The 57,671-nt window shown below is 60.3% G+C and carries 48 protein-coding genes (2 of these 48 running past the window's edge); 26 read left to right on the forward strand and 22 right to left on the reverse strand.

Going from position 1 to position 57,671, the window contains the following annotated elements; genetic code table 11:
• The 4 genes in view from dksA to E4O97_RS01545 are tightly spaced (at most 44 nt apart) and all read left to right on the forward strand, a layout consistent with a single transcriptional unit that may run on beyond the window.
• Positions 1–366, forward strand: the 3' portion of a protein-coding gene (gene dksA / locus E4O97_RS01530; protein WP_148853769.1) for an RNA polymerase-binding protein DksA. The gene continues 39 nt to the left of window position 1, outside the view; the window shows 366 of its 405 coding nt (coding positions 40–405); the start codon falls outside the window, past its left edge; it ends in the stop codon at positions 364–366.
• Between the two features lie 27 nt (positions 367–393).
• Positions 394–1,599, forward strand: a complete 1,206-nt coding sequence (gene zigA, locus E4O97_RS01535) for a zinc metallochaperone GTPase ZigA (protein WP_248133125.1) — start codon at positions 394–396, stop codon at positions 1,597–1,599.
• Positions 1,599–2,243, forward strand: a complete 645-nt coding sequence (locus tag E4O97_RS01540; protein WP_032878648.1) for a DUF1826 domain-containing protein — start codon at positions 1,599–1,601, stop codon at positions 2,241–2,243. Before zigA ends, E4O97_RS01540 begins: the two co-directional genes overlap by 1 nt.
• A 44-nt stretch (positions 2,244–2,287) precedes the next feature.
• Complete coding sequence (locus E4O97_RS01545) at positions 2,288–3,250, forward strand: CobW-like GTP-binding protein (RefSeq protein ID WP_248160775.1); 963 nt, start codon at positions 2,288–2,290, stop codon at positions 3,248–3,250.
• Here E4O97_RS01545 and E4O97_RS01550 read toward each other — a convergent pair.
• Positions 3,244–3,639 carry a DUF3301 domain-containing protein gene (locus E4O97_RS01550; RefSeq protein WP_005792570.1) on the reverse strand — a complete coding sequence of 132 codons (396 nt, stop codon included), beginning with the start codon at positions 3,637–3,639 and terminating at the stop codon, positions 3,244–3,246. The genes E4O97_RS01545 and E4O97_RS01550 overlap by 7 nt on opposite strands.
• Before the next feature lie 117 nt (positions 3,640–3,756).
• Here E4O97_RS01550 and pdxY point away from each other — a divergent pair, with 117 nt between their 5' ends.
• Complete coding sequence (gene pdxY, locus E4O97_RS01555; protein ID WP_032878650.1) at positions 3,757–4,629, forward strand: pyridoxal kinase PdxY; 873 nt, start codon at positions 3,757–3,759, stop codon at positions 4,627–4,629.
• A gap of 26 nt (positions 4,630–4,655) precedes the next feature.
• Here pdxY and E4O97_RS01560 read toward each other — a convergent pair whose 3' ends face one another.
• Positions 4,656–5,141 carry an acyl-CoA thioesterase gene (locus E4O97_RS01560; RefSeq protein ID WP_003195747.1) on the reverse strand — a complete coding sequence of 162 codons (486 nt, stop codon included), beginning with the start codon at positions 5,139–5,141 and terminating at the stop codon, positions 4,656–4,658.
• 292 nt (positions 5,142–5,433) lie between these two features.
• Between E4O97_RS01560 and E4O97_RS01565 the strand changes: the two genes are divergently transcribed.
• On the forward strand, positions 5,434–7,197 hold the full coding sequence (locus E4O97_RS01565) for a cation:proton antiporter (protein WP_005792568.1): 1,764 nt from the start codon (positions 5,434–5,436) through the stop codon (positions 7,195–7,197).
• Positions 7,198–7,213: 16 nt separating this feature from the next.
• Here the strand turns inward: E4O97_RS01565 and E4O97_RS01570 are convergent, their stop codons facing one another.
• From E4O97_RS01570 to uvrD, 3 genes are all read right to left on the reverse strand, one after another.
• The gene (locus tag E4O97_RS01570) at positions 7,214–7,621 is read right to left on the reverse strand and encodes an SMI1/KNR4 family protein (RefSeq protein WP_032878652.1); all 408 of its coding nucleotides are present in this window, start codon (positions 7,619–7,621) and stop codon (positions 7,214–7,216) included.
• Between the two features lie 135 nt (positions 7,622–7,756).
• A complete protein-coding gene (locus E4O97_RS01575; protein ID WP_032878653.1) occupies positions 7,757–8,626 on the reverse strand; it encodes a Tim44 domain-containing protein in 870 nt (289 codons plus the stop codon).
• 273 nt (positions 8,627–8,899) lie between these two features.
• The gene (uvrD, locus tag E4O97_RS01580; protein ID WP_248160776.1) at positions 8,900–11,083 is read right to left on the reverse strand and encodes a DNA helicase II; all 2,184 of its coding nucleotides are present in this window, start codon (positions 11,081–11,083) and stop codon (positions 8,900–8,902) included.
• Positions 11,084–11,362: 279 nt separating this feature from the next.
• On the opposite strand from uvrD, the gene E4O97_RS01585 reads away from it, so the two are divergent.
• From E4O97_RS01585 to E4O97_RS01595, 3 genes are all read left to right on the forward strand, one after another.
• The gene (locus E4O97_RS01585) at positions 11,363–14,236 is read left to right on the forward strand and encodes an EAL domain-containing protein (protein WP_032878655.1); all 2,874 of its coding nucleotides are present in this window, start codon (positions 11,363–11,365) and stop codon (positions 14,234–14,236) included.
• Between the two features lie 163 nt (positions 14,237–14,399).
• Positions 14,400–15,266 carry a transcriptional regulator HexR gene (gene hexR, locus E4O97_RS01590; RefSeq protein WP_003177007.1) on the forward strand — a complete coding sequence of 289 codons (867 nt, stop codon included), beginning with the start codon at positions 14,400–14,402 and terminating at the stop codon, positions 15,264–15,266.
• Positions 15,267–15,477: 211 nt separating this feature from the next.
• Positions 15,478–15,675, forward strand: a complete 198-nt coding sequence (locus E4O97_RS01595; RefSeq protein WP_078822668.1) for a hypothetical protein — start codon at positions 15,478–15,480, stop codon at positions 15,673–15,675.
• On the opposite strand, the gene E4O97_RS01600 is transcribed toward E4O97_RS01595, so the two are convergent.
• A complete protein-coding gene (locus E4O97_RS01600; RefSeq protein ID WP_032878656.1) occupies positions 15,605–16,579 on the reverse strand; it encodes a LysR family transcriptional regulator in 975 nt (324 codons plus the stop codon). The two genes, E4O97_RS01595 and E4O97_RS01600, sit on opposite strands and share 71 nt — an antisense overlap.
• A 196-nt stretch (positions 16,580–16,775) precedes the next feature.
• On the opposite strand from E4O97_RS01600, the gene E4O97_RS01605 reads away from it, so the two are divergent.
• Complete coding sequence (locus tag E4O97_RS01605; RefSeq protein WP_003195732.1) at positions 16,776–18,191, forward strand: acetyl-CoA carboxylase biotin carboxylase subunit; 1,416 nt, start codon at positions 16,776–16,778, stop codon at positions 18,189–18,191.
• 11 nt (positions 18,192–18,202) lie between these two features.
• The gene (gene oadA / locus E4O97_RS01610) at positions 18,203–20,011 is read left to right on the forward strand and encodes a sodium-extruding oxaloacetate decarboxylase subunit alpha (RefSeq protein ID WP_248160777.1); all 1,809 of its coding nucleotides are present in this window, start codon (positions 18,203–18,205) and stop codon (positions 20,009–20,011) included.
• 67 nt (positions 20,012–20,078) lie between these two features.
• On the opposite strand, the gene E4O97_RS01615 is transcribed toward oadA, so the two are convergent.
• From E4O97_RS01615 to E4O97_RS01630, 4 genes are all read right to left on the reverse strand, one after another.
• A complete protein-coding gene (locus E4O97_RS01615) occupies positions 20,079–21,470 on the reverse strand; it encodes a hypothetical protein (RefSeq protein WP_248160778.1) in 1,392 nt (463 codons plus the stop codon).
• A gap of 125 nt (positions 21,471–21,595) precedes the next feature.
• Positions 21,596–22,891 carry an autotransporter outer membrane beta-barrel domain-containing protein gene (locus E4O97_RS01620; protein WP_032878658.1) on the reverse strand — a complete coding sequence of 432 codons (1,296 nt, stop codon included), beginning with the start codon at positions 22,889–22,891 and terminating at the stop codon, positions 21,596–21,598.
• 164 nt (positions 22,892–23,055) lie between these two features.
• Positions 23,056–23,826 carry an amino acid ABC transporter permease gene (locus E4O97_RS01625; protein ID WP_032878659.1) on the reverse strand — a complete coding sequence of 257 codons (771 nt, stop codon included), beginning with the start codon at positions 23,824–23,826 and terminating at the stop codon, positions 23,056–23,058.
• Positions 23,823–24,644, reverse strand: coding sequence for an ABC transporter substrate-binding protein (locus E4O97_RS01630; RefSeq protein ID WP_248133128.1), 822 nt, complete (start codon positions 24,642–24,644; stop codon positions 23,823–23,825). Before E4O97_RS01630 ends, E4O97_RS01625 begins: the two co-directional genes overlap by 4 nt.
• Before the next feature lie 114 nt (positions 24,645–24,758).
• Here E4O97_RS01630 and E4O97_RS01635 point away from each other — a divergent pair, with 114 nt between their 5' ends.
• Positions 24,759–25,661, forward strand: a complete 903-nt coding sequence (locus E4O97_RS01635; RefSeq protein WP_248160779.1) for a homocysteine S-methyltransferase family protein — start codon at positions 24,759–24,761, stop codon at positions 25,659–25,661.
• 43 nt (positions 25,662–25,704) lie between these two features.
• Here E4O97_RS01635 and E4O97_RS01640 read toward each other — a convergent pair whose 3' ends face one another.
• From E4O97_RS01640 to E4O97_RS01650, 3 genes are read right to left on the reverse strand one after another with little or no spacing between them, the layout of a single operon-like run.
• On the reverse strand, positions 25,705–26,376 hold the full coding sequence (locus E4O97_RS01640; RefSeq protein ID WP_078822665.1) for a GNAT family protein: 672 nt from the start codon (positions 26,374–26,376) through the stop codon (positions 25,705–25,707).
• 10 nt (positions 26,377–26,386) lie between these two features.
• Entirely contained in the window at positions 26,387–26,833 is a 447-nt protein-coding gene (locus E4O97_RS01645; RefSeq protein WP_248160780.1) for a GNAT family N-acetyltransferase, read from the reverse strand.
• Entirely contained in the window at positions 26,830–27,468 is a 639-nt protein-coding gene (locus E4O97_RS01650; RefSeq protein ID WP_248133129.1) for an FMN-binding negative transcriptional regulator, read from the reverse strand. Before E4O97_RS01650 ends, E4O97_RS01645 begins: the two co-directional genes overlap by 4 nt.
• An 88-nt stretch (positions 27,469–27,556) precedes the next feature.
• Here E4O97_RS01650 and E4O97_RS01655 point away from each other — a divergent pair, with 88 nt between their 5' ends.
• The gene (locus tag E4O97_RS01655) at positions 27,557–29,095 is read left to right on the forward strand and encodes a PLP-dependent aminotransferase family protein (protein WP_248133130.1); all 1,539 of its coding nucleotides are present in this window, start codon (positions 27,557–27,559) and stop codon (positions 29,093–29,095) included.
• Positions 29,096–29,114: 19 nt separating this feature from the next.
• Here E4O97_RS01655 and E4O97_RS01660 read toward each other — a convergent pair whose 3' ends face one another.
• From E4O97_RS01660 to aspA, 7 genes are all read right to left on the reverse strand, one after another.
• Positions 29,115–33,722: a DUF6543 domain-containing protein gene (locus E4O97_RS01660; protein WP_248160781.1), complete on the reverse strand. Its 4,608-nt coding sequence runs from the start codon at positions 33,720–33,722 to the stop codon at positions 29,115–29,117.
• Positions 33,723–33,873: 151 nt separating this feature from the next.
• Positions 33,874–34,965 carry a polyamine ABC transporter substrate-binding protein gene (locus E4O97_RS01665; protein ID WP_148853780.1) on the reverse strand — a complete coding sequence of 364 codons (1,092 nt, stop codon included), beginning with the start codon at positions 34,963–34,965 and terminating at the stop codon, positions 33,874–33,876.
• Positions 34,962–35,996 (reverse strand): histone deacetylase family protein, encoded by a 1,035-nt coding sequence (locus E4O97_RS01670; protein ID WP_216090496.1) that lies wholly within the window; start codon positions 35,994–35,996, stop codon positions 34,962–34,964. Before E4O97_RS01670 ends, E4O97_RS01665 begins: the two co-directional genes overlap by 4 nt.
• Before the next feature lie 132 nt (positions 35,997–36,128).
• A complete protein-coding gene (locus E4O97_RS01675; protein WP_248160782.1) occupies positions 36,129–37,121 on the reverse strand; it encodes an AraC family transcriptional regulator in 993 nt (330 codons plus the stop codon).
• A 49-nt stretch (positions 37,122–37,170) separates the two neighbouring features.
• Positions 37,171–38,148 carry an asparaginase gene (locus tag E4O97_RS01680; RefSeq protein ID WP_078822659.1) on the reverse strand — a complete coding sequence of 326 codons (978 nt, stop codon included), beginning with the start codon at positions 38,146–38,148 and terminating at the stop codon, positions 37,171–37,173.
• A gap of 76 nt (positions 38,149–38,224) precedes the next feature.
• Positions 38,225–39,670: an alanine/glycine:cation symporter family protein gene (locus E4O97_RS01685; protein WP_005792545.1), complete on the reverse strand. Its 1,446-nt coding sequence runs from the start codon at positions 39,668–39,670 to the stop codon at positions 38,225–38,227.
• Positions 39,671–40,062: 392 nt separating this feature from the next.
• Complete coding sequence (aspA, locus tag E4O97_RS01690; RefSeq protein ID WP_003195657.1) at positions 40,063–41,487, reverse strand: aspartate ammonia-lyase; 1,425 nt, start codon at positions 41,485–41,487, stop codon at positions 40,063–40,065.
• Positions 41,488–41,670: 183 nt separating this feature from the next.
• Here aspA and E4O97_RS01695 point away from each other — a divergent pair, with 183 nt between their 5' ends.
• The 5 genes from E4O97_RS01695 (at position 41,671) to E4O97_RS01715 (ending at position 45,606) form a co-directional block, all read left to right on the forward strand.
• On the forward strand, positions 41,671–42,579 hold the full coding sequence (locus E4O97_RS01695; protein WP_032881175.1) for a LysR substrate-binding domain-containing protein: 909 nt from the start codon (positions 41,671–41,673) through the stop codon (positions 42,577–42,579).
• A 472-nt stretch (positions 42,580–43,051) separates the two neighbouring features.
• Complete coding sequence (gene purE, locus E4O97_RS01700) at positions 43,052–43,543, forward strand: 5-(carboxyamino)imidazole ribonucleotide mutase (RefSeq protein ID WP_003195648.1); 492 nt, start codon at positions 43,052–43,054, stop codon at positions 43,541–43,543.
• 11 nt (positions 43,544–43,554) lie between these two features.
• Complete coding sequence (locus E4O97_RS01705) at positions 43,555–44,637, forward strand: 5-(carboxyamino)imidazole ribonucleotide synthase (protein ID WP_248160783.1); 1,083 nt, start codon at positions 43,555–43,557, stop codon at positions 44,635–44,637.
• A gap of 109 nt (positions 44,638–44,746) precedes the next feature.
• Positions 44,747–44,992 carry a GlsB/YeaQ/YmgE family stress response membrane protein gene (locus tag E4O97_RS01710; RefSeq protein ID WP_005792540.1) on the forward strand — a complete coding sequence of 82 codons (246 nt, stop codon included), beginning with the start codon at positions 44,747–44,749 and terminating at the stop codon, positions 44,990–44,992.
• 77 nt (positions 44,993–45,069) lie between these two features.
• Positions 45,070–45,606 carry a DUF3299 domain-containing protein gene (locus E4O97_RS01715; protein WP_103734131.1) on the forward strand — a complete coding sequence of 179 codons (537 nt, stop codon included), beginning with the start codon at positions 45,070–45,072 and terminating at the stop codon, positions 45,604–45,606.
• Positions 45,607–45,723: 117 nt separating this feature from the next.
• Here the strand turns inward: E4O97_RS01715 and E4O97_RS01720 are convergent, their stop codons facing one another.
• Together E4O97_RS01720 and E4O97_RS01725 are read right to left on the reverse strand one after the other, a co-directional pair.
• Complete coding sequence (locus E4O97_RS01720; protein ID WP_216090494.1) at positions 45,724–46,623, reverse strand: D-hexose-6-phosphate mutarotase; 900 nt, start codon at positions 46,621–46,623, stop codon at positions 45,724–45,726.
• Positions 46,624–46,682: 59 nt separating this feature from the next.
• Complete coding sequence (locus tag E4O97_RS01725) at positions 46,683–47,087, reverse strand: acyl-CoA thioesterase (protein ID WP_003176975.1); 405 nt, start codon at positions 47,085–47,087, stop codon at positions 46,683–46,685.
• Positions 47,088–47,646: 559 nt separating this feature from the next.
• Here E4O97_RS01725 and E4O97_RS01730 point away from each other — a divergent pair.
• The 8 genes from E4O97_RS01730 to E4O97_RS01765 form a co-directional block, all read left to right on the forward strand.
• The gene (locus E4O97_RS01730; RefSeq protein WP_179119859.1) at positions 47,647–48,927 is read left to right on the forward strand and encodes an MFS transporter; all 1,281 of its coding nucleotides are present in this window, start codon (positions 47,647–47,649) and stop codon (positions 48,925–48,927) included.
• A 172-nt stretch (positions 48,928–49,099) separates the two neighbouring features.
• Positions 49,100–50,086, forward strand: coding sequence for a phosphate ABC transporter substrate-binding protein PstS (locus tag E4O97_RS01735; protein WP_005792536.1), 987 nt, complete (start codon positions 49,100–49,102; stop codon positions 50,084–50,086).
• A gap of 484 nt (positions 50,087–50,570) precedes the next feature.
• Positions 50,571–52,604: an ABC transporter permease subunit gene (locus E4O97_RS01740; protein ID WP_216092209.1), complete on the forward strand. Its 2,034-nt coding sequence runs from the start codon at positions 50,571–50,573 to the stop codon at positions 52,602–52,604.
• A 15-nt stretch (positions 52,605–52,619) separates the two neighbouring features.
• Entirely contained in the window at positions 52,620–54,290 is a 1,671-nt protein-coding gene (gene pstA / locus E4O97_RS01745; protein ID WP_032878679.1) for a phosphate ABC transporter permease PstA, read from the forward strand.
• Positions 54,291–54,454: 164 nt separating this feature from the next.
• Positions 54,455–55,288 (forward strand): phosphate ABC transporter ATP-binding protein PstB, encoded by an 834-nt coding sequence (gene pstB / locus E4O97_RS01750; protein ID WP_005792533.1) that lies wholly within the window; start codon positions 54,455–54,457, stop codon positions 55,286–55,288.
• Between the two features lie 70 nt (positions 55,289–55,358).
• Complete coding sequence (gene phoU, locus E4O97_RS01755; RefSeq protein WP_017528598.1) at positions 55,359–56,120, forward strand: phosphate signaling complex protein PhoU; 762 nt, start codon at positions 55,359–55,361, stop codon at positions 56,118–56,120.
• 167 nt (positions 56,121–56,287) lie between these two features.
• Positions 56,288–57,187: a response regulator gene (locus tag E4O97_RS01760; protein WP_248160784.1), complete on the forward strand. Its 900-nt coding sequence runs from the start codon at positions 56,288–56,290 to the stop codon at positions 57,185–57,187.
• 186 nt (positions 57,188–57,373) lie between these two features.
• A protein-coding gene (locus E4O97_RS01765) for a type II toxin-antitoxin system RelE/ParE family toxin (protein WP_005792530.1) crosses the window boundary here: on the forward strand, positions 57,374–57,671 show its 5' portion. 26 nt of this gene lie beyond the right edge of the window; 298 of the gene's 324 nt are visible here — the first part of the coding sequence; it begins with the start codon at positions 57,374–57,376; its stop codon lies beyond the right edge, outside the window.

A 57,671-nucleotide genomic window follows, 5' to 3' on the forward strand; every position in this document is an offset into this window, starting at 1 on the left:
TACATGAATGAAGCCCAACAGCGCTTCTTCCGCGAGCTGCTGCTGGCTCAGCGCAATGAACTGCAAGCGCGTATCGACGCTGAGTTCCAGGCGCTGCGCGAGCAGGAAACCAATAGCGACCTGGCGGATATCGGCAGCGCTGAAGAGCAGCGCCAGTGGCAGTTGCGCCTACTGGAGCGGGAAAAAAAGCTGTTGGACAAGATCGACGATGCCCTGGAGCTGCTGGCCCGCGGTGAATACGGATGGTGCCGTGAAACCGGCGAGCCCATCGGCCTGCAACGCCTGCTGCTGCGCCCCACTGCAACCCTGTGTATCGAAGCCAAAGAACGTGAAGAGCTGCGCGAACGCCATAAACGGGCAGTTTGACCGGCCAACCCTGATGAGGAATACCTGATGCCCAATCGTCTCCCCGTGACCGTGTTGTCCGGCTTTCTCGGCGCCGGTAAAAGCACACTGCTCAACTATGTCCTGCGCAACCGCGACAACCTGCGGGTGGCGGTGATCGTCAACGACATGAGTGAAATCAACATCGACGGCAGCGAGGTGCAGCGCGACGTCACGCTCAATCGTGCCGAAGAAAAACTGGTGGAGATGAGCAACGGCTGCATCTGCTGCACCTTGCGTGAAGACTTGCTGGAAGAAGTCGCCAAGCTCGCCAAGGAAGGGCGCTTCGATTATCTGCTGATCGAATCCACCGGTATCTCCGAGCCGCTGCCCGTGGCCGAAACCTTCACCTTTCGCGATGAAAACGAGCAAAGCCTGGCCGACATTGCACGCCTGGACACCATGGTTACCGTGGTCGATGGCATGAACTTTCTGCTCGACTACCAGGCCGCCGAAAGCCTGGCTTCCCGCGGCGAAACCCTGGGCGAAGAAGATGAGCGCTCCATCACTGACCTGCTGATCGAGCAGATCGAATTCGCCGACGTCATCCTGATCAGCAAGATCGACCTGATCAGCAGCCGCGAGCGTGAAGAATTGATGGCCATCCTCGAGCGCCTCAACGCCCAGGCGGAAATCATCCCGATGGTCATGGGCGAGGTGGCGCTGCACAAGATCCTCAACACCGGCCGTTTCGACTTCGAACGCGCTGCCCAGGCGCCGGGTTGGTTGCAGGAGCTGCGCGGTGAGCATGTACCGGAAACCGAAGAATACGGTATTGCCTCCACCGCTTACCGTGCGCGCCGCCCCTTCCATCCACAGCGGTTTTTCGACTTTATCGATCGCCCTTGGGTGAACGGCAAACTGTTGCGCTCCAAGGGCTTCTTCTGGTTGGCCAGCAAACATCAGGACGCCGGCAGTTGGTCCCAGGCTGGTGGCTTGATGCGCCATGGCTTTGCCGGACGCTGGTGGCGCTTTGTGCCCAAAAGCCAATGGCCCCAGGACGAGGAAAGCGTGGCGGCGATCATGGGCAACTGGACACTGAGCACGGGGGACTGCCGCCAGGAGCTGGTGTTTATCGGGCAAAACATCGACTTCAACCTGATGCGTGCGGAACTGGATGCCTGCTTGCTCAATGATGAAGAAATGGCCCTGGGTGTCGAAGGTTGGCGCCAGCTGCCCGATCCTTTCGGCCCTTGGTATGAGCAGGTCGCCTGATGCTGGCCCCGGTTATCCCCCTGCGCCCCGTGATCCGCCAGACGTGTGGGCAAACTCCGTTGGCACTGTCCGATATCCTCGAAGATGGCGTCAACCTGGCGCTGTGGCAACGTCAGTTGCCCCTGCATATCGCCGAGTTCGGCGCCTTGCTGGTGGCGCTCAATGAGCCGCTCGCCGAATCCCTGGTGATTGAGCTCGACAACGAGGACGCTGTGCCGAACTTGCAGGGCCTGGCATCCAGTTGTCGCGATCTTGAGGGTTACGAAGGTTTTATCGCCGATGTGTCATGGCTGGTCAGTGCATTTGCCTGCCTGCTCGGCGCCAAGCGTATTGGCGTACGTTTGCGGCTGTTGGACAAGGCCATGTGCCCGCGTTTTCACGTTGATCATGTGCCGGTTCGGCTGATCACCACCTATGCCGGTATCGGCAGCCAATGGTTGCGCGAAGGTGTGATGGATCGCCGCAAACTGAGCCAGGCGGACGCCGAACCTACCGAGCGTATCGAGCAGATCCACTGCGGTGAGGTGGCGCTGCTCAAGGGCACCAAATGGCACGGTAACGAAGGGCATGGCCTGATCCATCGTTCGCCAGCGCTCAAGGCCGATGAGCGCCGGTTGATCCTGACGCTGGATTGGCTGGCGTAACCGCGTAGGATCAAACGCTCTACACGGTCAGAATGATGTTTCCAATGCTGCAGAACATACCCACCCATGTGATTGCCGGCCCATTGGGCGCCGGCAAGACCAGCCTGATCAAGCACCTGCTCGCTCAGCGCCCGGCCAACGAGCGTTGGGCGGTGCTGATCAACGAATTTGGCCAGATCGGCCTGGACGCAGCCTTGCTGACTCAAGACGCTGACGGCGTCGCCTTGGGCGAGGTGGCGGGTGGCTGCCTGTGCTGTGTGAATGGTGCACCGTTCCAGGTAGGCCTGGGCCGTTTGCTGCGTAAGGCCAAACCGGATCGGCTGTTTATCGAACCTTCAGGTTTGGGTCATCCCGCGCAGTTGCTCAAACAACTGCGGGAAGCGCCATGGCAGCACGTGCTGGCCGTGCAGCCCAGCGTGCTGGTGCTGGATGCCCAGGCGTTGGCAGCAGGCAAGCCCTTGCCGCAGGCACAGCAAGCGGCGCTGGCAAGTGCTGGCCTGCTGGTGTTGAACAAGGATGAGGCCCTGAATGCCGCGCAGCGTCAGGCGATTGAACGGCAGTTACCCGATTGCGCGATTTACTGGACACGCCAGGCTCAGCTGCCAATCGACCAGTTGCCGGGCTTGAATGCGCAGGCCCAAGCGGCTGTGGATAACTTCGCGGCGCCTGAAGGCCTCGCGCAAATGCCGGCCATCTGGAGCGATCCTGCCTTGCCCATCTGTTTGAGCCAGGGCCAGGAGGGGGGGTGGAGTATCGGCTGGCGATGGCACCCCAGCCAGCAATTTGATGTCAGCCGTCTGCATCGCTGGCTATCAGGCCTCGACTGGCATCGTGCCAAACTGGTTATCCACAGCGGCGAAGACTGGGTCTCGGCCAACGCTGTGGATAACAGCGTTTTAACCTGGCAACCTAGCGAATGGCGACGGGATTCACGTATCGAATTGATCTTCAGCGAACCACGGGACGTGGCCGCATTGCAGGCGGCGCTGGCAGCCTGCCGCTACTGACGGTTCTTGGTGGCGTGGTCCTGGCGCCATTGGCTCAATTCGATCACTTCGGCGCTAGGCAGTGGCTCCTTGGCTTCGAACGGGTAGGGTGCCAGTTCGATCTGCGCACTGTGGGCGCCGAATTGGGTGATCGTCCCGGCATGGCGGGTCTCCCCGGTCACGGTGAATTCGAAATTATAGACGCGTGCCAGGCGCCGCCGGCCATTGGCATCCTTGACGAAACCAATGCGTTTGAGCGCAACCGCACCATCGAGCAATTCGATATCAAGCTTGGCGCAATGCTGCTTGACCCGCTCCAGCGCCCGCTCACGCAGGCCGTGGTTGTGCCAAACCCAGGCGGCGCCAGTCGCCAGCAGCATCAGCACGAAGATGTTTCCCAGGGTCAGCATTCCATGAACTCCAACAAAGTGAGAGCAGCTTAACTGCGTCGCCGGTCTGTCGTACAGGCTGCGTTTAGTCGCATACTGCGCGGCCAGAATTTCAACGGCTTTACGGAAATCTCCCGCATGAAACGCACACCTCATCTGCTTGCGATCCAGTCTCATGTGGTCTTTGGCCACGCCGGAAACAGCGCCGCCGTGTTCCCCATGCAGCGTGTGGGAGTGAATGTCTGGCCGCTCAATACGGTGCAGTTCTCCAACCACACTCAGTATGGACAGTGGGCGGGCGAAGTGTTGGCGCCGCAGCAGATTCCGGCCCTGGTAGAAGGCATTGCCGCGATTGGTGAGCTGGGCAACTGTGACGCGGTGCTGTCCGGCTACCTGGGCAGCGCCGATCAGGGCCGTGCAATCCTTAGCGGCGTGGCCCGTATCAAAGCGATCAATCCGAAGGCGCTGTACCTGTGCGACCCGGTGATGGGCCACCCGGAAAAGGGTTGCATCGTGCCACAGGAGGTCAGCGATTTCCTGCTCGATGAGGCTGCGGCCATGGCAGATTTCCTGTGCCCCAACCAATTGGAACTGGACAGCTTTGCCGGGCGCAAGCCGCAATCGCTGTTTGATTGCCTGGCCATGGCCAAGGCGTTGCTGGCCCGCGGGCCCAAAGCGGTGCTGGTCAAGCACCTGGATTACCCAGGCAAACTGCCGGAAGGTTTTGAAATGCTGTTGGTGACGGCTGAGGGCAGTTGGCACTTGCGTCGGCCGCTGCTGGCGTTCCCGCGTCAGCCGGTGGGTGTGGGTGACCTGACGTCGGGCCTGTTCCTGGCGCGGGTGCTGTTGGGCGATAGCCTGGTGGCAGCCTTTGAATTCACCGCCGCAGCGGTGCATGAAGTGTTACTGGAGACCCAGGCCTGCGCCAGTTATGAACTGGAACTGGTGCGGGCCCAGGACCGTATTGCCCACCCTCGTGTGCGCTTCGAAGCCACACCGATCAGTTTGTAAGCACAGGGAGCCCGTGGGTTTACAAATTACGGCGCGTCGGCTTTGATCTCCCGGTAACGCTTTTCCAGCTCCTGACGAATCTGCCGACGCTGCTGGGCCTGCACAAAGCGGCGCTTGTCCTCGCTGTTCTGCGGTTGCAGCGGCGGCACGGCGGCAGGTTTGCGCTGGTCGTCCACGGCCACCATGGTAAAGAAACAGCTGTTGGTATGGCGCACCGAGCGTTCACGGATGTTCTCGGTCACCACCTTGATGCCCACTTCCATCGACGTATTGCCGGTGTAGTTGACCGACGCGAGGAAAGTCACCAGTTCACCGACATGGATCGGTTCGCGAAAAATCACCTGGTCCACCGACAGCGTGACCACATAACGACCGGCATAACGGCTGGCGCAGGCGTAGGCCACTTCGTCGAGGTACTTGAGCAGCGTGCCGCCGTGGACATTGCCTGAGAAGTTAGCCATGTCAGGGGTCATCAGTACCGTCATCGACAGCTGGGCGTTTCCGGGTTCCATAGCACACTCACGGGTTGTAGGCATTGGTTGGGGGGAGGGCACCTCTGCGGGTGCTGGAGTCTTTGCAGCGCCATCCCTAACGGGACGCTGGTGGGCAGCTTGCCGTCACGCGTGCATCGATCTGTTTCCATATATTGCACCGGCTTTTCAGCAGAAGTCGCGGTGTTAACCTTCAAAAGCCCATCTCAGGGCATTTCTTACGATCAAGGCAGACTTTTCCTTCCGCTCTTTGCGACCGTACAAAGGCGGCCGGAAGTGGGAAAAGCGCTGGTACCTCAAGGAGTCCCTCGCCATGCACGCCATCAGCTTTATCCAGGACCTGGCCGTGATCATGCTGGTGGCAGGGGTTGTGACCATCCTGTTTCACCGCCTCAAGCAGCCGGTGGTGCTGGGCTACATCGTCGCTGGCTTTATTATCGGGCCGCATACCCCGCCGTTTGGCCTGATCCACGATGAAGACACGATCAAGACCCTGGCTGAGCTAGGGGTGATTTTCCTGATGTTCTGCCTGGGCCTGGAGTTCAGCCTGCGCAAGCTGTTCAAGGTGGGCGCCACGGCGTTTATCGCGGCCTTCCTGGAAATCGTCCTGATGATCTGGATCGGCTATGAGATTGGCCGCTGGTTCGACTGGAGCACCATGGACTCGCTGTTCCTCGGCGCGATCCTGGCGATCTCCTCGACCACCATCATCGTCAAGGCCCTCAATGACCTGAAGATGAAAGACCAGCGTTTCGCCCAGCTGATTTTCGGGGTATTGATCGTCGAGGACATTCTCGGCATCGGCATCATTGCCCTGCTGTCGAGCATCGCCGTCAGTGGCACGGTCAGCTCAGGCGAAGTGTTCTCCACGGTCGGCAAACTCTCACTGTTCATGATCGTCGCGCTGGTGATCGGCATTTTGCTGGTGCCGCGCCTGCTGGCCTACGTGGCCAAGTTTGAAAGCAACGAAATGCTGCTGATCACCGTATTGGGCCTGTGTTTCGGCTTCTGCCTGCTGGTGGTGAAGCTGGAGTACAGCATGGTGCTCGGCGCCTTCCTGATTGGCGCGATCATGGCTGAATCCCGTCAGTTGATTAAGATTGAGCGCTTGATCGAACCCGTTCGCGACATGTTCAGCGCGATCTTCTTTGTCGCGATTGGCTTGATGATCGACCCGCAGATCTTGCTGCAATACGCGTGGCCGATCGCCGTGATCACCGTGGCTGTGGTACTGGGCAAAATGCTCTCCTGTGGCCTGGGCGCTTTTATCGCTGGCAATGATGGTCGTACTTCGTTGCGGGTCGGTATGGGGCTGTCACAGATTGGCGAATTTTCTTTCATCATCGCAGCGCTGGGGATGACTTTGCAGGTGACCAGCGACTTCCTGTACCCGGTGGCCGTGGCTGTTTCGGCAATCACGACCTTGCTCACCCCCTACCTGATTCGCGGGGCTGACCCGCTGTCGTTGAAGATCGCAGCGGTAATGCCCAAGCGCATGAGCCGGGTATTCGGACTGTATGGCGAATGGCTGCGCAGCATCCAGCCCCAGGGCGAGGGTGCAATGCTGGCGTCGATGATCCGCAAGATCATCCTGCAAGTCGGGGTGAATCTGGCACTGGTGATCGCGATCTTCTTCGCCGGCAGTTTTTTCGCGGCGCGCATCGGCGGGTATCTGGAAGGCTGGATCAGTGATCAGAGCTGGCAGAAGGCGTTGATCTGGGGCGGGGCGCTGCTGTTGTCGCTGCCGTTCCTGATTGCGGCGTATCGCAAGCTCAAGGCGCTGTCGATGTTGCTGGCCGAGATGAGTGTGAAGCCGGAGATGGCCGGGCGGCATACCCAGCGTGTGCGAAGGGTGATCGCGGAGCTGATTCCGCTGCTCTCGCTGCTGGTGATCTTCCTGCTACTGGCAGCCTTGTCGGCCAGCATTCTGCCGACCAACAAGTTGCTGGTGCTGATCGCCGTGGTCACGGCGGCAGTGGCTGCGGTGCTCTGGCGCTGGTTTATCCGGGTGCATACGCGGATGCAGGTGGCCTTGTTGGAAACATTAGATAACCACAAGGATACGCCGGAGCACTAAAGGTTGGGTGTGGGACTCAGCTTTCCAGCCAGACGTCCCGCGCCCAGTGCCACACCGATTCCCAGGATTCTTCGGTGACGATTTCTTCTTCGCCAGACCACAGCACCACGGTGCCGTCTTCTTCGACGCAGTAGTAGTCGTCACCGTCTTGGCAGATTGGGATCAGCTCTCGAGGTACACCAAGGTCCCAGGCGTTTGCAGCCACTTCAGGCAGGTAGGTATGGGAGCCCGGGTCAGTAATGGTCACTGGCTCCAAGCTGCCGTACACCACATCACTGACGGTCAGCAGGAATTCCTTAAAGACGAACGGAATATTGATGAACAGCTGTTCTTCAACTTCCACCAGTTGGTCTTCGTCAGGCAGCTCCAAAGGAACCGGGACCGGTTCGTTGGCTTCACGCAATTGTTCGATGATTTCTTCCACGGCCGGGATCCTCTTGCTAGATGGCGCGGTTTATAGGGGCGTTTTATACAGTAGCTCGCTATAAGTGCAACCGTGAAATAGAAAACCCCGGACATGTCCGGGGTTTTTGTTACCGCTTGCTCAAACGCGTGAGTATCAGCTGTTCTGGCGGATACCGGCGACCAGCCATGGCTGGTTCTCGCCCTGAGCACGTTCCATGTTCCAGCTTTCGCTGAACACTTCGCCCTGGTCGAAACGCGACGACTTCGACACGCCGCTGAAGGTCAGGGTGGCGATGGTCTTGTCGGCACGATCATCCACACCTTCAAGCTGTACGCGCAGGTCGTCGATGTAGGTCGACTGGAACGCATCGCCGATCTCGGCGCGTTCGCGCTTGAGGAACTCCAGCAGTTGCGGAGTCACGAACTCGGCAATCTTGTCCATTTCGTTAGCGTCCCAGTGCTGTTGCAGGGACTGGAAGTGGCTGCGGGCCGCTTCGACGAAACGCTCTTCGTTGAACCAGGCCGGAGCATTGATCACCGGACGGGCGGCGGCAGGTGCTGCCGAGCCACCGAAGATCGAACCCATGGCTGGCTTCTGCTCGAACACTTCACGCTGCATCGGCGCGCCGGCTGGAGCAAGGTGCTCCTGCTGCTTGCGGCGACGGGCAGCGATAAAGCGGAAGATCACAAAAGCGATGACGGCCAGGATCAGGATGTCGAAGATCTGCATGCCCTGGAAGCCGCCGCCCATGAACATGGACGCGAGCAGGCCACCGGCGGCGATACCGGCCAGAGGGCCCAACCAGCGCGAAGCACCGCCGGCCTTGGCAGCAGCGCCAGCCGCACCGGCTGCACCCGCAGTTGCGGCAGCACCGCCGGCACCGGCGGAGGGAGCCATTTGACTGGTTTGGTGAGTCGGCGCTGCGCCAGAGCTTTTGCCGCCACCGAAGCGTTTGGCGTTGGCGTCCAGGCTCATCGTCAAGCCGATGCACAACGCCATGGCGATGCTAAGAAAACGTTTCATAAAGGGAATTCCCATTTGTGGATTGCACGCGCGCCATGTTGCACAGGTGTCGTGGCAGTGGCTAGCGGCATAATGTTTCGGGCTTTTGCGTAAGACCAAATCCGAAGGGTCTGTAGGACTAACTACAGATATTGGCCCGTGCTCTTCTAAAACAAGGGTGGGCCAATAATCTTCATGTTACGCAGTGTTTCTTGTGGCGAGGGAGCTTGCTCCCGCTGGGCTTCGCAGCAGCCCCAAAAAACGGGCGAGCTGCCTCGCCACAAACAGCTCGCTTCAGACCGCTTCGAGCTTCGCGTAACCCATCATCAGCCACTTGCTGCCTTCGGCGAAGTTCACCTGCACCCGGGCCTGTGCACCGGCGCCTTCGAAATTGAGGATCACACCTTCGCCGAAGATCGCATGTTTGACCTGCTGGCCAAGGCTGAACGGGGTTTCAGGAATCTCGGAACCGGCAAACATAGTGCTGGAGTTCTGCTGCTGGCCGCCCCCGAACGGGCGACTGACGCTGTTGGACAGGCGCACTTCCTGGATCAAGCCTTTCGGCACTTCACGTACGAAACGCGACACCTTGTTGTAGGTCTCGCTGCCATACAGGCGTCGGGTCTCCGCGTAGGTCATCACCAGGTTCTGCATCGCCCGGGTAATGCCCACGTAGGCCAGGCGGCGTTCTTCTTCAAGGCGGCCGGGCTCTTCCAGGCTCATCTTGTGGGGGAACAGGCCTTCTTCCATGCCCACCAGGAACACATAGGGGAATTCCAGGCCCTTGGCACTGTGCAAGGTCATCAACTGGATGCTGTCTTCATGCTCATCGGCCTGAGTATCGCCGGCTTCCAGTGATGCATGACCCAGGAAGGCGGCGAGCGGCGTCAGCTCTTCATCTTCCTCGGTGTTTTCAAAGGCGCGGGCAGCGCTGACCAGTTCCTCAAGGTTTTCTACCCGGGCCTGGCCTTTCTCGCCTTTTTCCGCCTCGTGGTAGGCGATCAGGCCGGACTGCTCGATCACGGTCTGGGTCATCAGGTGCAGGGGCATTTCTGCGCACTTGGCGGCCAGGTTCTCGATCAGCTCGACAAACACACCCAGCGCCCCGGCCGCACGGCCGGTCAAGCCTTTGTTGGCGATGAGCAAACGCATGGCTTCCCACATCGACACATCGGCATGGCGCGCATGGTCGCGGATCGCTTCAACGGTTTTCTCGCCAATGCCGCGGGCCGGGATATTGATCACCCGCTCCAGCGCCGCGTCGTTACCACGGCCTTCGAGCAAGCGCAGGTAGGCCATGGCGTTCTTGATTTCGGCACGTTCGAAGAAACGCTGGCCGCCGTAGATGCGGTACGGGATACGCTCGCGCAGCAAGGCTTCTTCCAGCACCCGCGATTGGGCGTTGGAGCGGTACAGAATCGCGATATCGCTACGGGCCAGCCCGGTTTTCAGCGCGCTTTCGATGGTTTCCACCACGTAGCGTGCTTCATCGTGTTCGTTGAACGCGGCATACAGGTTGATCGCTTCGCCTTCGCCGCCATCGGTCCACAGCTCTTTGCCCAGGCGCCCGGTGTTGTTGGCGATCAAGGCGTTGGCGGCCTTGAGGATCCCGGCGGTGGAGCGGTAGTTCTGCTCCAGACGGATGGTCACCGCGTCCGGGAAGTCCTCGGAATACTGATAGATATTCTCGATTTTCGCGCCGCGCCAGCCGTAGATCGACTGGTCGTCATCACCCACCACCATGAGGCTGTCGCCGCCCTTGGCCAGCAGGCGCAACCAGGCGTACTGCACGGCGTTGGTGTCCTGGAACTCGTCCACCAGAATGTGGCGGAAGCGCTTCTGGTAATGGGCCAGCAAACCGGGGTTGTCACGCCACAGGTCCAGCGCGCGCAGCAACAGTTCGGAGAAGTCGATCACGCCGGCGCGTACGCAGGCCGCCTCGTAGGCTTCATAAATGCTGCGCATGGTGGCCAGGAACAGGTCGCCGCTGGCCTGGATATGTTGCGGGCGCAGGCCCTCGTCTTTCTGGCCGTTGATAAACCACTGGGCCTGACGCGCCGGCCAGCGTTGTTCATCCAGGCCCAGTTCGCGGATCACCCGTTTGACCAGGCGTTGCTGGTCATCGCTGTCGAGGATCTGGAAGGTCTGGCTCAGCCCCGCTTCCTGCCAATGGGCTCGCAACAGGCGGTGCGCCAGGCCGTGGAAGGTACCCACCCACATGCCGGCCGGGCTGATGCCCATCAACTGCTCGATGCGATGGCGCATCTCGGCAGCGGCCTTGTTGGTGAAGGTCACCGACAGGATGGAATGCGGGGACGCGTTTTCGACCTGGATCAACCAGGCGATACGGTGCACCAGCACTCGGGTTTTACCGGAGCCAGCACCGGCCAGGACCAACTGACGGCCAACGGTGGCCGCTACGGCCTGGCGTTGGGCATCGTTGAGGGAGTTCAGCAAAAGAGAGAGATCATCGCGCATCGACGCATTCTATGGGCCTAAAGGGGCTCGGGCAAATCCCAATGCCCGGTGGTCGACGCAAAACACTTCGCACACCACCCAGCGGGCAAAAATTCTGTCGTGCGGGATGACCGGTTGGTCATGGGCCGCAGCCCGCGCCGCGTCTTGCTCGAGCTGTCTGGACCAAAGGTTTGCGGCCCATTGCAGGCGGTTTTTTATGACGTGGGGCAGTTTGGCCCAGGCGCTTGCTTGTGTATGCTCCGTCGACGTTTCGGGCTCACCATTATAAGAACATCGCCTATGACCCTTAGCACTGATCTGTTTGGCCCCTCAGTGGCGCCCGCGCAGGTCATCCGCAAACACTATGCAACCCAAATGGCGGTCGAGCGCACACGCCTGCTGTATCAGGGCTCGTTGCTGCCGACGCTGCTGATGCTGGTCAATGGCCTGGTCTGCGCCTGGTTGCTGTGGAATCCCGAGCACTACCTGCTCGACAGTCTCTGGTTGCTCTGGTTACTCGCTCTGGTGGCGATGCGCGTGATCCAGGTGGCGGCTTTTGATTCGGCCATGCCCAGCCGCCAGGCCCAACCGGTGTGGCGGCGTATGTTCATGCTCGGCTCAGCGGTCAGCGGCCTGACCCTGTCCATTGCCGCCATCGCCCTGGTACCCGCCGACAGTTTCATGCATCAGGCCTGGGTGTTCGGCCTGATCGGCGCCGCTACCTTGTCGGCCAGCGTGGCCTATGCCGTGAGCCTTTGGGCCTTCCTGTCATTTGCCTTGCCCTGCCTGTTGCCGGCCATTATTTATCTTTTCTGCAATGGCACCCCACAGCAGCAGGGCTGGGGCGTGCTTGGCCTGATCCTGCTGGCGTCCCTGAGCCTGGTGGCGTGGCAGGTCAACCGCTTGATCCAGCGCGGGCTGTTGCGTCGCTTCCAGAACCAGGCCCTGATCGAGCACCTGCAGCAGGCCCGGCAGCGCAGTGAGCAGCTGAACCTGGAGCTGGTGCGTGAAGTCGAGCAGCGCCGCCAGGTCGAGCAGGACCTGCGCGAAGCCCAAATCGGCCTGCAAGACCGCGTGGCGCAACGCAGCCAGGAACTGGATGCCGCCAGCCTCGCCCTCAATACCAGCGAAGCGCGCCTGGCCATGGCCCTGCAAGCCAGTGAACTGGGCCTGTGGGACTGGAACCTGCAAACCGACGAAGTCCATCACACTCAGCTCAAGGAGCTGTTCGGCCTGGAGCCTGAATACGTCAAGGCGATGCTCAGCCACCTCAAGCCGCGCCTGCACCCCGACGACCTGCCATTGCTCAAGCACGCGCTGGTGGAGCACTTGAAAGGTCGCAGTGAGGATTATCAGGTGGAATACCGGATACGTCATGGCGATGGACATTGGATGTGGATCCAGGACCGTGGGCGCGCGGTAGAACGTGCGCCCAATGGCCGCGTCGTGCGGATGCTCGGCACGCGCCGCGACATCAGTGCCAGCAAGGCGCTGGAAGAACAGCAACGGCTCGCCTCGACGGTGTTCGAGGCGGCCAGCGAAGGCATCGTGATCCTTGATCCCGAGTACGCGCTGATCGCGGTGAACCAAGCGTTCAGCCGTGTCACCGGTTTTGACATCGACGACATGCTTGGTCGCAATGTCGTGGAGCTGCCCAGCAGTCGCGATGCGCGGCGCCACTTCCCGATGATCCGCCAGGCCCTGCTCAGCCATGGCACCTGGCAGGGCGAGCTGGTAGAAACGCGCAAGAACGGCGAGCTCTACCCGCAGTGGCTGCAATTGAATGTGGTGCGCGATGTTCGGGGAAACGTCAGTCATATTGTAGGCTTTTTCGCCGATCTGTCGGCACGGCGCGAATCCGAAGAACGTATGCGCTACCTTACTCACTATGACGAGCTGACCGGCCTGGCCAACCGTTCGCTGTTTCGCGAACGGCTGCACGAAGCCCATCAACGCGTGCGCCAGGGCGGGCGCAGCCTGGCGCTGCTGCATATAAACCTGGACCGTTTCAAGTTGCTCAATGACAGCCTGGGCCATGAAGTGGCCGACCAGTTGTTACAGAAAATGGCCCGGCGTTTGATCAATGCGCTGCCCGAAGCCGACACCATTGCGCGCTTGTCCGGCGATGAGTTCGCGGTGCTGTTCGATGCCTACGGCAATTTGTCGAGCCTGGCGCGCGTGGCGACGCGGCTGTTGGCGAAACTGCGGGTACCGGTAACGGTGGAGGGGCACGAACTGGTGGTCAGTGCTTCTATGGGGGTCAGCTTGCTGCCGGATAATGCGCGGGAGATCTCTGCGTTGGTCAGCCAATCGAATATGGCCATGCAGCACGCCAAGCATCTGGGCGGCAATAATTTCCAGTTTTACACCGACAGTTTGCAAGCCAGCACCCTGGAGCGTCTGCAGTTGGAAAACCACCTGCGCAAAGCGATCGAGGAGCGCCATCTGAGCGTGTTCTACCAGCCGAAGTTGTGCCTGGCGACCGGCAAGCTGAATGCCGCCGAGGCGCTGATTCGCTGGGAGCATCCGCAGTGGGGCATGGTGCCGCCGGGGGACTTTATCGGCCTGGCTGAAGAAACCGGCTTGATCGTGCCGTTGGGAGAGTTCGTGCTGCGCCAGGCGTGCCGGCAAGCTTGCGAGTGGCAGCGCCAGGGGCTGGCGCCGATTCGCGTGTCGGTGAACCTGTCGGTGCATCAGCTGCGTCAAGGCAAGCTGGTCAGCCTGGTGCGTCAGGTTCTGGAAGAGACCGGGCTGGACCCGCAATACCTTGAGTTGGAACTCACCGAAAGCCAGTTGCTCGATAGCGTTGAGCACATCATCGCCACTTTCCAGCAGTTGCGTGACCTGGGGGTGAAGCTGGCCATCGACGATTTTGGCACTGGTTATTCGTCCCTCAGTTACCTCAAGCGTATTCCTGTGGATTACGTGAAGATCGACCAGGCCTTTATCCGTGGCCTCGGTCAGGCGCGTGAGGACGCCGCTATCACGCGGGCTATCATTGCCATGGCCCATGGGCTGGCGCTCAAGGTGGTGGCCGAGGGCGTGGAGGATCAGCAGCAGCTGGATTTTCTGCGCGGTGAACAGTGCGATGAGGTGCAGGGTTATCTGATCAGCCCGCCAATGCACGCCGAAGGGCTGGCGGATTTGTTACGCAAAAATGCAGATTTTTCTTAACGCCGCGTTGGCCGCCTTTATGGCTACATGGCGTCTGCCTGCTGAAACCAGAGGGGAGCAGGGCGATTTAGTGATGCATCGAACGGGCAAAACGACAATTCTTGTAGTATAACTACAAGCTTGCTACATCCCTGGCACCTGCCAATAACAAGAGTCCTGCCCTTTGAACCTGTTGCAACATATCGCCCAGTCGCGCCACCTGTTACGCAAATCGGAACTCAAGGTTGCCGATCATGTGCTGCTTGACCCTGCGGCCGTGATGCACAGTTCCATGGCCGATCTGGCTCACAGCGTGGGTATCAGCGAGCCGACCATCGTGCGCTTCTGCCGCGCCATTGGTTGCTCCGGGTTTCAGGATTTGAAACTCAAGCTGGCGCAAAGCCTGGCGGCCGGCGCGAGCTTCGGCCAGTTTGCGATCCATGAAGACGACTCCGTCGCCGACTACAGCCTGAAAATCTTCGACACCACCCTGCACACCCTGATGGAAGTGCGCGAGAAGCTCGACCCGGTGGAGCTGCAAAAGGCCGTGACCGCGATGTCCCAGGCCCAGCGCGTCGAGTTCTACGGCTTTGGCGCTTCCGGCGCGGTGGCTGCCGATGCCCAGCACAAATTCTTCCGTCTGCTGCTGACGGCCGCGGCCTACAGCGACCCGCACATGCAGGCGATGTCGGCAGTGACCTTGAAGCCCACTGACGTGGCCATCTGTATTTCCCAATCCGGTCGCTCCAAAGACCTGCTGATCACCGCCAACCTGGTGCGTGAAAGCGGCGCTTCGCTGATCACCCTGTGCCCGAGCCAGACGCCATTGGCGGAGCTGTCCACGGTTAACCTGGCGATCGACGTGCATGAAGACACCGAAATCTACACACCGCTGACCTCGCGTATTGCCCACCTGGTGGTGATCGACGTGTTGGCGATGGGCGTGGCCATGGCTCGCGGCCCGAGTCTGGTCAACCACCTCAAGAGCGTTAAACGCAGTTTGCGCAGCCTGCGTCTGTCACCCAAGTCCGTCAAAGCCCTCGACGACTAAATACCTGCACACAGAACTCAATGTGGGAGGGGGCTTGCTCCCGATAGCAGTAGGTCAGTCAATGAATCTGTGACTGAAACTCCGCTATCGGGAGCAAGCCCCCTCCCACATTAGATTCTCCATGCATCCAGAATCTTCATGAGGCTGTCATCCCCCCGTCATCCGTCGCGCCCATCCTGTACTCCCCCGTACTCGCATTGGGAGACTCCACATGACTCGGCATTACGAAGACAGCAACAGCACCGTCAAGACCCGTCGTCAGCAGGAAGACCAGCGCCGCATGGCGTTCCGTCGCGCCATCGAAGACCGTTGCGAAGAGCGCCAGTTGCTCCAGAGCATCAGTGACTACCCGGAACTCCATTGGCAGGCACCCGTGGCTGCCCAGCGAAACGCTCAGCCAGTGCGCTGATCTGCACCCGTTCGCTGCGGATAAAGCCCAGGAACGCATGGGCCACCGGTGACAGGCGTTTGGCCTTGGCCTGCACCAGGCACCAACTGCGGTACAGCGGCAGTTCTTCCACCGGCAGCTCTTTGAGCCCGCCGGTGGCCAGTTCCAGGTTCAAGGCGTGGCGCGTCAGCAGCGCCACACCCAAACCTGCGACCACGCACTCTCGTTGCGCCTCGGCCGACGCCACTTCCACGGTCTGTGTGAAGTGCACGCGTTTTTCCTTGAAGTACTCTTCGCACGCCAGCCGCGTGCCGGAACCCGGCTCGCGGATAAGTAGCGTGTAAGGCTCCAGGTCTTGCAGGCGCAGCGGCCCTTGCAGGCTCAACGGATGATCCGGCAGTGCCACCGCGACAATCGGATTATTGAGAAACGGCAGGAATTCCAGGCCCATGTCCTGGGGCACCATGGACATGATCACCAGATCATCGCGGTTATCCGAAAGCCTGCGGATTACCTGAGCACGATTGACCACGGTCAGGTGCAGTTGCACTTCCGGGTGCTGGCGCTTGAAAGCCGCAAACAGGTGCGGCACGAAGTACTTGGCGCTCGATTCCACCGCCAGCTTCAGTTGGCCCTGCAGTGAGCCCTGCATGTCCGATAGCTGCATATCGAGGTTTTCCAGGCGCCCGAAAATATCGCGACTGGCCCGTTGCAGGGCTTCGGCGGCCTCGGTCATGTAGAGCTTCTTGCCGACGTAGTCGAACAGCGGTTGGCCGATCAGTTCTTCCAGCTGGCGGATTTGCAGGCTGACGGCCGGTTGCGTGAGGGACATTTCCTCGGCGGCACGGCTGTAAGAGCGCAAATCGCACACCTCATGAAAGATCTGAAGTTGTCTTAATGTCAGCCTCATCAATGACTTGCGCATTATTTATCCCCTCTCAACCCCGGCCATACCGTCAACTATAAGTCTTTGCTTATGTATGACCCAATAATTATTGATTTTTGTTAATCCTTTGGCGGGCTTAGTGTGTGTCTCGCGACTGTCATGAAACATTTGGTCACGCGCCGACCCACCTCAAGCGGGTCGAAGAACGCAGCAATCGGCTCAAGGGAATTTCCAAGTGATAAAAAAGATCCTGATCGCCAACCGTGGTGAAATTGCCGTACGAATCGTGCGCGCCTGCGCCGAGATGGGCATTCGCTCGGTCGCGGTTTACTCGGACGCCGACCGCCACGCGTTGCACGTCAAACGTGCCGACGAAGCCCACAGCATTGGTGCCGAGCCCCTGGCCGGCTACCTCAACCCGCGCAAGCTGGTGAACCTGGCGGTGGAAACCGGTTGCGACGCGCTGCATCCCGGCTACGGCTTCTTGTCGGAAAATGCCGAGCTGGCGGATATCTGCGCCGAGCGCGGCATCAAGTTCATTGGCCCTTCGGCCGAAGTGATTCGCCGCATGGGCGACAAGACCGAAGCGCGCCGCAGCATGATCAAGGCCGGTGTGCCGGTCACTCCCGGCACCGAAGGCAACGTCGCGGATATCCACGAAGCGCTGACCGAAGGCGACCGCATTGGTTACCCGGTGATGCTCAAGGCCACTTCCGGTGGTGGCGGGCGCGGTATCCGTCGTTGCAACAGTCGCGAAGAACTTGAACAAGCCTTCCCCCGCGTCATTTCCGAGGCCACCAAGGCGTTCGGCTCGGCGGAAGTGTTCCTGGAAAAATGCATCGTCAATCCCAAGCACATCGAAGCGCAGATCCTGGGTGACAGCTTTGGCAATGTGGTGCACCTGTTCGAACGCGATTGCTCGATCCAGCGTCGCAACCAGAAGCTGATCGAAATTGCCCCCAGCCCGCAATTGACGCCTGAACAGCGCGCCTACATCGGCGACCTGTCGGTGCGTGCGGCCAAGGCCGTGGGCTATGAGAACGCCGGTACCGTGGAGTTCCTGCTCGCCGAGGGCGAGGTGTACTTCATGGAGATGAACACCCGGGTGCAGGTGGAACACACCATCACCGAAGAAATCACCGGCATCGATATTGTCCGCGAACAGATCCGCATTGCCTCGGGCTTGCCGCTGTCGGTGAAGCAGGAAGACATTCAGCACCGTGGTTTCGCGTTGCAGTTTCGCATCAACGCCGAAGACCCGAAGAACAACTTCCTGCCCAGCTTCGGCAAGATCACCCGTTACTACGCCCCCGGCGGCCCCGGTGTGCGTACCGATACAGCGATCTACACCGGCTACACCATCCCACCGTTCTACGACTCCATGTGCCTGAAACTGGTGGTGTGGGCGCTGACCTGGGAAGAAGCCATGGACCGCGGCCTGCGTGCCCTGGACGACATGCGCCTGCAAGGCGTGAAGACCACTGCCGCCTACTACCAGGAAATCCTGCGCAACCCGGAATTCCGCAGCGGCCAGTTCAACACCAGTTTCGTGGAAAGCCACCCTGAGCTGACCAACTACTCGATCAAGCGCAAACCCGAAGAGCTGGCCCTGGCCATCGCCGCCGCCATCGCCGCCCACGCAGGCCTGTGAGGAACATTCCAATGACTAAAAAGATCTTCGTAACCGACACCATCCTGCGCGACGCCCACCAATCGTTGCTGGCCACCCGCATGCGCACCGACGACATGCTGCCGATCTGCGACAAGCTCGACAAAGTCGGCTACTGGTCCCTGGAAGTCTGGGGTGGCGCAACGTTCGACGCCTGCGTGCGCTTTTTGAAAGAAGACCCGTGGGAGCGCCTGCGCAAACTGCGCGCCGCGCTGCCTAACACGCGCCTGCAAATGCTGCTGCGTGGCCAGAACCTGCTGGGCTACCGCCATTACAGCGACGATGTGGTCAAGGCCTTCGTGGCCAAGGCTGCCGTCAACGGTATCGATGTGTTCCGCATCTTCGACGCCATGAACGACGTGCGTAACCTGCGCGTGGCCATCGAAGCGGTCAAGGCTGCCGGCAAACATGCCCAGGGCACCATCGCCTACACCACCAGCCCGGTGCACACCGTCGATGCATTCGTGGCCCAGGCCAAACAATTGGAGTCCATGGGTTGCGACTCTATCGCGATCAAGGACATGGCCGGCCTGCTGACGCCTTATGCCACTGGCGAGCTGGTCAAGGCGCTCAAAGCCGAGCAGAACCTGCCAATCTTTATCCACTCCCACGACACCGCCGGTTTGGCTGCGATGTGCCAACTCAAGGCTATCGAAAATGGTGCCGACCATATCGACACCGCCATCTCCAGCTTCGCCTGGGGCACCAGCCACCCGGGCACCGAGTCGATGGTCGCCGCCCTTAAAGGCAGCGAGTTCGACACCGGCCTGGACCTGGAGCTGCTGCAGGAAATTGGCCTGTACTTCTACGCGGTACGCAAGAAGTACCACCAGTTTGAAAGCGAGTTCACGGCGGTCGACACCCGTGTGCAGGTCAACCAGGTACCGGGCGGGATGATTTCCAACCTGGCCAACCAGTTGAAAGAGCAGGGCGCTCTCAATCGCATGAGCGAAGTACTCGCCGAAATCCCGCGTGTACGTGAAGATCTCGGCTTCCCGCCGCTGGTGACCCCGACGTCGCAGATCGTCGGCACCCAGGCGTTCTTCAACGTGCTGGCCGGTGAGCGCTACAAGACCATCACCAACGAAGTGAAGCTCTACCTGCAAGGCGGCTACGGCAAGGCCCCGGGCACTGTGAACGAAAAGCTGCGCCGTCAGGCCATCGGCAGCGAAGAGGTCATCGACGTTCGCCCGGCTGATTTGCTCAAGCCGGAAATGACCAAGCTGCGCGGTGAAATCGGCGCGTTGGCCAAGTCCGAAGAAGACGTGCTGACCTACGCCATGTTCCCGGATATCGGGCGCAAATTCCTTGAAGAACGCGACGCAGGCACCCTGGCCCCTGAAGTCCTGCTGCCGATTCCGGAGGCAGGCGGTGTGGCCCGTGCCGGTGGTGAAGGCGTGCCGACCGAATTCGTCATCGACGTGCACGGCGAAAGCTACCGTGTAGACATCACCGGTGTCGGCGTGAAGGCTGAAGGCAAACGCCACTTCTACCTGTCCATCGACGGTATGCCGGAAGAAGTGGTGTTCGAGCCGCTCAACGAGTTCGTCAGCAGCGGCGGCAGCAAGCGCAAGCACGCCACCGAACCCGGCCATGTCAGCACGGCGATGCCGGGCAATATCGTCGACGTGCTGGTCAAGGAAGGCGATGTGGTCAAGGCCGGCCAGGCTGTATTGATTACCGAAGCCATGAAGATGGAAACCGAAGTGCAGGCCGCGATTGCCGGCAAGGTGACCGCTGTTCATGTGGCCAAGGGCGACCGGGTCAACCCGGGTGAGATCCTGATTGAGATCGAAGGCTGATAACAGCCTTCGACACTACCGCTTAATCCTCGGGGGGGCAGGTGCCCTCCTTTTTTTTGCCTGAAACTCAGGCCTCTGTAGAGGGTTTGCGCCTGAAACTGACAAAGACCCCGCTGGGTGTGTAGATCAGCCTCGGCGTCAAGGTTTTAAGGTTGCTGGTGATCCTGTTGAAGCGTCCCTCAATCTGAGCAGCGTCGATAACACGTAACTGGCGGGTTAGCAGTTCGTCGTTTTCGTGTTCGACCTGGATATTCAGTGTTGTGCCCTTGAGGCGGGCGCTGTTGCCGACTTTCAAGGTGCTGTGCGCTTCACCCATGCCGAGGGTGAAGGCCAGGGTCGACCCGTTTGCCAGGTCAAGGTCGTGCTTGATTCGCGTCTGGCTTTTCAGCGCAGGGTCCAGCAGCAGCGTGCCGGCAACGTCAAGATTGGTTACCGTGCCTGCGGTGTAGGTTGCGCCTGCATCAATCGTCATTGTGCCCCCGATGTAACTCTGGTTGATCAGCGTTGCCCCGCGAGAGACTCGGCCTTGCTGATTGGCGTCCAGCGCACCGTCGAGGGTCCAGGCACCGCTGCCTATCCACAGGTGCTGGATACGAAGGGCGCCGTTGAAAGTGCCACCTTGGACATCGTCCAGCACGACGTGATTGGTGCCACTGCCACCGTCTACTTTGCCGTTGAATTGAGCGTTACCGCGCACAGTCAACACATCATCGCCACCCCCCATATCCAGGGCGATGCCTTTGGTGCCGCTTATCAGCCCATCGTTGGTGACTTGGTCATTGTGTTCTCCGATCAGCCTCACGCCGTAGCCGTTGCGACCGGTGATGATGCCCTCGTTGATCAGCGAGGTGCTCCCATAGGCCGGGCCCAAGTCCCCATCGTCCACCAGCACCCCATGATGTGCGCCGCGAATAACTCCACGGTTATAGATTTCGCCGCCGCCCATGGCGATGCCTTCGCTGGTGTTGGGGGCTCCGTTCTTGTCCGCGCCATTGGCCCCGGTGCCTTCAATGAGCCCGTAGTTGTGCACGCGTGCACGTTTGTCGATGTCCAGGCCATCACCGTCGCCATCATTCTCTTTGGATCGCTGGGCATCCGCGCCCCTGATGATGCGGTAGTTGACGACGTCTGCATTGCCCTTGGATTTCAGACCGGCCCCTTTATGGCCGATGATTACGCCGTAATTGATCAGCGTCACATCGTCGGTGGCTTTGATGCCGTTGCTGCCACCCGCTACCGCTCCGTGGTTGACGATTATGCTTGCTGCGCTGTTCGCGCTTATGCCGCTATACGACTCCTTGAAGCGCGTGGAAGGCCCGGTGGATATGTGCCCGTAGTTGGTAAAATGACCGCCGGTGGCGAGTTCGATAGCGTTACTTTTTTCAGCATAAACAGGGGCTGCTGCCGAACAGCCAGGCAGGGGGATATAGGCCGCAAGCTGGTGGGGTACTCGTAACATTGGGTTTCGACCTCAAGTGTGCTTGAGGTCGAAAACTAACGCAGGTAACAGCCGACAGATGTCGGCTGGCAGAGCAGATGATTGTAAGAAGGCTCGCTGTCGGGATGTCGTCTGACGATGCTCGGTTAAAAGCTCATCGTCCATTGCCCCTTCAAACCCTGGTTGCGGCTATGGGTGCCAGCTTGGCCGCTGTAGGCCAGGCCCAGGGTGTGTTGCTTGGATAACGCAAGATCAACGCCCAAGTTTACGTCGAGGCTATTGCGGTCCAGGGACGTGCCGGTAATGGTGAAGCCATCAAGCGCAACGGGCGCATTGCGATAGGTTTGGTGCACCTGGCTGTCAACCGCGCCGTAGAGGTGTTTCCAGCCGGCGCTGAGGTGAGGCGTGAGGCTGACCTGATCATCGAACCTGTAAACCGTCGCCAAGCGCAGGCCAACGGTGCTGTTAAGGTTCTGCTGGGTCTGCGCGCCGACGTTCAGCGCGGTCAGGCCGCCACTTTCCTTGAAACTGTCGCGGTGATGACGCTGGTAGCCGAGGCCAGCGAAAGGCTCGATGTGGAGGTCCTGGCTGCCCAATTGATAGCCCAGCTCAGAGAACAGCGTTTGGCTTTGAGCATCGTAACGAGACTTGAGCGAGTCCTTGTAAACGAGCAGGTTGACGTCGCGCCGGTTGGTCCCGGCATGGCTGCTGTAAATCGCCCCCAGGCGCAGGGCCAGCGGGCCGTCCTGACGCACCGCGTATGCGCCCAGGTGCAAGCTGTCCAGTTCGGTAGAGAAGCGTTGCGCCTTTAGGTCACTGGCGGATTTTGCCCCCATAACACCCACACGCCAGGCGTTATCCACTGCCCAGTCGGCGCCCAGCATCAGACCCTTGCTATCGTGCTTCAGTCCGGCGCTGCCGCTTCGTTGGTCGAGGTGGCCGCCGTTACTCACCCCTTGTACCCAGAAACGACCGTTGTCATCGTCGGGCAGGTTGCGCAGGGACGAGAGCAATTGGCTGCTGATGTGGCTGGTGACGGCGTGCGTGGCGCTGAGCAGGTTCGCGTTTTGGCTACCGGCCAATTGCTCCAGGGCTGCGCCGATGCCGCCGGGCTGTGCGGCGAGTGCGTCATTTACCTTTTGCAGCTCCTTGAGCTTCTCCGAGGTCAATTCGCCGGACTTGAGCAGTTCAAGCAGTGCGGGCTCCAGCACCTTGGCCACTTGCACGCCATTGTAGGTGGAGGCTTGGCCAATGAAGTAGCCGGGGTAGGGCCCAGGGATTGGCGGCGTATCGACTTCAGGTTTGAAGGCCCCCTCAGCGTCGAGCGAATCATAGGGTTGGTGAGGCCTGTATTCAATATCGCCTCGTGCGTGCGCAGGTTGCACACTGAGGGCAATTACAAGACTGATAAATGCTGCGATTCTTTGCGGTGTAAAGGGCATGAATTACCGACCTCTGATGAATGAGGCCGGGAATGTAGCGGGGGCACAGGCGGATAACTGTCAGGCCATTGACCGCTGGTTTGCGGGAGTTGTCTTTAGTCAGGTGCGATAAAAAGCCCATCTGCGTTTGGCCGACCAAGGCGCTATACAACGGGTGCTGCGCTTTAACTGCGGTGCATATACCCCTTGCCGAAATGCCGCTCCATGCGCGCCTGGATCAGCTCCAGTCCCAGTGACAGTACCCAATAAATGATTGCCGCCGTGGTGAGCATCTCGATGTAGCGGTAGCTGGAGCGGCCATAGGACTGTGCCAGGAACATCACTTCCCATACCCCCATCACCGAGACCAGCGACGAGTCCTTGAGCATCGAGATGAATTGGTTGGTGGCCGGGGGGATGATGGTGCGCATGGCCTGGGGCAGGGTGACGTGCCAGAAAATTTCCCTGTCACGCATACCCAAGGCCAGCGCGGCCTCGCGTTGACCATGGGGCACGCCGAGGATGCCGGCGCGGAAAATCTCGCTCAGGTAGGCACCATAGTTCAGCGACAACGCGATGATCCCGGCGACGATGGCGCCCGGCACCAGGCCCAGTTGCGGCAGGCCCAGGTAAATCAGCAGGATCTGGATCAGCAGCGGCGTGCCACGAAAGAACGAGGCGTAGAAACTGGCAATGCCAAACGCCACCGCGCTTTTCGACAGGCGCCCCAGCGCGGTGATAAAGCCCAGCACCGATGACGCAAGCATGGCGCACAGGCACAGGAATAGCGTCAGCGCCGCACCTTGCAGAAAACCGTTGGGCGCCAGGTGCAGGCCGACCAGGTTGGGCAGCTTGTCGAGAATGATCGAGAACTTCAGGTCAAAGCTCAGGAAGAAACTGGCAAACAGGGCGAACAGCGCCGCCCAGGTCAGGTAAAGCCGTATGCGAAAACTCATTGGCTGATGTCGGCGCCGATCCATTTTTGCGACAGCTTGCTCAAGGTGCCGTCCTGTTTAAGCTGGGCGAAGACCTCACGCACTTTGCTGTCCCACTGCGCGTCGCCTTTCTCGATGGCTACCGAGTTGGGCTCCGAATACAGCGGTGCGCCGGCCAGCTTGAAGCGCTTGTCCTGGGTCAGGCGCGGCTGCGCGGTAACCAGGTTGGTGAGGATTGCGTCCAGACGCACGCCGGCGCCCAGGCCCAGGTCCTGGAACGCCACATTGTCGGTATCGTACGGGGCGATCTGCACCTCTTCGAACGGGTACTGCAGCTGCGTGTCTTCGGCGCCTTCGATGACCAGGTTCTTGTTCAGGTAACTCTCGTAGCTGGAGGCACTGGTGAGCCCGACTTTCTTGCCGCTCAGGTCCTTGGCTTCGTGGATGCGATCATCCTTGGCGTTGACCACGATCACCGCGGGCGAGGCGTAATACTCAACCGGGAAGTCGAACACCTCGGCGCGTGCCTTACTCGGGGTCATGGAGCAGATGCAAATGTCATAGCGCCCGCTCCAGCGGCCAGCGGCAATGACGTCCCATGAAGGCGTTTCCAGGCGCAGCTTCACGCCAAGCTTTTGCGCCACGGCCTTGGCCACATCCACATCGAAACCGTCGAGCTGGTTCTGCTCGTTGAGGAATGAAAACGGCGGGTAGCTTTCCATCAGCACGCCGACCAGTTCCTTCTTCTGCTCGACACGATCCAGCGTGGCACCGCCAAAGGCTTGGGTGGAAGCAGCCAACATCGTCAGGCCCAGGGCCAACAGCGGTCTGAATTTCAAAATCGAACACCTGAATAAAAAAGAGGTTGTTATTAACCGAACGGTACGCATTAAATAGTTATAAGAACGACTCTCATAGTGAGTTATTTTCATAAGCATATGAGTAAAAAGCATATGGGCGCAGCACGCACAGTAATTCTCGATGGTGGCATGGGCCGTGAACTGCAACGCCGTGGCGCGCCGTTCCGCCAGCCGGAGTGGTCGGCATTGGCCTTGAGCGAAGCGCCGCAGGCGGTGGAGGCGGTACACGCGGCCTATATCGACAGCGGTGCCGACGTGATTACCAGCAACAGCTACGCGGTGGTGCCCTTTCATATTGGTGAGGCGCGCTTTGCCGCCGAAGGCCAGGCGCTGGCCGCATTGGCCGGTGAGTTGGCGCGACGGGCGGTGCAGGCGTCCGGCAAGGCGGTGCGTGTCGCTGGCTCCTTGCCGCCGCTGTTTGGCTCGTACCGGCCCGACTTGTTCCTGCCGGAGCGGGTCAGCGAGTTGCTGACACCGCTGGTGCTGGGCCTGGCGCCTCACGTCGACCTGTGGCTGGCGGAAACCCAGAGCTCAATCGTTGAAGCGCGAGCGATTCATGCCGGCCTGCCGCAGGACGGTAAACCGTTCTGGCTGTCGTTCACCTTGAAAGACGAAGACACCGACGACGTACCGCGCCTGCGCTCCGGCGAACCGGTAGCGGAAGCGGCCGAGGCGGCGGCGCAGTTGGGTGTGCAGGTGTTGTTGTTCAACTGCAGCCAGCCGGAAGTGATCGGCGCGGCGATCGATGCCGCGCGGGAGACCTTCGAGCGATTGGGCGTAGCGATTCAGATCGGTGCCTACGCCAACGCCTTCCCGCCGCAACCCAAGGAAGCCACGGCCAACGATGGCCTGGACCCGTTGCGCGACGACCTCGACCCGCCGGGTTACCTGCATTGGGCTGCGAATTGGCAGGCGCGTGGCGCCAGCCATTTGGGTGGGTGCTGTGGCATCGGGCCGGAGCATATTGCGGTGCTGGCGCAGCGCCTGACCAACTGATCCACCGCAGATTAAAGTGTGGGAGGGGCGGTGCGAGTGAGATCTAGATTCGGCAGTCGGCCAGCGTTCTCAGCTGGCCCGAACCACTCTGGTTCGCCTCAGACAACCAGGCCTCAAACCCCGCACCCACTTTGGGCCATTCCGAATCCAGGATCGAATACCACGCCGTATCCCGGTTCTGCCCCTTGACCACCATATGCTGGCGGAACACCCCCTCAAAACTGAACCCCAATCGCTCGGCCGCATACCTGGAGCGCGCATTGCTGTTGTTGCACTTCCACTCCAGGCGGCGGTAGCCCTGTTCGAACGCGTACTTGGCCAGCAGGTAAACCGCTTCGGTACTTTTTGGCGAGCGCTGCATCGGCGCGCCGAAGGTGACGTGGCCGATTTCAACGCGGCCTTGGGCTGGGACGATGGACATCAGGCTGAGGATGCCCTGGACCTGACCGGTCGCGCGGTCGATCACGCTGAAAAAATACGGGTCGCTATGGGCCGCATGGTTGTTCAGCCAGGTATCAAAGGCGCCGCGCTCGGGAAACGGGCCGTAGGGCAAATAGTCCCATAGCTTCGGGTCAGCACCGGGCCCTTGTAGGGCTTGCCACAGTTGATCGCCGTGGCGCGCCGGATCGAGTTTTTCCAGGCGGATAAAGCGCCCTTCAAGCAGTTGAACCGTGGGGGACGGGACGCCTTTCCAGTCGGCGAGGGAAGTGGACATGCTGGGCTCCTTAAAGACCTTGGCGAAATTGGATGAAACCAGGGCGTTCGGCGATGCGTTCGTAGAGTTGGATCGCGGTGGCGTTGGTCTCGTGGGTCAACCAGTGCACTTTGCAGCAGCCATCGGCCTTGGCGGTGGCGTAGACGAACTCGATCAGCTTACGGCCTACGCCGGTGCCGCGTTGGGATGGGTCCACTAAAAGATCCTGCAGGTAGCACGAGTTCTCGATGCTCCAATTGGAGCGGTGATAGATGAAGTTAACCATGCCCACCGCCTTCCCGTCCTGCCAAGCCAACGCCGAGTGGGTCGGCTCGCGGGCGTCTATCAGGCGTTGCCAGGTGCTTTGGCTGACGGTGTCCGGCAGTTCGGTGTTGTAGAACTTCAAGTAGGCCAGCCACAACGGTAGCCAGGCGGCGTGGTCCGCGGCGGTGACTTGGCGGATGTCGATCGGGGTCATTCTGCAACTCCTTGGGGAATGAAACGGGCGAGATTCTGGTCGCGCAGATCAGCGCTGCCGGCCAGGGCTTCACGTACGCCGGCCATATCGGCTGCGCTGCGGTTCTGGCTGAGCTTGCGTTTGCCGACCAGGCGGTCGATAGGCAGGGCAAAGCCAACGATGGCCTTGAGCATGGCGTCGATGTAGTCGGCCGGCGCGTCGCCGACGGCCCAAGGTTGGGCGCGGCCGCGTTCGTGGTGATCAGTGAGGGCGCCGACGACCTTGAGTAATCGCTCGCCGTCGTTGAACACGTCGGCCTTGCCGTAGGCGTGCACGGCGAGGTAATTCCAGGTGGGCACCACTTTGCCGTGCTCGGCCTTGGAGGGGTAAAACGCCGGGCTGACATACGCCTCGGCGCCAGCAAAGATGACCAGTGCTTCACTGCCGTTTTGCAGGTCGCGCCACTGCGGATTGGCCTTGGCCAGATGCCCATAAAGCGTACCGTTGGGTCCTTCGTCGGGATTGAGCAGTAACGGCAGGTGGCTGGCCTGCAGGCCGTTTTCACCCACGGTCACCAACTGCGCAAGGCGCGTGTGCTGGATCAGTTGCTGGATTTGGGGCAAATCATCAAGGGCGAAGGCGCGAGGTGTGTACATGGAAAATTTTCCTTGGCGAATACCTGCATCCTAGGCAGGCTAATGGCTCGTTGTAAGAGCCATCTAGCCCTCATTTCATAGGTCCAATATGCCGCCCGTCATCCCCTCGATGTCGTTCGACCCTGCTGGCATCGAGTTGGATCGCCGCCAGGGCCTGACACGCCAGCTGTACGACGCCCTGCGCCAGCGCGTGCTGGATGGGCGGCTGGTCAGTGGCACGCGCTTGCCTGCCACCCGTGATATGGCGGCGGCGTTGTCGATCTCGCGCAACAGCGTGGTACGCGCATACGATCAGTTGTATGCCGAGGGGTTTATTGAAAGCCGGGTGGGAGACGGCACCTACGTCTCACAGCTGCCCACAGCAAAAAAACTATCCACAAAACTATCCACAGGGTTTTCAACAGGCTTACCCACAGCCTTATCCACAAATCGTCTGGATAATGCGCACACTCAGGCCAGCGAAGTTATCCACAGTGGTGGCCTGGACAGGGTCAGACATAACCATTTGGTCCAGCCTCCTTGCGGTCCGCCACGGGCTTTTCGGGTGGGGGTACCGGCCTTCGATCTATTTCCTTTTGAGGTGTGGGCCAAGCTTAATGGGGCGTTCTGGCGCAAGCCGGACCTGGCGCAGTTATGCTACGGCGACCCGGCCGGTGACGAGCGTCTACGTGGCCTGATCGCCGCTTACCTGCGCACTGCGCGAGGTCTGCAGTGCACGACTGAGCAAATAGTGATCACCAGTGGCGCGCAACAGGCAATCAGCCTTTGTGCACAGTTGCTGGTGGAGCCTGGGGATTGCGTGGCGGTGGAAAACCCGGGTTATCGCGCGGCAGGCCATGCCTTTGCGTTGGCAGGTGGACGATTGAAGGGTGTGCCGGTGAATGGCGATGGTATTGACTGCGAGGTCTTGAACCGCCTGAAGGATTGCCGGGTGACCTATGTCACGCCGTCCCATCAGTACCCGTTGGGCGTGGTGATGAGCCTGGCGCGACGCCTGCAATTGCTGGCCTGGGCCGAGCGTACTGGCGGTTGGATCGTCGAAGACGACTATGACGGTGAGTACCGTTACACCGGAGCCCCCTTGTCGCCCTTGGCGGCGCTGGACCGTAGTGGGCGCGTGCTTTATGTCGGCACATTCGGCAAGGTGGCATTCCCGGCTTTGCGCCTGGGTTACCTGGTATTGCCGCCAGGTCTGGTAGAGGCCTTTGCTCAGCGCCGCGCCGTGGACATGCGTCATTCCGAAGTCAGCACTCAGGCCGTAATGGCCGAATTCATGGCGGCGGGGCATTTCCAGCGCCATATTCGGCGTATGCGCCGTGCGGCCCTGAACCGCCGCAACGCTTTGTTGGTCGGCTGGCCCAGCGAATTGCCAGGTGTCGGGGCCTTGCCCAGCGTTGCGGCAGGCTTACACCTGACGGTGCGCGTGGACAGCCTGGCCCGTGAGCAAGCGCTGCTTGCCCAAGCCCGCGCGGTAGATGTCGAGATCAACGGCTTGAGCGGCTACTGGCTGGCAGATACCGGCCCACCACCGGACCAGCGTGCCGGACTGGTGCTGGGGTTCGCTGCCGTGCCTGAGGCGGCCATCGCACAGGCGCTGGCCCGCTTGCGTCGGGCGTGGCTGGCTTGAATACGATCCGGCACTGAGGTTACTTCACCTTGAAAAACAACCGCTGGGCCTGGTCCCGGTTTATTTCGCTGAGGTAGAACGCGGTTTTTTGCTGTTCGTTGAGGCCGTCAAGACTGTCGGCATCTACTCCCCGGGTGTGCTCTTGCGGGGTTTTCAAGCGGCCCCTGAGAAAAGCCCTGGCGGGCACCCATTCGGCCGAATAATGGAAGTGTGCATACCACAGCACAGTTTTATCACTGCGGTTACTCAGGGTGTACTCATCCAGGTAGACCTTGACAGGCCCTTTGAGCCGGCGGCGCTTGACGGTTCTCTTGATTACGATCTCGTTGTTTTGCTTAAGCCATTCCACGCTACTGATGGTGGGTGGGCGTTTCTTGATCATTTGCAGTTTCTGGCGAGCCGCCTCTTGATAGAGTGCCTGCGCCGCTTCGCTCAGTTGTTTGTTGACCAGAGCCGCAGAGCCCCCGTTGCTCTCGGTGGAGTTGCTTTGGGTCAGAGCCTGCTCAATGTTTGCAGAGGCCTGTTCCAGTTTTAACGCATGTTGGTGGTACAGCCATTCAATGCCAGTAGCGCTGCGCTCCGGTTTGATCGCCTGTTGGCCAGTGCGCTGCTTGAAGGCCCCCAACCCGTCCAGAAGCTCCTGGGCCTGGCTGATACTGGTGGCGACGTCCAGAGTAGTGGTGGTAGTGGTGGTCTCGACGGGATTGACGTGCTGCACCCACACACCTGGGGTTTTTTCGTGAAAGGTCGCCATGATCTGCTGGTTGAGAGGAGAGATGACATCCACCATGCCGGTTTCATCGCCGGCCTCTGTCAGTCGTGGTACTCCCACCAATACCCCGTTGTAGCGCGTGTGAATGATTTTTTTCTTTGCTCTTGGCGGTGTTGAAGGCGGTGTCGGGCGGCTTCTGAGCGTGTCCCGATCCGCGTGCAGCAGTTCCAGGCTACCCAGGGTTTCGCGGTAGAAATCGCGGATTTTTTCGCGCAGGGTCGTGATACGTGCAGGCAGCGCTGCGTCAGGAAACTCGTCGGGGAAATCCTGCAGGCGTTCGTCGATGATCTTGAACTGTTCGACCAGGCTGCCAAGGGTTTCGATGCGTTCATCCAAGCGCGCCTGGCTACGCTCCATCGACGTTTCATGCAAGGCCTGAATCGACAGGTTGGCGGTGTCGACGATGGTGTCAATGGCACTCCAGGCTGACGAGGCTGTGGCGATGCTGTCGCCGTCCAGGCATAAGTTGCGCGCCAAAGACACTTGCAAGGCCCTGAGGTCGCGGGCGGTGTAGCTTGGCAATTGACTCCGGTAGTTGCGAATTTGCTCGAATCCCAGCTCACCCAGCGCTTTGAGTTCGGTAAGCCGCGATTGGCTGTAGTTCAGGCGCTGGATCATGTCCTGGCTCAATTCGCTCATGATGCGGGCATCGTCGATATGACGTTCCTGGGGATGGCTGATTTGATGTTCGACCTGGTCCAGCACGGTTTTGAGTTTAGGTGTGAAGGCAACTTGCGCTTCGGTGATACCGGTCCGGGCCAGCTCCAGTTGGGCCTTCACGTAGCGGAGTGCGTGTTGCTGATAGTCCGCGCTGGGCGAGAACACGTTTAATATCTTGAGCTGTTGCAGTGCCTTTTCGTAGTCGCTGCTCTGGCTTTTGAGTTTTTGCAGGTAGGTTTGGCGTCTGACCTCGGATGAAGTGGATGACGCGGTGTCCGACATCGCCAGATGGGCCTGCTGCAACTCCAATTGCGCAGTGGGTTTGTTTTGTTCAAATAGCGTCAGGCGTCTTTGGGCTTCTATCGCGTTGATCTCAGCTTTGGATTTTGACTGTTCCTGCAGCTGCTTGGAACCGGCGCCGCGCAGGCGCAGACGAGTGTCGATGAACCATTGGCCCTGAGCGTTGTGAATCAACGCAGGTCCTGTTCGACCGGGCTGCTTCGGGTCGATGATGAATACCGCTTCATCTTCACCGGCACTGACCTCAAACCAGCGTTCCCCCACAGGGGCGTAGTATTTTTGTGCCTGATGAAAGAGATGCTGGTACTGGTTTTTTGCGGTTTGCGCCGCGCCGAGGCCTTGCGGTTTGCTGACCTTGAAGCTGTCGAGCACGGTTGCGAGTTCGCTGGGTATGCGCTTGATTGCGCCGCTGGTGTGCAGGTGCGGTAAATGTGTGGCCGGCAACTCCTTGGTCAGGGTCACCTCTTGTTTGATCGTGACCTGCTTTGTGCTGGTCGCTTTGGTCAGCTTTGGCGTGGTCTTGCGTGGGTAGCCGGTACGGTGGCTGCGGCTGGCGGCGTGCAACGTGATCGCCATGCCGAGGTTCAACAGGACATCGGTGAGTGCCGACCACTCGGCTTGTTTTTCGTCGTGGTCATGCGCTTGCACAAAGGTTTGCAGTTGATCGACCACCTGCCAGATCCAGGCGCCCGTGCCGATGGTGCGCCCCAGAAACGGCAGCACCCCATTGAAGATCACCCAGCCGGCGTGTTTAAAGGTCGCCCAACGGCTTTCGGCGTTGGACACCGATTGGCGGTTGGCCAGTTCTATCAGGGCCTGGGCATTGGCCTTGAACATTGTGGTGAATCGATCACCGTTGAGTACTTCGGTGCCCAGGGTCATTGGCCCGCTCATGGTCCATAGCTTGTCGGGCTCCGCCAGGTAATCGGCGACCGCCCAAGGTGAAGGCAGCGAGCCGGGAAATACATAGTTGGTATAGTCGCTGCGGACCGCATCCGGCAGCCAGGCCAAGACCGACTCGCACAAGCTGCTCGATTGCGCGATCGTATAGATGAGGTTGGCCGGCGACGGGAACTGCATCAGGGCTGGCGTGAACAGCGGCCGGTACAAGAGGCATGGCCCGGCCGCCGGGTCTTCGGGGCCTATCACGTACATGTTGGCGACCGTGTCCACAGAGGTGTCCGTGCGCCGGGTGGGCACGAAGGCCAAGGGCCTGAGTACGATGGTTTGCCCGTCCACTTTGCTGTCAGTGGCCTGTTCTTGCATCACCGCGGTCACATAACGGTAGCCCCGCTCGTCAATGCTGCCTTCCTGGCGGATCTTGGCTTGCAAGGCTTGCATCGGCAGTTGGATACGCAGGTGTTGGCTATATAGCGTATTGCGGCGTGCAGATTCCCGAGTGTCATCCAGCAGCTTTTCCTTGATCAGCGCAGGGTAGGTACGGCCAATATCGGCATCGGTGGCCAGCGATTCAAAATAGGCAGGGGTCATCCACTCAGGCAAGTTGGAGCCATTGCTGGTCTTGACCACTTTGTTACCGACGGGCACTGCAATCAGGTTTTGCAGGGCCAGTTCAACCAGGCTGAACGTGTTGCTCTCAACCTGGCCCGGGACGACGAAAGCGCCCCACACGACCGGGCTCTCTATTTGCAGGAAGATCTTCTCCAAGGGCAGGTTAGTGCTATCCGGGTGGTCCTTGATCACCTTTGCCTTGATGACCTTCAACGCGTACGCCTCGATAGTAGGGACGTCGTCCAGGAACGACCGACCGGCATTCTGGTTATGCAGCGCGGCGAGGTCTTTGAGGTGCCGAGCATAGAAATTCGAGTCGCTGGGTGAAGCGTTTGTCAGCCAGTCGGGCATCTGCTCGCGGTACCAGGCCAGATCCGGGCTGCTTTGCGCAGGCGGCGGGGCAGCAGCAGGTGGCGTGCCCAGTGCCATATCGACGTTGTTGGTTTTGCGCAGGTCGGAGAAGTCGATTTCAGCGATGGTATCGATCTGCAATGACACCAAGGCACAGGCTTGGTGATCAAAGAAGTTGCCGTCCGGTTCAAACAGACGCCATTGGATTTGCGGGTCCGTGACAGAGCCCGACAGGTGCGCGGGCAAGGATTGGCCCAGGTGCTCCAGCGAAGGAAACTTTTCATAACCCTTGAGCAGCGAATGCGTGAGGACTGTGGTTTTGCCTTCGTGTTCGCCGATCAATACCGCGATGATCACATCATTGACGTGCTTGACCTGCCCTTCATCGTCGACTCGGTCGATATCAACCAGGCAAGCCCTGAGCTTGTAGAGGTCGTTGCCCTTTCTGTCGGCTTTGTCGGGGTGAGTGAACAGGGCGCGAGCCATGGCACACTCGGTGGCGGTCCAGTCATCGGCGGCCTCGACATCCCACACCGTGCGCAGCAGGTTCGACAGCTCGTGCCAATGTGGGCCGCTGCCGTTGGTTTGATTCCAATAGTTGATCGTTTGTTGCTGGTAGGCCCGCAGCATCGAAGGCGCAAGTTGGTTGATGGTCTTGGCGATTTCAGTCACGCGCACGGGCAGGTGTACCGCCGGCTCGATGATCGGTTGCTGCGTGAGAAAGTGCTCGCCCTGAAGGTACAGGATCGGCACCGCCAGCACTGCCTGCCTGGCAAGGATGTCACTCAGGGCCTGGTACTCGGTGGGGCCGGCGCTGACCCGGTCGTCATCCAGGTTCCAGGTGGGCGTTGCGAGCATGACGGTGTCCGGGTCGATATCCAGCGTCGGGTACTGCTCCTGGAGCGCCTCGCGCAGCAGCAGGGTTGCAGTCTCCCTGAACGAAGGACCTGTAGAGAATTGGGTGAGCAGCGCTATGCGTGCATCCGGACGCGATGTGTTCGAGGGCGTGGTAGTTGAAGCGGGGGCGTTCATGGTGAGGCTTCCCTGTCTGGCCGTTTGGTGGAACCAGCCCTGAGGTCAAGGCTAGAAATTTCCATGCTAGGGCGCGGCCACACAGAGAGGCGGTGCTTAGATAGGCCACCTTCACAAGCGCATTCGAAGGTACACGTCAAACCAAGGTGCTTCAGGTGCCGGATTTGATCCTGGTCCAGGCCCTTGTCCTGGCGCGTTCGGCTTTGCTGTCCAGGGGGATGAGGGTGTAGAGCGTGGCCATGGCGGTGTCGGTCGGATACAGGTTGGGGTTGTGGCGAATGGTCGGGTCGACCCTCTCGGTAGCGTCCCTGTTTGGATTGGGGTACCCGACGAAGTCACTGATGGGTGCGATCACTGTGGGTTGCAGCAGGTAGTTGATGAAGGTGTAGGCGTCGTTCGGGTTTTTGGCGCCTTTGGGAATGGCGAGCATGTCGAACCAGATCGGCGCGCCTTCCTTGGGCAGGCGCATGTCCACGGTCACGCCATTCTTGGCGTCTTTGGCACGGTTGGCGGCTTGGGAAAAACTGCCGGAATAGCCCACCGCCACGCAAATATCCCCGTTGGCGATGTCGGCCATGTACTTGGAGGAGTGAAAGTAAGTGATGTACGGGCGGATCTTCATCATTAGTGCTTCGGCCTTGTCGTAGTCCTTGGGATTGCCGCTGTTGGGGTCCAGGCCAAGGTGTTGTAACGCCAGGGGCAGTATTTCCGAGGGCGAGTCCAGCAGTGCGACGCCGCATTGCTTGAGCTTGCTGAGGTTTTCCTCCTTGAAGATCAGGTCCCAGCTGTCCACGGGGGCGTTGTCGCCCAGGGCCGCCTTGACCTTGGCTGGGTTGAAGCCGATCAGGATGGTGCCGTACATGTAGGGCACGGCGTATTGATTGCCGGGGTCGTTGGCTTCGATCAGCTTCATCAGCTTGGGGTCCAGGTGCTTCCAGTTGGGCAACTGGCTTCGATCCAGGGGCTGGAACACACCGGCTTCGATCTGCTTGGCCAGGAACACATTGGACGGCACCACCACGTCATAGCCGGAGTTGCCGGTGAGCAACTTGGCTTCCAGGGCTTCGTTGGTGTCGAAGATGTCATACACCAGCTTGATCGACGGGTTCTGTGCCTTGAAGTCTTCCAGCGCCTTGGGCGTGATGTAGTCGAACCAGTTGTAGACCTTCAGGGTTTTTTCTTCGGCCTGGGCTGCGCCACTGACAACCACGGCGCACAGGGCGAGCGACTTGAGTATGTTCATTGGGCTGCTTCCTCGAAACCTTCCAGCACGTTGACGGCGTTGATGCCGATTTCCTCCACCGCGTAGCCGCCTTCCATCACGAACAGCGTGGGCTTGCCCAGGCGGGCAATGCGCGCGCCCATGGCCAGGTAGTCCGGGCTGTCGAGCTTGAACTGCGAGATAGGGTCGTCCTTGAAGGTGTCCACGCCCAGGGACACCACGATGATGTCGGCGGCGTAGCGCTCGATCTCTGTGCAGGCTTGTTCAAGCGCTGCGCTCCAAGCCTCCCAGCCTGAACCTGCGGATAGCGGGTAATTGAAGTTGAAACCTTCTCCGATGCCTTCTCCCTGCTCATCTGCATACCCGAGGAAGAACGGAAACTCTGCCTCCGGATGGCCGTGGATCGAGGTGAACAGCACGTCGCTGCGCGCATAAAAAATCGACTGTGTGCCGTTGCCGTGGTGGTAATCCACGTCGAGGATCGCGACCTTTTTGCAGCCCTGATCAAGGAACGCCTGGGCCGCGATGGCTGCGTTGTTGAGGTAGCAATAACCGCCCATCAAATCGCTGGCGGCGTGATGCCCAGGCGGGCGGCACAGCGCGAAGGCACTGTGGGCGCCTTGCGCGATGGCGGCCTGGGCTGTGAGGGCGACTTGCGCGGCGCTGTAGGCCGCTTGCCAGGTGCCGGCGGTAATCGGCGCGCCACCGTCGAAACTGTAATAGCCCAACTGGCCGTGCAGGCTGGTGGGAATCACGCGGCGCAACGTGCGGGCGGGCCAGGTGTAGGGCAGCAGGTCGCCGTCCTGGCCGTATTCGGTCCAGCGTTGCCAGGCGCCTTTGAAGAAATCCAGATAGTCGCGGCTATGGACGCGTTGCAGCGGCGCCAGGCCAAAATCCTGCGGGGCCTGCACGGGGCCCAGTTCCCGCGTCTTGACCCGTTGCAGCACGTGGTCGGCACGCGAGGGCATTTCAAAGCAGGGCATCAGTTGCCCGTCCATCAGTTCACAACGGCCGTGGTGCAGGTGGTGATCGTCCGAGTAGATCGTCAGCATTTGTTGTTCTCCGCAGGCTGTATCGGTGTATGCAGTCTTGCGGTGGGCGCGGTTTATGAGAACGTCAGGAGCGGCCAAAAGGGGATCAATATGGCCAAAGTGTGTGTCCGCAATTCGCCCCTCATTGGCGCGTCATGCACGAAATTGGCTCGGCGTTACGCCGCTCCAGCGCACGAAGGCATGTCTGAAACTCGCCGTTTCGCTGAACCCCAGCGTCTCGGCAATTCGGTGGATCGGCCACAGGTTGTCAGCCAACAACTGTTTGGCGCGTTCAAAGCGCAACTCATCGAGCAGTTCCTGATAGCTGCAGCCCAGGTCATGCAGGTGCCGGCGCAGGGTGCGCGCCGAACAGTTCATCTGCTGCGCCAGGCCATCGAGCCCAGGGGCGGCGTGCAGTTGTGCGGCCAGCAACTGGCGGATTCGCCCCAGCCAGGCCTCGCGCCCGGTGAATTCGGTGTTTTGTTTGCGGCAACGTTCGACCATGGCCTGGTGGGTGACCGTGTCGGCCAGGGGCAACGGTTGGGCAAGCCAGCGTTTATCAAAGGCGAACGCGTTGGCAATAGCCTGAAACTGTAGCGGGCAGTCGAAGCTCTCGGCGTAGCGCGCCTGATAATCCGGCGCGTCGTGCTCAAAACGAGCGCCCAGCAAGGGCAGGGGATGGCCGAGCAGGTCGTCACAGATGACCTTCAGTGATCCCAGACACAACTCGACATTGAAGGCGGTCAGGGCCGGGTTTTCGCGGTAGTCGCCGGCCGTGAACCAGATACGTTCGCCGTCTTCCTCCAGGCTCAGTTCGAAGAGTGTTCCCAACAGCGCCGGATACCGCAGGGCCAGATGCAAAGCGTCACCGAAAGTGGCACTGGTGAGCAGGGCATAGCCCAGTATGCCGTAGGAAGAAACATGCATACGCCGGCCAACGATCAAGCCGATATCGCGCTGACGGGCCACGGCATTGGCGCACACTTGCATCTCCTGGTGCGTGGCGATGCGCGTGTCGGCGCGGCTCAAGTCCGCCGCGCAGATGCCGCTGCCGGCCAGCAACGCTTCGTGGGACAAGCCTTCGGCTTCGAAGGTACTGAGTACCAAGGACACGGCATTGAGGGTGGTGAGGTGGGAGTGCAGCATGGGAACTTCCAGCCAGGAGAGGCTGGAAGTGGAGCAAGTTACATGCCGGTCAGCTCAGTTCGCCGCACAGGTCCAATTCCACCAGGCGACGGATTTCGCTGGTCTCCAGCCCGGCACCGAGCAGGGCGTTGAGCTTGCCGAACGCTGCCTCGCGGGTCATGCCGCCACCGGACAGTACGCCCACATCGCGCAGGCGGCTGCCGGCCTCGTAGACGTCCAGTTCTACACCGCCTTCATGGCATTGGGTGATAGCAACCACCACCACATCCTGGTCCTGCGCACGTTGAAGGCTGGCCAGGAAGGCTGGGTTGTCACTTGGCCCGGTGCCGCTTCCGAAGCACTCCAGTACCAACGCCTGAATGCCGCTGCCAATTACAGCGTCCAGTTGCGCGGCATCAATACCCGGCACCAACGGCAGTACGGCGACATTCGCCAAGGCTTTGGGCTGACGGTAATCCAGCGCGGCCGGCAGGGACTCGGCGCGGGCAATGCCACCCTGGCGTTGCAAGGTCGCAAACGGATTGCGCCCGAAACTGCGAATTTTCGCGCAACGGGTCGGCGCCATCAGCGCGCCGTGGAAGTACAGGTGTACACCCGCTGCCAGGCCTTCGCCCAATGCCGCCAAAGCACCACTGACATTTTCCCAGGCATCACTGTCCGGCACGCCGGCCGGCAACATCGAGCCGGTGAACACCACCGGTGCGGGCAAGCCCAGCAATTGGAAACTCATGGCCGCCGCGCTGTACGCCAGGGTGTCAGTGCCGTGCAGGATCAGCACCGCGTCGCAGCCGTCGTCCACGGCTTCAACCACGGCGGTACGCAGGCGCTGCCAGTAGGCGGGGGTCATGTTGGCGCTGTCGATCAGTGGCGACATTTCCCGGAACCGCCACGTGGGCACTGGCGCGTCGGCAAGCTGTTCGCGCATACGCGCCTCAAAACCTGAAGCGGGCGCAAGGCCATTGGCGCTGGCCTGCATACCGATGGTGCCGCCGGTGTAGAGCACCATCACGTTGTTAGCTGGTTGCATGAGAAATCTCCTGAACGAAAAACGCCGCCGGGCCCAGAGCATGCCCAAGGCCGGGCGGCGTGTCATCTAGCGGTGATCAACGTTGCGCTTGAGCGCTCAGTTCAGCCGAGGGTGCTGCTTCAGGCTTCACCGGATTGGCCGGCCAGGCCTTGCGGTCCAGGTCCAGGTCAGGGAACTGGCTGGAGTCGAACACCGGGGTCTTGATGCCCGCTGCACGCTGGTTGTCGTAGTCGTTGAGGATGCGCATGGCGATCTTGAACAGGAATGCCAGGGCGAACAGGTTGACGAACGCGAGCATGGTCATGGTGATGTCGGCGAAGGCGAACACGGTGCTCAGGTTCTCGATCGAACCCCAGAAAATCAGCACCAGCACCAGTGCGCGATAGCCCATCAGCACCTTGCGGTTATTGCCGACCAGAAAGCGCAGGTTGCTCTCGCCCAAGTAGTAGTTGTACATGATCGAGGTGAACACGAACAACGCCAGGGCCACCGAGATGAACATGCGGCCCCAGTCACCGACCACCGCCGCCAGGGAGTTCTGGGTCAGGGCAATGCCGTCGCCTTCAAAGCCTGGGGTGTAGAAACCCGACAGCAGGATCAGCAACGCAGTACAGGTGCAGATCACGAAGGTGTCGAGGAACACGCTGAACGCTTGCACCACGCCCTGGGCGATCGGATGCTCTACCGAAGCCACCGCGGCTACGTTAGGCGCACTGCCCAGACCTGCTTCGTTGGCGAACACGCCGCGCTTTACACCCATGATGATCGCGCTGCCCACCAGGCCACCGAAGGCTTGGTCGAGGCCGAACGCGCTCTTGACGATGGTCGCGAGCATGGCCGGTACGTGGTCGAATTGCAGCACGATCACGTACAGGGTCACGGCGATGTACACCAGGGTCTTGACCGGTACCAGCAGGTCGGCAATCGACGCAATACGCTTGATCCCGCCGATGAACACCAGGCCCAACAACACCGCCAGCGCGAGGCCGGTGTAAGTGGTGTCGAGGCCAAAGGCGTTATTGAGCGAGTGGGTCACGGCGTGGGCTTGCAGGCCGTTGAAGGCAAAACCGAAGGTCACCAGCAGCAGGAACGCCATGACCATCCCCAGCCAACGCTTCTGCAGGCCGTGCTGGATGTAATAGGCCGGGCCACCACGGTAGGTGCCTTCAGCGTCGGTGCGCTTGTACAACTGGCCGAGGGAGCACTCGATAAAGCTCGAAGACATGCCCACCAGCGCGGTGACCCACATCCAGAACACCGCCCCCGGACCACCCAGGGTCACAGCAATACCGACACCCGCGATGTTACCGGCACCCACGCGGCCGGCCAGGCTGAGCATCAGCGCCTGGAACGAGCTGAGTTGACCGGCGCTGCTCTTGAGGCTGTCTTTAAACACCGAGAACATGTGGAAAAAGTGACGCAATTGAACGAAACGCGAGCGGATCGTGAAATAACCGCCGAGCCCGACTATGAGCACGATCAGTACTTTCCCTGAGAGGAAGTCGTTGATGACTTCGAGCATGGAGTGTTCCTCGCTGATTTTTCTGATGGCAAACGCAGGACGGTCCGACGCATCGCTCGGCACCAGGCAGTGCACGACGCTTCGATCCCCATCCTTTTGCGGGTGTTGTTATTCATGCGGTTTCGCGTGGTACCCGGGCCTCGTTACCGATGGCCGCAGACGCGAGAGGGGCGGCACTATACCTAGGCGAGACTGATCCGTCTGCACGGGCTGATTAAAGGTTTCAGCCACGCGGTGGCAAGCAAGGTGGGTTTGCAGGGCGATATTGGAGTTTTTATGGGCTTCATTTCACAACCTTGAGGCAAAAAAAAGGGCCTGAAGAACGAGCCTTCAGGCCCTCAAAAGGTGAGAGGTGTCTAGTCCCTCAGCCTGGTGAGCGGTGCAACAAACGCTTAGGCCTTCAGCGGGACCAAGCGTGGAGCGATCATGTTTTCCGGGCGCAGGATGTCGTCGAGCATGGCGTCGTCGAGCAAGCCTTCTTCACGCACCAGTTCCAGCACGCCGCGGCCGCTTTCAAGAGCGATACGCGCGATGCGGGTGGCGTTTTCATAGCCGATGTAGGGGTTCAGCGCGGTGACCAGGCCGATGGAGTGCTCCACCAGTTCGCGGCAGCGTGCTTCGTTGGCGGTGATGCCGACGATGCAATGCTCGCGCAGCATGTCCATGGCGCGTTGCAGCAGGCGGATCGAGTCGAAGATCTTGAAGGCGATCAGCGGCTCCATCACGTTCAGTTGCAATTGGCCGCCTTCGGCCGCCATGGTCAGGGCCAGGTCGTTGCCGATGACCTGGAATGCCACCTGGTTAACGGCTTCCGGAATCACCGGGTTGACCTTGCCGGGCATGATCGAGCTGCCTGGCTGGCGCGCCGGCAGGTTGATCTCATTGATGCCGGTGCGTGGGCCGCTGGACAGCAGGCGCAAGTCGTTGCAGATCTTCGACAGCTTCACCGCGGTACGCTTGAGCATGCCGGAGAACAGCACGAAGGCGCCCATGTCGGAGGTGGCTTCGATCAGGTCGGCCGCCGGTACCAGCGGCTGACCGCTGATGGTGGCCAGGCGTTGTACGGCCAGGGCCTGGTAGCGTGGGTCGGCGTTGATGCCGGTGCCGATGGCGGTGCCGCCCAGGTTCACTTCGGTGAGCAGCTCCGGCGCCAGGGTCTTCAAGCGCGCCAGGTCTTCACCCAGGGTGGTGGCGAAGGCGCGGAATTCCTGACCGAGGGTCATCGGCACGGCGTCTTGCAATTGGGTACGGCCCATTTTCAGCACATGGCTGAACTCGGCGCCTTTGGCGGCGAACGCCTGGATCAGGCTGTCGAGGCTGGCCAGCAGCGCGTCATGGCCCAGCAGCAGACCCAAGCGGATCGCGGTCGGGTAGGCGTCGTTGGTCGACTGCGCCATGTTCACGTCGTTGTTGGGGTGCAGGTACTGGTATTCGCCTTTCTGATGGCCCATGGCCTCCAGCGCGATGTTGGCGATGACTTCGTTGGCATTCATGTTGGTTGAAGTGCCAGCGCCGCCTTGAATCATGTCCACCACGAACTCTTCGTGGAAATCGCCGCGGATCAGGCGGGCACAGGCTTCGCTGATGGCAGCGTGCTTGGCTTCGCTGAGCTGGCCCAACTCGCGGTTGGCGTCAGCCGCTGCTTGCTTGACCATTGCCAGGCCGACCACCAATTTCGGGTAATGCGAAATCGGAACGCCCGAGAGGCGGAAGTTGTTCACCGCTCGCAGGGTCTGGATGCCGTAATACGCTTGAGCAGGTACTTCGAGTACGCCAAGCAGGTCTTTTTCTGTACGGAAAGATGCAGCAGAGGACATGACGGAAATCATCTCGATATGGACCCGGAACTGGCCGGAACGCTGCGAATGCTAGGCTTGTAGAAGTTTTTGGGCCAATGCTGTTAAACACTGGGCTATGCACAAACGGCATAATGTGGATGTGACCCAGCCATGATGGCGGGCGTGTGTGCCAAAATGGTGCATTCGGCGTGGGAGGCAATGATGAACCTTGAAAGCAAATGGCTGGAAGACTTCAGCGCCCTGGCGGCGACGCGCAGCTTTTCCCAGGCGGCGGAACGGCGCTTTGTGACCCAGCCGGCGTTCAGTCGCCGTATTCGCAGCCTTGAAGCCGCGTTGGGCCTGACGCTGGTCAACCGCTCGCGCACGCCCGTGGAGCTGACAGCGGCGGGGCAGTTGTTCCTGGTGACGGCGCGCACCGTGGTCGAACAGCTCGGCGAAGTACTGCGGCATTTGCATCATCTGGAAGGCGGGCAGGGTGAAGTCATGCAGGTGGCGGCCGCACACTCGCTGGCACTGGGGTTCTTTCCACGTTGGATCGCACAGCTGCGCAACGAGGGGCTGAACATCGCCACGCGATTGGTTGCCACTAACGTCGGCGACGCTGTGCACGCCCTGCGCGAAGGCGGTTGCGACCTGATGCTGGCGTTCTACGACCCGGATGCCGCCATGCAGATGGACGCCGAGATATTCCCATCGCTGCACCTGGGCAACACCGAAATGCTCCCGGTGTGCGCCGCCGATGCCGATGGCAAGCCGCTGTTCGACCTGGAAAGCGAGGGCAGTGTGCCGTTGCTGGCCTACAGTGCCGGGGCGTTCCTCGGCCGCTCGGTGAATTTGCTGCTGCGCCAGCGGGCCCTGCGGTTCACCACCATTTACGAAACCGCCATGGCTGACAGCCTCAAGAGCATGGCTCTTGAAGGCTTGGGCATCGCCTGGGTGCCTCAACTGAGCGTGCGTGCCGAACTGGCTCGCGGCGAACTGGTGGTGTGCGGCGGGCCGCAATGGCACGTGCCCCTGGAGATTCGCTTGTATCGCTGTGCGTTGGTGCGCAAGGCGAATGTGCGGTTGCTGTGGCGCAAACTGGAAGGAGGCGCGGCGCAAAGTACCTGAGCCTGACACAGATCCAATGTGGGAGGGGGCTTGCTCCCGATAGCGGTGTGTCAGGTGCTGATTAGGCCACTGAAACACCGCTATCGGGAGCAAGCCCCCTCCCACAAGGTTTTGCGGTGTAGGGGACTGACTCAAGAGTCAATAAAACCGCCGGTTTGAGCGGCTAGACAGATGGTCATTCCAGGGGCTGTTTATCTGGATTATTACGGTATACTGCGCGGCCTTCGGCCGGTTCAACCGGCCGCGTTTCGAGGTCAGAACTCGCCGAGCGAAGATCAGGCAAGGCAAAAACAAGCGAGGAAGCGGAGTTGGCTTTAGCCAATGAGCATTCCGAGTTTGTTTTTAACGCAGCCTGATTGAGCGCAGGCAGTTCTGGCCCGAAACTAATTCGTACAACAAGCCACGCCGGTCTCCTGCGTGGCTTGTTGTTTTTTGACGCGCCTGCGGGCGCCCAGAGAGAAGAGGCACGACGATGAGTGCATTGGTTGGCGTGATCATGGGCTCCAAGTCCGATTGGTCCACCCTTAGCCACACCGCCGATATGCTGGAAAAACTCGGCATTCCGTATGAAGTGAAGGTGGTCTCCGCCCACCGCACCCCGGATTTGCTGTTCCAGTATGCCGATGAAGCAGAATCCCGTGGCATCGAGGTGATCATCGCCGGTGCCGGCGGCGCGGCGCACTTGCCAGGTATGTGTGCGGCCAAGACGCACCTGCCGGTGCTTGGCGTGCCGGTGCAGTCGTCGATGCTCTCGGGCGTGGATTCGCTGTTGTCCATCGTGCAGATGCCGGCCGGTATCCCGGTAGCGACCCTGGCGATCGGCAAGGCCGGCGCGATCAACGCTGCATTGCTGTCGGCCAGCATCCTGGGCGCCAAGCACCCGCAGTTCCACGCGGTGCTGAAAAAATTCCGTGCTGAGCAGACAGACAGTGTGCTGGACAATCCAGACCCACGCATCGCCTGAGGTTGTTGACGATGAAAATCGGTGTAATCGGTGGTGGCCAACTCGGTCGCATGCTGGCCCTGGCGGGCACTCCGCTGGGGATGAACTTCGCTTTCCTGGACCCGGCGCCAGATGCCTGCGCCGCCGCCCTGGGTGAACACCTGCGCGCTGACTACAGCGACCCGGATCACCTGCGCCAACTGGCCGACGAAGTCGACCTGGTGACGTTCGAGTTTGAAAGCGTCCCGGCCGAAACCGTGGCCTTCCTGTCGCAGTTCGTACCGGTGTACCCGAGCGCTGAAGCCTTGCGCATCGCCCGGGACCGCTGGTTCGAGAAGAGTATGTTCAAGGACTTGGGCATCCCCACCCCGGCCTTCGCCGACATCCAGTCCCAGGCAGACCTGGACGCCGCTGTCGCCAGCATCGGCCTGCCGGCCGTGTTGAAAACCCGCACCCTGGGTTACGACGGCAAGGGCCAGAAAGTGCTGCGTACCGCCGCCGATGTGGTTGGCACCTTCGCTGAGCTGGGCAGCGTCGGCTGCCTGCTGGAAGGCTTTGTGCCATTCACCGGTGAAGTATCGCTGATCGCCGTGCGTGCCCGTGATGGTGAGACGCGCTTTTACCCGCTGGTGCACAACACCCACGACAGCGGCATCCTCAAGCTGTCCGTGGCCAGCACCGACCACCCACTGCAGGCCCTGGCCGAAGATTATTCCAGCCGCGTGCTCAAGCAACTGGATTACGTCGGCGTGATGGCGTTCGAGTTCTTTGAAGTCGACGGCGGCCTCAAGGCCAACGAAATCGCCCCGCGTGTTCACAACTCCGGGCACTGGACCACCGAAGGCGCCGAGTGCAGCCAGTTCGAAAACCACCTGCGGGCGGTGGCGGGCTTGCCGTTGGGCTCCACGGCCAAGGTCGGCGAGAGCGCCATGCTCAACTTCATCGGCGTAGTCCCGCCGGTTGAGCGGGTGATTGCCATCGATGACTGCCACCTGCATCACTACGGCAAGGCGTTCAAGGCCGGGCGCAAGGTCGGGCATGCAAACCTGCGCTGCGAGGATCGCGCAACGCTGCAGGCGCAGATCCTCAAGGTCGAAGCGCTGATCGCCGAGTAATAAGCCGGGAGTCGGCGGGAACCATTGGTCACCGTCGTCTCTCTGATTGCAGGATGATAAAGCCTGACTAGGCTTTGTCATGACTCACATTCAATCAGAGGGAAATGCCATGGGTATCATTGGAACCATCTTTATCGGCTTGATCGTTGGCCTGCTGGCGCGTTTCCTCAAGCCGGGTGACGACAGCATGGGCTGGATCATGACCATTCTGCTGGGTATCGCCGGCTCCCTGGCCGCGACCTATGGCGGTCAGGCACTGGGGATCTACCAGGCAGGCCAGGGCGCGGGCTTCATCGGCGCGCTGGTAGGTGCCATCGTGTTGCTGGTGATCTACGGCCTGATCAAAAAGAAGTAATCAGCCGACAAAGTCCTCTGCGCTGCGCAGGCGCAGAGGGCTAGAATGCTCGGCACTTGTATTTGCCGAGCCTCTCCATGCGCCGTCTATTCTTCACTCTCCTCCTGCTGGGCTCTGGCCTGGCGCACGCTGGCGAACTGCCGGAAACCGACTGGCTCGACCTGATGCCGCTTTCGGACCAGAAAGCCCTCGAAGCCATGCCCGAGATCGACCATAACTCCCCCGAAGCCCAAGGCACGTTCACTGAAAAAGGTGGCTTGAAGCAGAGCAAAGGCTTGCCCGCGGTGATGTATTCCACCAAGACCGTAGCGGCCATGAACGGCAAGAATATCCGCATTGGTGGGTATCCGGTGCCGTTGGAAACCGATGCCAAAGGCCGCAGCACGCTGTTCTTCCTGGTGCCGTATCCGGGCGCCTGCATCCATGTGCCGCCACCGCCGCCTAACCAACTGGTGCTGGTGCGGTATCCCAAGGGGTTGAAGCTGGATGATATCTACACGCCGCTGTGGGTCACGGGCATGTTGAAGGTGGAGAAGGTCAACAATGACTTGGCCGATGCAGCGTATGCGCTGGAGGCGGGGAAGGTGCGGGTGGTGAAGGAGTCCGATCTCTAACTGGCGCTACCAATCCCTGTGGGAGCTGGCTTGATCTGCGATGCAGGCGACTCGGTGTGTCAGTTGCACTGAGGCGATGCTATCGCAGGCAAGCCAGCTCCCACATTCTGACTGGGTTTACAAAGTGATATTGGTGATACGAACGCCCAAGGTGTGGCTTTTACCGGGGGCCAGGCTTACCACATCATTCAGCACATTCGCCGTCTCGATGCACAACATGCCCTGCCAGCCGTCATCGGCCATGTCATCAAGTGCCTTGGCCCGTTCGGTCCAGGGGTTCCAGATCACGGTGGACTTCGAGCCTTCGCTGATGAGTTGGACGCGGCGCTGCCAGTCTTTATCGACAATGCTCAACTGCGCCGGTGTATCCAGGTAGATACGATCAGTTTCGCCAGTGAAGTGCAGCAAGCCGGATTGCTGCTTCTCGGTCCACCCATCAGCAGTATCGATATAGGCCAAGCCATCCACCCCCTCGACCTGCACGTTGCGCACGTCGCTCACAGCGAAGTAGGTGTGCAGTGCCTGGCTGAAGGTCACGGTGTCGGTGCCACGGTTGTGGCTGGTGAGGCGGATATGCAGTTGCTCGTCCAGCAGCAGGCTCAACTTCAAGTCGACCTCATGGGGCCAGCCGGGGAAGCCGCCTGCGGGAACCGGCAGCACCAGCTCGATGCGCAGGGCTTCACCCTCGATTGCTGTTTCGGCCAACTCCCAAATCGCGGTACGCACAAAACCATGGGCTCCGGCAGGCTGCTCGCTCTGGCGCATGGCTTTTACACTTTGCGGGTTGCGGTCGAACACACCAAACCACGGCCAGCACACCGGTACGCCGGTACGAATACCTTTGCCCTGCTTGAACACCGCCGCAGGGTTCGGCCAGATCAGCGGCTGTTCGCCCTCGCGCTGGTAACTGAAGATATGCGCACCCTGTTGGGCCACCATCAGCTCGGCGCCGTTGTGGCGGATGCGCCAGCAGTCCAGCTCGTCGATTTTCATCGTCTCAACGTGAGGCGTAGGCATAACAAAGCTCTCTCAAGTGGCAGGCAATGGGGCAATTGACCGTTAAAACCCGGCGAGGTTTAACGCGCCCGTGACGGTACCGAACGGGTGCGACCGCTGCCGTCGATGGCGACGAACACAAATACCGCTTCGGTGACCTTGCGCCATTCGCTCGAAAGCGGGTCATCGCTCCACACTTCGACCATCATCTGGATCGAGCTGCGGCCAATTTCCAGAGCCTGGGTATAGAAGGAAAGCTGTGCACCCACGGCTACCGGTACCAGGAAGGCCATGCGATCAATGGCGACGGTGGCTACGCGCCCGCCGGCGACCTTGCTGGCCATTGCCGTGCCTGCCAGGTCCATCTGCGCGACCAGCCAGCCGCCGAAGATATCGCCAAAACCATTGGTTTCACGCGGCAGTGCAGTGATTTGCAGGGCGAGATCGCCTTGCGGGATAGGATCTTCTTGTTCGAGTTCGATCATGCCGGGGGTGCCTCTGACCCGTGACTCTTTGACTATGTAATCGGTGAGTAGCCGTCTTGGAAAAACGATTCAGCCCCGAACATACTACGTTCGTCACGTTTTTCGAAAGGCGTCTGAAGGGAAACTCTGCGAAATCGGCTGGCCGGTGCCAACGACGTTTTCGCGCAACTTCCACTGATAGATAGGTGCACGGCTGGGAGTATATCGGTCGATAGCCTGCGCGACGACTCTCCTGGCTCCATTTTGTACATCTACGTGGGCTTGTTTACAGGCGTCAAAAAAATGGCCAAACCAGTCATGCAACTTGAGGGGTTTGACCATTGTTTCTTTTTAACGCTGCCGTTCAGTATCTGAGGGCGTTTTGGGACCTGACAGTAATTCGAGAGGGAATAAGCCGGCTTGGCAAGTGGGGGTTGCTTGCGAATCGATGCTGACGCGGGGCAGGTGTTTGGACTGTGCTTTTCCGGGCAATTTGCTATCGTGCCGGACCTGCCAGGCCATACCAGCGCTGTTGCGGATTCCTGATCTGACTAATAAGAGAAGCCTTGCCATGACCACAGTGCCTTCAAGCATTGCGCCGCCCGCACGACCGCTTAACCGCAACGACTACAAAACCCTGTCGCTGTCTGCCTTGGGCGGGGCGCTGGAGTTCTACGACTTCATCATCTTCGTGTTTTTCGCCACCGTGGTCGGGAAACTGTTCTTCCCCGTCGACATGCCCGAATGGTTGCGCATGATGCAGACCTTCGGCATCTTCGCCGCCGGCTACCTGGCCCGCCCGCTGGGCGGCATCATCATGGCGCACTTTGGTGACCTGCTGGGGCGCAAGAAGATGTTCACCCTGAGCATCTTCATGATGGCCGTGCCGACCCTCATCATGGGCTTGCTGCCGACTTATGCGCAGATCGGCCTATGGGCGCCGGTCCTGTTGCTGCTGATGCGCATCATCCAGGGCGCTGCAATTGGTGGCGAAGTGCCCGGCGCCTGGGTGTTTGTGTCCGAACACGTCCCGCCGCGCCACATCGGCTACGCCTGCGGCACCCTGACCAGCGGCCTCACTGCGGGTATTTTGCTGGGTTCGCTGGTGGCTACCGCCATCAATACGGCCTATACCCCGGAGCAGGTCTCCGATTACGCCTGGCGAATCCCGTTCCTGCTCGGCGGTGTATTCGGCTTGCTGGCGGTGTATCTGCGCCGCTGGCTGCATGAAACGCCGATCTTCGCTGAAATGCAGCAACGCAAGAGCCTGGCCGCTGAGCTGCCGTTGCGCGCAGTGCTGCGTGACCATCGTGGCGCCATTGTGCTGTCGATGCTGCTGACCTGGCTGCTCTCGGCCGGTGTCGTGGTGGTCATTCTCATGACCCCGACCGTGTTGCAAACGGTCTATCACTTCAACCCTACGGTTGCCCTGCAGGCCAACAGCCTGGCCATCGTGACCCTGAGCTTCGGTTGCATTGTCTCGGGTGCCTTGGCTGACCGTTTTGGCGCCGGTCGCGTGCTGGTTACCGGTTGCGCACTGTTGCTGGCGACCTCGTGGACGCTGTATCACAGCCTGATGGCCCACCCGGACTGGCTGTTTCCGTTGTACGCATTGACCGGTTTGTTCGTGGGCACCATCGGCGTGGTGCCCTACGTGATGGTCAAGGCCTTCCCGCCGGTGGTGCGTTTCAGCGGGCTGTCGTTCTCCTACAACGTCGCCTATGCCGTGTTTGGTGGGTTGACGCCATTGGTGGTGTCGCTGCTGATGAAGGAGAGCCCGATGGGCCCGGCTTACTATGTAGCCGTCTTGTGTGTGATGGGGATGTTGGTGGGTGGGTATCTGTGGAAACGCGGCCGCTGAAACCAATTTGATCTAATGTGGCGAGGCGTTCATTCAACGTCTCGCTCCTCATCAGCCTTTGCTTCCCGATAGTGGCCTTTCATCTAATTGTCATATTTCAGACATAGAGTGTTCACACGGCCTCCCGATACTTGGCCCCGATCCAATTATCCCTATCTGCTAGGAGCAAGGCATGAAACTGAAACGTTTGATGGCGGCAATGACTTTTGTCGCTGCTGGCGTTGCGACCGCCAACGCGGTGGCCGCTGGTGTTGATCCGGCAATTCCGGCTTACGTCAAGACCACTGGTGTGTCGGGCAACCTGTCCAGCGTCGGTTCCGATACCCTGGCCAACCTGATGACCCTGTGGGCCGAGGGTTACAAAAAGGAATACCCGAACGTCAACATCCAGATTCAAGCTGCCGGCTCCGCCACCGCGCCACCTGCGCTGACTGAAGGCACCTCCAACCTGGGCCCGATGAGCCGCAAGATGAAGGACACCGAACTGGCGGCCTTCGAGCAGAAGTACGGCTACAAGCCAACCGCTATCCCGGTTGCCGTGGACGCCTTGGCGGTGTTCGTGCACAAGGACAACCCGATCCAGCACCTGACCATGGAGCAAGTCGACGCGATCTTCTCCTCGACTCGCCTGTGCGGCGCCAAAGCTGACGTTAAAACCTGGGGCGACCTGGGCGTGACCGGCGACCTGGCCAACAAGCCAGTGCAACTGTTCGGGCGTAACTCGGTATCCGGCACCTACGGCTACTTCAAGGAAGAAGCCCTGTGCAAAGGCGACTACAAGCCAAACGTGAACGAACAACCGGGCTCGGCTTCGGTCGTGCAGTCGATCAGCTCCTCGCTGAACGGCATCGGTTACTCGGGCATCGGCTACAAGACCGCCAGCGTGAAGACCGTGGCCCTGGCCAAGAAAGGCAGCACTGACTTCATCGAAGACAGCGAAGAAAACGCCCTGAACGGCAAATACCCGCTGTCGCGCTTCCTCTACGTGTATGTCAACAAAGCCCCGAACAAGCCTCTGGCCCCGCTGGAAGCCGAGTTCGTGAAACTGGTGCTGTCCAAGCAGGGCCAGGAAGTTGTCGTCAAGGACGGCTACATCCCACTGCCTGCCAAAGTGGCCGCCAAGGCCTTGGCTGAGCTGGGTCTGAAAGAAGGCAACTAAGCCTGCGATACCTGATGTAGACGCATGCTTTTCTGTGGGAGCGGGCTTGCCCGCGATGCTGGCGACGCGGTTTAGCGTTGAAATCGTGTTGATGCCATCGCGGGCAAGCCCGCTCCCACATAAGCAGTCTGCATCCCTAATTTTTAATCCGCTGCCAGCCCTGCTTCGCGGCGGATTTGTTGCGTCACTGCACTGTCATCTTTCTGTCATACAGGATCGCTAGGGTGTGCGCATGAATGATCTGGCCAATTCCACCATGACGACAACTTCTCCCCCCAAGCGCATTGATTTCAATACGCCTGAGCTGCAACGCAAGCGCCGCATTCGCGCGCTCAAGGATCGCCTGACCCGCTGGTATGTGCTGGTCGGTGGCCTCGCCGTCCTTGGCGCCATCACCCTGATCTTCTTCTTCCTCGCCTACGTCGTTGCACCTCTGTTCCAGGGCGCCTCGTTGACCAAGGAAGACGCGCTGACACCCGCCTGGATGCAGGACGCCGGCAAGCCGTTGATGATCTCCCTTGAAGAACAGAACCAGGTCGCCATGCGGGTTTCCGACAAGGGCCAGGCGCTGTTCTTTGAAGTGGACTCCGGCGCTGAGCTCAAGCGTGTCGACTTGCCGCTTCCGGCCGGTGCCAGCGTTGTTTCTATTGGTGAAGACCAGCCGGGCAGCCCGCTGGTTATCCTTGGTTTGTCCAATGGCCAGTCCCTGGTGTTCCGCCACACCTATAAAGTGTCGTACCCGGACGGCAAGAAGACCATCACCCCAGCGATTGAATACCCTTACGGCGAAACGCCGATCGTGTTGGATGAGGCCGGTCGCCCACTGGAGCATGTCGCCCTCAACGCCACTGACTCCACCTTGGTGGTGGCCGGTTCGGCGGGTTCGTACCTGAACGTGCTGTCGTTGAGCCGCGAAGAAAACATGATGACCGGTGAAGTCACCAGCGAGCAGAAGCGCATCGAGCTGCCGCAGATGACCGAACCGGTGAAAGCCATCTTTGTCGACCCACGCCAGCAATGGCTTTACGTGATCAACGGTCGCGCCCTGGCCGATGTGTTCAGCCTGCGCGACAACAGCCTCAACGGTCGCTACAAACTCCTGGAAGACGGCGCAGCCGAAGTCACCGCCAGCACTCAGTTGGTGGGCGGTATCTCGCTGATCGTCGGCAACTCCAAGGGCGGCCTGGCCCAGTGGTTCATGGCCCGCGACCCGGATGGCGAGCAACGCCTGAAACAGATCCGCACCTTCCAGATGGGCACTGCGCCCATTGTCGAAATCGGTGCTGAAGAGCGCCGCAAAGGCTTCACCGCGCTCGATGCCTCCGGCCAGTTCGGCGTTTTCCACAGCACCGCTCACCGTACCCTGCTGGTCGACCCGGTGGTCGACGGCCAGGGCCTGTTCGGCATGTCGCCACGGGCCAACCGCGTGATCGTCGAGGCCGGCGGCAAGCTGCAACCGCTGTTGCTCGACAACCCGCACCCGGAAGTCTCGTGGAGCGCGTTGTGGAGCAAGGTCTGGTACGAGAACTACGACGAGCCTAAATACGTCTGGCAGTCCACCGCCGCCAACACCGACTTCGAACCCAAGATGAGCCTGGCCCCGCTGACCTTCGGCACGTTGAAGGCTGCGTTCTACGCCATGCTGCTGGCCGCGCCACTGGCGGTTGCGGCGGCGATCTACACCGCGTACTTCATGGCCCCGAGCCTGCGCCGCAAGGTCAAACCGGTGATCGAACTGATGGAAGCCATGCCGACCGTGATCCTCGGCTTCTTCGCCGGCCTGTTCCTGGCGCCGTACGTGGAAGGGCACTTGCCGGGCATTTTCAGCCTGCTGATGCTATTGCCGATCGGCATCCTGGTCGCCGGTTTTGTCTTCAGTCGCTTGCCCGAGTCGATTCGCCTGCGGGTGCCGGACGGCTGGGAAAGCGCGATCCTGATCCCGGTGATCCTGCTGGTGGGCTGGCTCTCGCTGTACATGAGCCCGTACCTGGAAACCTGGTTCTTTGGCGGCGACATGCGCATGTGGATCTCCCATGACCTGGGGATCACCTACGACCAGCGCAACGCCCTGGTGGTCGGCCTGGCCATGGGTTTTGCGGTGATCCCGAACATCTACTCGATCGCCGAAGACGCCGTGTTCAGCGTACCCCGCGGCCTGACCCTGGGCTCCCTGGCCCTGGGCGCCACGCCGTGGCAGACCATGACCCGCGTGGTGATCCTGACCGCCAGCCCGGGCATCTTCTCTGCACTGATGATCGGCATGGGCCGTGCAGTGGGTGAAACCATGATTGTGCTGATGGCCACCGGTAACACCCCGGTGATGGAGATGAACCTGTTCGAGGGCTTGCGCACCCTGGCGGCCAACGTCGCGGTGGAAATGCCCGAGTCGGAAGTCGGTGGCAGTCACTACCGCGTGCTGTTCCTCTCGGCACTGGTACTGCTGCTGTTCACGTTCATCATGAACACCCTCGCCGAACTGATTCGTCAGCGTCTGCGCAAGAAATACTCGTCGCTTTAAGAAAGGTAGAAGTCTGTGAAACAGAACTCCCTGAATGGATGGTTCAAGAGCGGCGCCCCAGGCGTCTGGATCAGCGGTGGCGCGGTGTCCATCGCGGTCATCATGACCATTGGTTTGCTGGCTGTGATTGCCGTGCGTGGCCTGGGCCACTTCTGGCCGGCCGACCTGATCCAGGCCAACTACAACGTGCCGGGCCAGGCCAACCATATCGTCATCGGCGAAGTGGTACAGAAAGAAGAAGTGCCGCGTGAGCGCCTCAAGAGCGCCGGCCTGCCGGTGCCGGACCAGGGCCCGGAATTCATGACCCGCGAGCTGATCAAGGTCGGCAACCGCGACTTGAACGGCAACGACTTCACCTGGATCGTCGGCGAATGGTTGAAGGACCAGACCAAGCCGGCCAACCTGATGGCCATTGAGCGTCGTGAGTGGGGCAACTTTTACGGCACCCTGGTCAACGTCAAGCAGGACGGCAAGGTCATCGCTGAAGGCGAAGCCGCATGGCCAGAGCTGCAAGCTCGCGTGGACCGTGTCAACAAGCTCGCCGCCCAGCTCAAGACCCTGGAAAAAACCGATATCGGTGCGATCAACGCCGGCCTGGAACGCATCCGCCTGCACGGGCGCAAACTGGAACTGGAAGGCAAGCTCGACGCCGCCGCCCAGGCCGATATGGACGCCGACCGCGCCGAACTCAACGCCCGCTATCAAGATATCGAGGCGCGCCTGGCTGACCTGCACGCTCAGTTCAACCGCGACGCCCTGACTGCCCGCGACGGCAACGGCAAGGAAGTGGAGATCGGCATCGGCAAGGTGGTGCACGCCTACCAGCCTAACGCCATGGGCACCCTGACCAAGATCGGCTTCTACTTCAGCAAGGTCTGGGAGTTTCTCAGCGATGACCCACGGGAAGCCAACACCGAAGGCGGGATTTTCCCGGCCATCTTCGGCACCGTGATGATGACCCTGATCATGGCGATGATCGTGACCCCGTTTGGCGTGCTGGCGGCCGTGTACCTGCGTGAGTACGCCAAGCAGAACACCCTGACGCGGATCATCCGTATCGCCGTGAACAACCTGGCGGGCGTACCGGCCATTGTCTACGGCGTATTCGGCCTGGGCTTCTTCGTCTATGTATTGGGTGGCTCGGTTGACCGTCTGTTCTTCGCCGAAGCCCTGCCGGCACCGACCTTCGGTACTCCGGGCCTGCTCTGGGCCTCGCTGACCCTGGCGCTGCTGGCGGTGCCGGTGGTGATCGTGGCCACCGAAGAAGGCCTCGCGAGGATTCCTCGCACGGTGCGTGAAGGCTCCCTGGCACTGGGCGCGACCAAGGCGGAAACGCTGTGGAAGATCGTGCTGCCGATGGCCAGCCCGGCCATGATGACCGGCATGATCCTCGCCGTGGCCCGCGCCGCCGGCGAAGTGGCGCCGCTGATGCTGGTGGGCGTAGTAAAGCTGGCGCCGTCGCTGCCGCTGGACGGCAACTATCCGTACCTGCACCTGGACCAGAAAATCATGCACCTGGGCTTCCATATCTATGACGTCGGCTTCCAGAGCCCCAACGTCGAAGCCGCACGGCCGCTGGTGTACGCCACCGCGTTGCTGCTGGTGCTGGTGATCGCCACGCTCAACCTGTCGGCGGTGTGGATTCGTAACCACCTGCGCGAAAAATACAAGGCGCTGGACAGCTAACACCATTCAATGTGGGAGCTGGCTTGCCTGCGATGCAGACGACGCGGTGTATCAGTAAGACCGCAGTGATGCCATCGCAGGCAAGCCAGCTCCCACAGACACAGAATTTGAGTAAGCCGCCCCGGCGGTTCAACGAAACGAATTGGTAGCACAGGGAGCATCCCATGCAACACGAAAACCAACCTCACGGCATCAACATGTCTGCCCTGGGTCGCGACAAACAGAGCCTGAGCCTGGCCCAGGAAACCGTGGCCATCGAAGTCCCGGGCCTGAGCCTGTACTACGGCGAAAAACAAGCGCTGTTCGACGTCAGCATGAACATCCCCAAGCAGCGCGTGACCGCCTTTATCGGCCCGTCCGGCTGCGGCAAGTCGACATTACTGCGCACGTTCAACCGTATGAATGACCTGGTGGACGGTTGCCGTGTGGAAGGTGCGATCAATCTCTACGGCACCAATATTTACCGCAAGGGTGAAGACGTGGCCGAGTTGCGACGCCGGGTGGGCATGGTGTTCCAGAAGCCCAACCCGTTCCCCAAGACCATTTATGAAAACGTGGTCTATGGCCTGCGCATCCAGGGCATCAACAAGAAGCGCGTCCTCGACGAAGCGGTTGAATGGGCTCTCAAGGGCGCCGCGTTGTGGGACGAGGTCAAGGACCGTCTGCACGAGTCGGCACTTGGCTTGTCCGGCGGCCAGCAGCAGCGTCTGGTGATCGCCCGTACCATCGCCGTAGAGCCGGAAGTGCTGCTGCTCGACGAACCGTGCTCGGCGCTCGACCCGATCTCGACCTTGAAAGTCGAAGAGCTGATCTACGAGCTCAAGTCCAAGTTCACCATCGTTATCGTGACCCACAACATGCAACAGGCGGCGCGGGTTTCGGACTACACCGCGTTCATGTACATGGGCAAGCTGGTGGAGTTCGGCGATACCGATACCCTGTTCACCAATCCGGCGAAGAAGCAGACCGAAGACTACATCACCGGTCGCTACGGCTAGGAAGCTGTGGTTCTGATTGCACTGACGCTGCGGTTCTCCGCACCTTACCGGACGCTCCAAGGACGCCAACATGATTAGCAAAGAAGGCCTTACCCATCACATCTCCGCGCAGTTCAACGCCGAGCTTGAGGAAGTGCGCAGCCACCTCCTGGCGATGGGCGGGCTGGTGGAGAAGCAAGTCAACGATGCCGTCACCGCGCTGATCGAGGCCGACTCGGGCCTGGCCCAGCAGGTGCGCGAGATCGATGACCAGATCAACCAGATGGAACGCAATATCGATGAAGAGTGCCTGCGCATTCTTGCCCGTCGCCAGCCGGCGGCCTCGGACCTGCGTTTGATCATCAGCATCTCCAAGTCGGTGATTGACCTGGAGCGCATTGGCGACGAAGCCACCAAGATCGCCCGCCGTGCCATCCAACTGTGCGAAGAAGGTGAAGCGCCACGCGGTTACGTGGAAGTGCGCCATATCGGCGACCAGGTGCGCAACATGGTGCGCGATGCCCTCGACGCGTTTGCGCGTTTCGATGCAGACCTGGCGTTGTCGGTGGCTCAGTACGACAAGGTCATCGACCGCGAGTACAAGACCGCCTTGCGTGAGCTGGCCACCTACATGATGGAAGATCCACGCTCTATCTCGCGGGTCTTGAGCATTATCTGGGTGCTGCGCTCCCTGGAGCGGATCGGCGATCACGCGCGTAATATCTCGGAACTGGTGATCTACCTGGTGCGCGGCACCGACGTTCGGCACATGGGCCTCAAGCGCATGAAGGCCGAAGTTGAAGGCTCCGCCGATCAAACGCCTAATGTTCCAGGCGAACCTGACGATAAGTAAGGTTGCCCGTGAAATTAACGCCCGGCCATTGGCCGGGCGTTTTCGTTTGTGGCAGCTGAATTTTTTGCGCGGGCGGCGAATAAAGTCCGAACGTGACTGCAAGGTTTTGGCAAAATGCCATCAGTCAGGCGTACTGCCAGCCGAGGTTTTTATAGGATGAAGGGTCGATGAGCAAAGTCAGTGTATTGGTGGTGGATGACGCCTCGTTTATTCGCGACCTGGTGAAGAAGTGCCTGCGCAATTACTTCCCCGGAATCAAGATCGAAGATGCGGTGAACGGCAAAAAGGCGCAATCCATCCTGATGCGCGAAACCTTCGACCTGGTGCTGTGTGACTGGGAAATGCCTGAGATGTCCGGTCTTGAGCTCTTGACCTGGTGCCGCGAGCAAGCGCATCTGAAGGCCATGCCGTTCGTGATGGTGACCAGCCGTGGCGATAAGGAAAACGTGGTTCAGGCGATCCAGGCCGGCGTTTCCGGCTATGTCAGCAAACCGTTCACCAACGAGCAACTGCTCAACAAGGTCAAGCAGGCCCTGCACAAGATCGGCCGCCTCGACGCACTGATCGCCAGCGCGCCGACCAAGATGAACTCGGCCTTCGGCAACGACTCCCTGAGCGCCCTGACCGGCGGCAGACCCGAAGCGGTCAAGCCGGCTCCGATGGCGGCACCCAGTCAAGGTCTGCTCAACACCCCACCCGTGAAGGCCCCAGCAGCAGCGGCGCCGGCTGGCAGTCGCGGTCAGGGCCAGTTGCGCCTCTCCAGCGGCACTCAGCAATGCGTGATCAAGGCCCTGAGCATCAAGGAAGCGTTGCTGGTGGTAAAACGCGGCGACGTCCTGCCTCAGGTACTGGAAAGCGCCGTGCTCGACCTTGAGCAGGGCGACAACGCCGAAGTCGCACGCCTCAACGGCTACCTGCATGCCATCGTCGCCTACGAGCCCAAGCCCGACAGCGACTGGTTGCAACTGACCTTTCGCTTTATCGACCAGGATGCGCAGAAGCTGGACTACATCTCGCGCCTGATTGCGCGCGGTACGGCGCAGAAGCATTTTGTGCCGGGTGCCTGATGGCCTGAATCAAGCAATCGACCGGTTGTCTGATTCCTGCTGGATGGCTTGATTTATATCTGTTCCGATATAGGCTCTCGATAACGCTTCAGTGTTGTCGAGCCTTTGCTATGCCTTGAAACAAAGCTGCACCGCCTTTGGTTGAGTCGTCGATTACGCTTTTTCTTTCCAGGAAAGGAGAAGTCAATGCCAAGGCACAAGGATGTGGTGTTTCTAGGAAGCTCGCTCAAGGATCTCAAGGATTTTCCTCTCGACGCCCGAAGGGCAGCCGGTTTTCAGTTGGATCTGTTGCAACAGGGTGAGCAGCCCTTCGATTGCAAGCCGATGAAAACGATCGGAAGGGGCGTCAATGAGATTCGGATCACTGAAGAGTCGGGAGCGTTTCGAGTGTTCTACGTGGTCAATCGGCCTGAAGCTGTCTATGTGCTGCACGCGTTGCGCAAGACCACACGGAAAACCGAAGGGCGGGATATCGAATTGGCGC

This window comes from Pseudomonas sp. W15Feb34, from assembly GCF_023127765.1.
Taxonomy (GTDB): Bacteria; Pseudomonadota; Gammaproteobacteria; order Pseudomonadales; family Pseudomonadaceae; genus Aquipseudomonas; species Aquipseudomonas synxantha_A.

Coding starts and splice junctions, on each gene's coding strand:
- zigA (WP_248133125.1), top strand. CDS start 394: ATGCCCAATCGTCTCCCCGTGACCGTGTTGTCCGGCTTTCTCGGCGCC.
- E4O97_RS01540 (WP_032878648.1), top strand. CDS start 1,599: ATGCTGGCCCCGGTTATCCCCCTGCGCCCCGTGATCCGCCAGACGTGT.
- E4O97_RS01545 (WP_248160775.1), top strand. CDS start 2,288: ATGCTGCAGAACATACCCACCCATGTGATTGCCGGCCCATTGGGCGCC.
- E4O97_RS01550 (WP_005792570.1), bottom strand. CDS start 3,639: ATGCTGACCCTGGGAAACATCTTCGTGCTGATGCTGCTGGCGACTGGC.
- pdxY (WP_032878650.1), top strand. CDS start 3,757: ATGAAACGCACACCTCATCTGCTTGCGATCCAGTCTCATGTGGTCTTT.
- E4O97_RS01560 (WP_003195747.1), bottom strand. CDS start 5,141: ATGGAACCCGGAAACGCCCAGCTGTCGATGACGGTACTGATGACCCCT.
- E4O97_RS01565 (WP_005792568.1), top strand. CDS start 5,434: ATGCACGCCATCAGCTTTATCCAGGACCTGGCCGTGATCATGCTGGTG.
- E4O97_RS01575 (WP_032878653.1), bottom strand. CDS start 8,626: ATGAAACGTTTTCTTAGCATCGCCATGGCGTTGTGCATCGGCTTGACG.
- uvrD (WP_248160776.1), bottom strand. CDS start 11,083: ATGCGCGATGATCTCTCTCTTTTGCTGAACTCCCTCAACGATGCCCAA.
- E4O97_RS01585 (WP_032878655.1), top strand. CDS start 11,363: ATGACCCTTAGCACTGATCTGTTTGGCCCCTCAGTGGCGCCCGCGCAG.
- E4O97_RS01595 (WP_078822668.1), top strand. CDS start 15,478: ATGACTCGGCATTACGAAGACAGCAACAGCACCGTCAAGACCCGTCGT.
- E4O97_RS01600 (WP_032878656.1), bottom strand. CDS start 16,579: ATGCGCAAGTCATTGATGAGGCTGACATTAAGACAACTTCAGATCTTT.
- oadA (WP_248160777.1), top strand. CDS start 18,203: ATGACTAAAAAGATCTTCGTAACCGACACCATCCTGCGCGACGCCCAC.
- E4O97_RS01615 (WP_248160778.1), bottom strand. CDS start 21,470: ATGTTACGAGTACCCCACCAGCTTGCGGCCTATATCCCCCTGCCTGGC.
- E4O97_RS01620 (WP_032878658.1), bottom strand. CDS start 22,891: ATGCCCTTTACACCGCAAAGAATCGCAGCATTTATCAGTCTTGTAATT.
- E4O97_RS01625 (WP_032878659.1), bottom strand. CDS start 23,826: ATGAGTTTTCGCATACGGCTTTACCTGACCTGGGCGGCGCTGTTCGCC.
- E4O97_RS01635 (WP_248160779.1), top strand. CDS start 24,759: ATGGGCGCAGCACGCACAGTAATTCTCGATGGTGGCATGGGCCGTGAA.
- E4O97_RS01640 (WP_078822665.1), bottom strand. CDS start 26,376: ATGTCCACTTCCCTCGCCGACTGGAAAGGCGTCCCGTCCCCCACGGTT.
- E4O97_RS01645 (WP_248160780.1), bottom strand. CDS start 26,833: ATGACCCCGATCGACATCCGCCAAGTCACCGCCGCGGACCACGCCGCC.
- E4O97_RS01650 (WP_248133129.1), bottom strand. CDS start 27,468: ATGTACACACCTCGCGCCTTCGCCCTTGATGATTTGCCCCAAATCCAG.
- E4O97_RS01655 (WP_248133130.1), top strand. CDS start 27,557: ATGCCGCCCGTCATCCCCTCGATGTCGTTCGACCCTGCTGGCATCGAG.
- E4O97_RS01660 (WP_248160781.1), bottom strand. CDS start 33,722: ATGAACGCCCCCGCTTCAACTACCACGCCCTCGAACACATCGCGTCCG.
- E4O97_RS01665 (WP_148853780.1), bottom strand. CDS start 34,965: ATGAACATACTCAAGTCGCTCGCCCTGTGCGCCGTGGTTGTCAGTGGC.
- E4O97_RS01670 (WP_216090496.1), bottom strand. CDS start 35,996: ATGCTGACGATCTACTCGGACGATCACCACCTGCACCACGGCCGTTGT.
- E4O97_RS01675 (WP_248160782.1), bottom strand. CDS start 37,121: ATGCTGCACTCCCACCTCACCACCCTCAATGCCGTGTCCTTGGTACTC.
- E4O97_RS01680 (WP_078822659.1), bottom strand. CDS start 38,148: ATGCAACCAGCTAACAACGTGATGGTGCTCTACACCGGCGGCACCATC.
- E4O97_RS01685 (WP_005792545.1), bottom strand. CDS start 39,670: ATGCTCGAAGTCATCAACGACTTCCTCTCAGGGAAAGTACTGATCGTG.
- aspA (WP_003195657.1), bottom strand. CDS start 41,487: ATGTCCTCTGCTGCATCTTTCCGTACAGAAAAAGACCTGCTTGGCGTA.
- E4O97_RS01695 (WP_032881175.1), top strand. CDS start 41,671: ATGAACCTTGAAAGCAAATGGCTGGAAGACTTCAGCGCCCTGGCGGCG.
- purE (WP_003195648.1), top strand. CDS start 43,052: ATGAGTGCATTGGTTGGCGTGATCATGGGCTCCAAGTCCGATTGGTCC.
- E4O97_RS01705 (WP_248160783.1), top strand. CDS start 43,555: ATGAAAATCGGTGTAATCGGTGGTGGCCAACTCGGTCGCATGCTGGCC.
- E4O97_RS01710 (WP_005792540.1), top strand. CDS start 44,747: ATGGGTATCATTGGAACCATCTTTATCGGCTTGATCGTTGGCCTGCTG.
- E4O97_RS01715 (WP_103734131.1), top strand. CDS start 45,070: ATGCGCCGTCTATTCTTCACTCTCCTCCTGCTGGGCTCTGGCCTGGCG.
- E4O97_RS01720 (WP_216090494.1), bottom strand. CDS start 46,623: ATGCCTACGCCTCACGTTGAGACGATGAAAATCGACGAGCTGGACTGC.
- E4O97_RS01725 (WP_003176975.1), bottom strand. CDS start 47,087: ATGATCGAACTCGAACAAGAAGATCCTATCCCGCAAGGCGATCTCGCC.
- E4O97_RS01735 (WP_005792536.1), top strand. CDS start 49,100: ATGAAACTGAAACGTTTGATGGCGGCAATGACTTTTGTCGCTGCTGGC.
- E4O97_RS01740 (WP_216092209.1), top strand. CDS start 50,571: ATGCAGGACGCCGGCAAGCCGTTGATGATCTCCCTTGAAGAACAGAAC.
- pstB (WP_005792533.1), top strand. CDS start 54,455: ATGCAACACGAAAACCAACCTCACGGCATCAACATGTCTGCCCTGGGT.
- phoU (WP_017528598.1), top strand. CDS start 55,359: ATGATTAGCAAAGAAGGCCTTACCCATCACATCTCCGCGCAGTTCAAC.
- E4O97_RS01760 (WP_248160784.1), top strand. CDS start 56,288: ATGAGCAAAGTCAGTGTATTGGTGGTGGATGACGCCTCGTTTATTCGC.